Genomic DNA, 57671 nt, shown 5'->3' with positions numbered 1-57671 from the left:
GTTGATGGGGGTGAGCAAGGTCAAGTTGCCTTGTCCGATCAAGTCGTAAATAGTGCTCTACGTTACCGTTCACAAGCACCATTGATTGATAGCTTAATGAATGAGTTAGGCATTCAAGGGGGCGACATTAATGGTCTGACACAAAGCCTGAAGCCGAAATCTAAAAATGATTGATCTTTAAAATATTTCGGTGAATGAATGTCTTATTCCCTTTCATTGAATATTTAAAATTACAAAAGCCTCAATTCAATTGGGGCTTTTTCATATCTAAGATAATCAAAGCAGGAATTAATATTTTTATAAGCTTAACTCTTCACCTAAAATTTAAAAATTAAGATTGGTTTTATTTAAAATGACACGATCAGAGATTGGAAATTTGCTCGTTAAAAGTTAAATCCTCACAATGAAATGTTTAAGATTGCTACTTATTAATTTATCCGACTTTGGCAGTGCATGCTTTAAAATGAGCTTATTAAAATGGTTTTAGCCCTCTGCATACGCATCAGTAATGATCATTGTAAAAACGTTAAAAAGACTATTTCTTGATGGAAATAGGTTTTATTTTTATCATTGGTGCATGTTTAGCCGCTTTCGCTCAAGGTCTTACCGGTTTTGCCTTTGCATTAATCGCTATGTCATTTTGGGTTTGGGTACTCCCTCCTCAAATATCAGCACTGCTCGTCGTATTTGCTTCACTATGGTGTCATATTATTTCACTTACTAAAGAGCAACCACCTATATTAAAACGATCTTTAGTTTACGTTTATATCGTTGCTGGACTAATCGGAGTACCTTTAGGTACTTTTCTACTCGATATTGTCAATGCAGACCTTTTCAAATTGATCTTAGGACTTTTTCTGATCGTATGGTGCCCCATCATGTATGTCGCACCACAGTTTAAATACTTACAACAACTGGATTCAAAATCAGATGCCTGCATTGGCTTTGTTGGTGGTGTACTTGGGGGATTAGGTGGCTTCTGTGGTGCTGTACCATCTGCATGGGTGATGCTCAAAAATCTGCCGAAGCAACATCAACGTTATATTTTAAGACATTTCAATTTTGCGATTCAGCTTTTCACTATTGCTGTGTATTTATGGCAAGGGACTATCTCAATTGAACTACTCAAATATTTTGGCATCTTAATTTTAATCATCAGCATTCCTGCCATTTTAGGTGCACAACTTTTTTATAAAATATCAGAGAAACAATTTAAACAAATTGTATTAAGCTTACTCTTTGCTTCAGGTTGTATTCTTTGCTTGAGTTCATTAAATAACTAAATATTTCAGCGCCTTGGAATCAAATCACGTAAATTGATTTTAATTTGACACTTAAGTGCTCAATATTTAAGCAATTGAATTGAAATTGACTTTATTTGTTTTTGTGAGACTTTAATCACACTTTAAATAATCTATAATGCGATGCTATCCTTCTCATTATTTAATCCAATGAAAACCCCGATTTTGTTAAGCATTATGGTTGTCTTGACAGGATGTGCATTTGGCTCATCGAGTGAAATTAAACGTGCTGAAGCACTTATTCAACAATTTCAATGCAATAATATTGATGCCGATCAGTTAAGCCACAACTCTATTACAAGCTTTCATGAACGCACGCTTGCGGTGAGTAAAGATAAATCTATCGAATATATTGATCGCTATAAATCAGGTGATACTTTATTTGATATGCCTCTTTATGAAATTATTCAAATGCAGTATGTAAACTATAAATCCGCTTGTGATTTTTTAGGTGGCATAAGTATTTCACCCAAATAAATATACGTTCTAATCAACAATTAAAAAATCAATATAAATCACTTTTCAAATGTTTGAGCTATAAAAAAAGACAAGTCATGACCTGTCTTTATTATCTATATAACAGCTTCAATATCATTGATATTAAGCTTATATACATCTAATCGCCCAATTTACATATGATTTTATGTATCAGAAGAAACGCGTATCAACACTAAAATTTTCTGGAAATTTAGCATTAATATTTGAATAAAATTCCATAATTTCAGCCATGTCTTTTTCCATATCACCTGATGGATATACAATTTTACCGACACCACATTTTTTCTTGCTGTAGTCCATATACGCCAATGCAATAGGGACACCTGCAGTCGTCGCAACATGGTAAAAACCTGTTTTCCACTGCTCTCGCTTGGCACGTGTCGCTTCAGGCGTAACTAACATCACCAATTTCGGATGTGTCTTAAACAGATCACTCATCACTTCAACCATACTCGGGCGCTCTTCACCTACTGCTTTGGGACGACGGTCAATCCCTATTCCACCCATTGCACGGACAAATGGACCAAAAGGCAACTTCATATAACTGTCTTTAATGGTCAGACGTACATTTACCCCTAAGGCTTTCAGTGCAAGACGTGCATACAAGGCATCCCAATTACTGGTATGCGGCGCTGCAATCATCACACATTGATCCAAATCAAGTGGCCAATGATTGTCAATTTCCCAGCCCATCATATTTAAGCTTTGTTCAGCTAGTTTCTCAAACACTACAGCATCATCTTCATTAAAAAATTTGGGCGATTGTATCAATAATGAACGATATAAAATATACAAATGTTTTCAATTGATTAATGAATAAATATTTTTTAAAACGATTTAGAATTTATTATATAACCATAAAAAAACAGCCATAAAAAAACCCTGCTTCCGCAGGGTTTTTCTTTTGAATCAATGGAAGGGATTAACCACCAAATTGGTTCATTGTATTTTTAGCATCATCACCAGCTTTCAATGCATTGTCGCCAGCGAAGATTTCTTTATGATCATCACCGATGTCTGAACCAGCCATTGCTTGGTGTTTAACACATGCGATACCACCACGGATTTCTTTACGTTGTACGCCAGCAACATAAGCCAACATGCCTTCAGAACCGAAGTAACCTTGAGCAAGCTCATGCGTAGAAAGAGCAGCTGTATGGTAAGTCGGAAGTGTGATCAAGTGATGGAACACACCTGCTTCACGAGCAGCATCTGCTTGGAATGTACGAACTTTTTCGTCAGCTTCAGCAGCTAATTCAGTAGCATCGTATTCAGCGCTCATTAACTTAGCACGGTCGTAAGCAGAAACATCTTTACCTTCAGCAACCCAACGATCGTAAGCTTGTTGACGGAAGTTTAAAGTCCAGTTGAACGAAGGCGAGTTGTTGTAAACAAGTTTCGCATTTGGAACTGTTTCACGTACACGGTTAACCATGTGAGCGATTTCAGCAACGTTAGGCGTTGCAGTTTCGATCCAAAGAAGGTCAGCACCATTTTGTAAGCTTGTAACACAGTCAAGTACAACACGATCAATTTGAGTGTCAGCACGGAACTGGTAAAGACCAGAAGCTAAACGCTTAGGACGGTGTAATTTACCATCACGCTTGATTAGAATCTCATCTTCTTGAGCTTCTGAAATGTCAATTTCAGTTGTGTCTAAGTAACTAATGTATTGAGAAGCGATGTCGCCTGGCTCTTTAACCACTGGGATTTTTTGAGTCAAGTCAGCGCCTTCAGAGTCAGTACGCGCAACGATAATACCGTCATCAAGACCCATTTCTAAGAATGCATAACGTAATGCATGGATTTTAGCGATGAAGTCTTCGTGTGGAACCGTTACTTTACCCGCTTGGTGACCACATTGTTTCGCATCAGATACTTGGTTTTCGATTTGTAGTGCACAAGCACCCGCTTCGATCATTTTCTTAGCTAAAAGGTAAGTTGCTTCTTCGTTACCGAAACCAGCATCGATGTCCGCAATAATTGGCACAACGTGAGTTTGGAAATTATCGATTTGTGAAGTGATTTCAGCAGCTTTAGCAGTATCACCAGCTTCTTGAGCTTTTTTAAGCGCACGGAACAAGTCGTTTAATTCTTTCGCGTCAGCTTGGCGAAGGAAAGTGTAGATTTCTTCGATCAATGCAGGTACTGAAGTTTTTTCGTGCATTGATTGGTCAGGTAAAGGACCGAATTCAGAGCGAAGTGCAGCAACCATCCAACCAGAAAGGTAGATATAACGGCGTTCAGTTGTACCGAAATATTTTTTGTTCGCAATCATTTTTTGTTGTGCGATGAAACCGTGCCAGCAACCCAAAGATTGAGTGTATTTGCTTGAGTCAGCATCATAAGCAGCCATATCACGACGCATAATTGCAGCTGTGTATTTTGCAATGTCTAAACCAGTTTTGAAACGGTTTTGGATTTGCATACGTGCAGCATCTTCAGCACTGATGTCTGCCCAAGTGTTGCCGAATTTTGCTTTTAATTCGCGGATTGCATCAATCGCTGTTTGGTATTGAGTCATGATATTCTACCCTGTATATAATTTTAGGATTTCATCAATAAATGTTTTAAATCGTCTCGATCTAGATTGATCAGATTTAAAGCACTTCGTTGTTATGGACTTAGCTTAGAGGGGGTGAAAAAATTAATCCAATACTTTGAGATAATTTTCGGTATTTATTTAAAAAATATGTAGATCAAAGTCTAATAAAGAAAATAAATGATGGTAATTAAAGCATTGTTTATTAATAATTAATATAATAGCACAAATGATCAACTTATAGACAAATTGTATATTTAAAAATCATTAGACTTAAGTCTCAACAGCTTGTCGATTTCTTGCAAAATGCATTTTTGAAAAATTTTAATGGCATTTTGGTGCAATCTTAAGCATTTTTAGTTGATCATTATTTTGACCATTTTCCTTGTTATCGAAATTTTATGTTGGAACTATTGCAATGATTTTAGAAATCTTGATTACGATATGGTGATCATTCTAATTTTTAATAAAATTTCAATGTGAAATAGATTTTCAATTCTATAAAACCAATGATGATCAAAACTCAATGATTAAAATTTTATATTGATAACTTTTATTCATCATAAGGGCTATTTATATTTAAGTTGTTTTATCGTCTTTTAACACAAGCTGTTTTGCTTATGGCATAATTCACTACGATTTCAAAAATTTATTTTCGGTATTTTTTTTATGAATCTTGAGCGGGTTGATCTCAATCTCTTAATTTACCTCGACGTACTGCTACGAGAAAAAAATGTAACACGCGCTGCTGAGCAATTGGGTGTTACCCAACCAGCAATGAGTAATATTCTAAGACGTCTACGTAATTTATTTAATGATCCCCTATTGATTCGCTCGTCTGAAGGCATGACGCCTACAGAACGGGCATTGGAATTACAACCTAGAATTAGAGATGCGCTTTCAGATCTTTCTATGATTTTGGAGCCACGCACAGAATTCCGCCCTTATACCTCTAATCGTGTATTTCGGATTATGACTTCGGATTACGCCGAAGCGACATTAGTTCCTCGTTTAGTCAAAGCACTTCGCTCTGAAGCACCCAATGTTGTCCTAGATTTCCTAACGCCAAGTGATGTGTCGTATCGCGATATGGAACAAGGTAAAGTTGATTTAGCGATTAACCGTTTCAATGAAATTCCACAAAGCTTTCACCAAGTACTGGTTTGGCGCGACAGTTTTTCTTGCTTACTGAATCATAAACACCCTGCTGTAAATAACCTTAACCTAAAAAGCTATTTAGATGCGCAACATATTTGGGTCTCTAAAACAGGGATGGGCGTAGGCTTTGGTGTGAATCCTGAGAAACAAGCTGGACTTGGATGGATTGATCAGGCTTTAGAGCGAATTGGGCAAAAACGTAAGATCTCCGTATTTACCCGTCATTATCAAATGCCTGGGTTATTGGCTTCAAATGTTGACCTGATTGCCACCTTACCAAGTCGGATCGCGCGCTTACAAGCAAAAAGCCAAAACTTAATGCTTAAAGATCCGCCATTTTATATTCCAGAATTTGAATTAAAGATGGCATGGTGCCCTCTGCTTCATCATCATCCTGCACATCGTTGGTTACGCCAATTAATTTTATATGTTGCACGCCAAATGATTGAAGAAGAAAACCGTGAATTTATGTCGAATAACAATTCGAATATTGTCAATCATTAAATCCCCAAATACTGTAGCTGATTTATTTTTTACTTTTTTGTGATCAGTATTATAATAGTGAGGTGGTGGAAAATTTCACTATCTCATTCTATTTTATGTTAAAACTTTCATAATAATTTCAAACCAAAGGTGCCTTGTGAGTCTCTTTCAGAATTTCTTGATCATCATCATCTTGATTGCTGGAGCCGGCTTTTTGTCACTCAGTGAAATTGCACTTGCAGGTTCACGTAAGGTTAAACTTAAAATTTTGGCAGAATCTGGCGAAGAACGTGCCCAAAAGGTTTTAGATTTACAAGAAAACTCCGCAGACTTTTTTGCTGCATCTCAAATTGGTTTAAATGCTGTTGCGATCCTTGGTGGTATCTTAGGTGAAGGTGCTTTCAGACCTTATATTATTGAATTTGTGTATCAGTTTTATCAAGGTCCATGGGCTGAAAATATCAGTTTCATACTTTCATTCACATTAGTCACTTCACTATTTATTCTGTTTGCCGATTTAATGCCAAAGCGCTTGGCCATGATCGCACCAGAAAAAATTGCCATTTCCGTTATTAATCCTATACAAATTTTTATTTCGGTTTGTAAACCACTGGCATGGTTTATTAATGCGATCGCCAATCTTCTGTTTAGATTATTCAAAGTGAATACTACCCGTGATGACAATATTACTTTTGATGATATTTCAGCGGTCATGGATGCAGGTGCTCAAGCAGGTGTACTACAAAAACAAGAACATCACTTCATTGAAAATGTATTTGAACTAGAAGAACGAAATGTTCCTTCGAGTATGACTACACGTGAGAACGTGGTTTATTTTACCTTAAATGAATCTGAAGAAAGTATTCGTCAAAAACTTGCCGAGTATCCTTACTCCAAGTTTTTAGTATGTAGTGAAAATATTGATCAAGTCATTGGCTATGTGGATGCCAAAGATATTCTCATTCGTATTCTAAATAATCAAAAATTTAACCAATTGAATGAATCGACCTTGCGTACGGTATTGACCATTCCTGATACGCTCACACTTTCCGAAGTGTTAGATCGTTTCCGTTCGAGCAAAGAAAAATTTGCTGTAGTTTTCAATGAATATGCACTGGTCGTCGGCGTGATTACGCTCTCAGACATTATGATCACCGTGATGGGTGATTGGGTTACCCCTACAGATGAAGATCTTCAAATTATTAAACGCGATAACAATTCTTGGTTGATTGATGGCAGTACACCAATTGAAGATATGAAACATGCTTTAAATATTGATAGCATGCCTGACGATGAAAACTATGAAACCTTGGCAGGGTTCATGATGTACAAACTGCGTAAGATTCCACGTCCTGCAGATGCAGTCATATTTGATGGTTATAAATTTGAAGTTGTTGATGTTGATCATTTTAAAATTGATCAACTGTTAGTGACACGTTTAATTGAACAAGATGAGCCTATTCAGCCCATTAATCATGAATAATGCTTAAACTTTCCAAGTATTTTAATTGATCTACTTTAAAAACTCCCAATCATTTGGGATTTTTTATTTTTTCAGAATGGAAAATTTAGTTATTCATCCGATTTCAACATAACTTAAGCACTGAATTTTCATTACTTCTATATAAATTTTTATTTAAATATTTATTCATAAATTTGATATAAATCTATTAATACATCAGAGAAACAACTCATTAATTAAAATAAGATACTGATTTAAATATTCTATTTTTTTAAAAAATAATCATCATTCTTTCATTTTTATAATGGTATTTCGATTTTCTGAAAATGAGATTACCATTCCATTTCGATATAGAACAACTAAAAACCAATAACTCAAGGATTGAAAAATGCTGACCATTTTAGGTCTGGGCATGATTTTATGCTTTATGTATTTAATCATGTCAAGACGCCTAAGCCCTCTTGTTGCCTTAACTTTGATTCCAGTTCTCTTTGCATTAATTGCTTACGGTTTAGGATTTTTCTTTGATAGTTTAAGCCACATTCAACTGAATGAATTAGGCCAAATGATGTTGGACGGCGTTAAAAAACTCGCGCCAACTGGCGTCATGCTCTTATTCGCGATTCTTTATTTCGCCATCATGATTGATACAGGATTATTTGATCCTTCGGTAAAATTTATCCTTCGACTCGTCAAAGGTGATCCTTTAAAAGTCGTGCTGGGAACGATTACTTTAACCTTAATCGTATCTTTAGATGGTGATGGTTCAACCACGTATATGATTTGTGTCGCAGCAATGCTTCCGTTGTATAAGCGTTTAGGTATGAGTCCATTGATCATGGCATGTTTAATGATGCTTGCCAGTGGAATTATGAACTTAACCCCTTGGGGTGGACCTACAGCACGTGCTGCGAGTGCATTACAAGTCGACCCAAGTGATGTCTTTGTTCCAATGATTCTGCCGATGCTATTTTCAATCGGCTGGTTATATTTCCTTGGTACCATGTACGGTCGTATGGAACGTAAACGCTTAGGAATTATCGAGATTGATGTAAGTCATGGTGATAATATTCAAATTTCAAATAATCCTGAAGCAAATCGTGCTCACCTCAGATGGTTTAACGGCTTGTTAACACTGGGGTTAATGGTCTGTTTAGTCATGGGAATTTTACCTATGCCTATCTTGTTCATGATTGCACTGTGTATTGCCTTGGTGGTGAATTATCGCGATATCGATATGCAAAAGAGTTTAGTGGCTCATCATGCAGGTAGTGCCTTAAATGTCGTGGGTATTATCTTTGCGGCAGGTATTTTTACAGGCTTGCTATCAGGCACAGGCATGGTCGATGCGATGTCTAAAGAATTAGTTGCCATCATTCCTGAAAGTATGGGGCCATTTTTAGCACCGATTACAGCTGTATTAAGTATGCCATTAACCTTCTTTATGTCGAATGATGCCTTCTACTATGGGGTTCTCCCGATTTTATCTGAGGCAGCTGGACATTACGGTATCGAACCTGTAGAAATGGCACGTGCTTCAATCATCGGCCAACCCGTACATTTGTTATCGCCTTTAGTTCCATCCACTTATTTATTATGTGGTTTGGCTGGAATTGAATTTGGTCAACATCAAAAATTTACGATTAAATGGGCGATTATCACCTGTTTCGTGATGCTGGTTGCTGCCTTAGTCTTCGGGATGTTCCCATTTTATTCTGTGGCAAGTTAATAGCAATTTTTTGCTTTTTGTAAATTCGATTTTGTTGATTAAGTTTTAATTCTATTATTCACATGCCAAGCAAAATCTAAAAAGCCCTTAAATAATTTAAGGGCTTTTACTTTGACCAATCAAAGCTTAATGATAATGAACTAAGCATTACGATTGAGCTTCAGACCAAATATTTAGGTTGCCTATATTCGATAAGAGTTGATATCGCACCACTAAAAACTCAGTCAATACAGTGGAATAATTCATCTTAGCTTCAGTTAATAAGTTTTGAGCATTCACCACTTCAAGCATATTTCCCACACCCGCTCGATAACGTCCTTGTGCCACTTCATACGCTTTGGTCGCACTATCATTTAAAAGCTGTAATGCTAAAATATTGTCATGGATGGCATTTAATTCGTTATAACTTTTCCAAATTTCTGCATTAATTTCCAATTTAATTTGTTCTTCCTCAAGTTGCTTTAACCTCAAATTTTCTTGAGCAAGAATCACTTGATGTTTGCGATTAAAACCATCAAACAAAGGAAAATTCAGTTGCACACCAGCTTGTAAACGCTGCGTCTCATTTCCAAAGGGACTCTCACCCAATTGTTTGGATTGATGATAACTACTATTAAATGTTAAAGATGGATATTTAGCGCGCTGTGTTGCTTTAATTTTATCTTGAGCAGCTTCAATTCCCAATTTTGATGCTTTAAACCGTGGATGCAGTTTCTCTGCTTGCTTCACCAAGTCTTCAATTGATTTTAGATTTAACGCCTTCGGAATTTTTAATTGATTATTAATTTGGAAGTTCTGGTACGCAGGCTCACCCATCAACGATGCCAATTGACCTTTTGCAATTTTAAACTCGCCCATGAGCTTAGTCTGATCAGATTTAGCTTTGGCGAGGTTCGCTGACATTTGTAGCACATCGGACTTAATCCCAGCTCCTGCTTTATAGCGTGCATTAGCAATTTGATAATTCTGCTCGGCAAGCTCCACCAATTGCTTTAAATTTTCAAGTTTTAACTCCACCTGAGTAATTTGGTAATAGGCAGAAATCGTTTTAATAATGACACTTTGCAACACTGCATCTTGCTGCGCCAAAGACATTGCTAAAAGTTTCTGTGCTTCTTCGACTTGATAATGCCGTGCCCCAAAATCATACAACAACCAATTCGCCTGAACGGCAAGCCCATAACGGCGTGTATCTGTGTCATAACTCATATCTGGACGACCATCCACCTGATAATCATCACGTCCCCAATCATAGTTCACTGATGAGCTTATTTGCGGATAATAACTCGACTTTGAAATTTTCAATTGTGCTGCTTGAATGCGCGTTTGTACCCATGCAGTTTTGGTCTCTGGAAAACGGCAAACCGCACGCTCAACTGCATGAATCAGTGATAATTGCTCATTGGGATTAAGTTGAGGCTGAGTCAAGCATTGAATATCTCCTACTTGCGTTCTTTGCTGAGCTATATCTTGAGAAACAGTGTGATTGAGTGTGCTTTCAATCTTCTGAATTTCTTGCTTCTTTTCACGCTCTTTTCGTTGATTGGTTAGTACATCAAACCAAAGTGGCTCACGTTTCTTCGATTTTTCTTTCAATAATTTTGATAATGAATAATCAGCATAAAGTGAAGTCGTTTGTCCCATCACACTCAGCATGAGCATCGTGAGCACCATTGCCTTGTAGTTTATGTTCATGCTGGTTTGATATCCTTCATTAATACATCTTTAACAATCAAACCATCTTGCAAAGCAATAATTCTTTCAGCTGAAGCGATCGTTTCAGGACGATGTGCAATAATAATTTTGGTAATTTTTAACAATTTTAATTTTGCATTTACTTCTTGTTCTTTCAGTACATCTAAGCTACTGGTCGCCTCATCCATAAATAATATTTTAGGTTTCTTATGAATTGCTCGTGCGAGCAAGATACGTTGTTTTTGTCCACCGGAAAGCATATTACCAATATCACCGACCAAGGTTTGATAACCCATTGGCATACGGGTAATATCATCATGAATCGCCGCATAAGCAGCACATTCTTGGATCCATTGCATGTCTGGATTGGAATCAAAGAAACAAATATTTTCAGCGATCGACCCTGCAAATAAAATATCGTCTTGAAGCACCGTCGCCACATGGTCACGGACGGCATTTAAACCTAATTGCTCAAGATCACGCCCCATGACACGAATTTCACCTTCCGTTTGTTTAAAAACCCCCAATAGAACATGCAAAAGTGTCGTCTTACCACAGCCTGTTGCACCAACAATGGCGACAGACTGATTTTGAGGAATTTTAAAACTGATTCCCTTAAGTACATAGGGATCATTTTCTGAATATTTAAAATGAAGATTGTCCACTTCTATTGCATTTTCGGCCTGATCGACATTGCTAATTTCAACATCACCATATAGTTTTTCTTGCTCGGTCAAGACAATATCAGAAAGACGTTCCACATCGATCTGAAGCATCTTCACTTCAATAAATTTATCAATCAAACCCGCAACACGGCCATCAAATTGACTTTTATAGGCCATAAATGCCATCAACACACCAACAGTAAAATTACCTTCGAGTACCAATGTTGCACCCAACCAGACAATCACAATATTTTGGATACCGAACAAGATTCCATTGGCCAATGAAAAACCCAGTCCAAGCTTTTGCGTCGTCAAGCCTGCATTGACTTGATTGACTACGAGGTTCAGCCAAGTCGAACGACGTACATCCTGACGTTGAAATAGTTTAATGGTCTTTGCACCACGAACCGTTTCCATAAAATGACTACTTTGCTTAGCAGCATGAATAATATTCGCTTCAGTCGCTCGCTTTAAAGGTGCATACCAAATCCATCGAATCAGTGCATAAAGTGACATCGTAAAAATAGCAATCCATGCCAACTTAGGACTATATACAAACATTAGAATCAGGGTAAAAACCGTCATCAAACCGTCGAGTATGGCGGCTAAAAAAGTACTGGTCAGTGTAGTTTGAATATTACCAATCGAGCCAAATCGCGAAACAATGTCGCCCAGTGAACGTCGTTCAAAATAAGAAACAGGCACATTGATCATATGATTAAAAACATTGGCTTGCCATTGCACACTCAAATGCGTGCTCATATACATCATGATCCATGAACGCAATAAACCAATAAATTGCTGGAGTAACATCAGCATGCCAAAACCAATCGCTAAAATGGTCAACAAATCACGATCTGCTGAGACAATCACATGGTCAATCACCCATTGCATAAAAAAAGGACTGATTAAAGAGAAGACTTCTAAAGCCAAAGCCAAAATAAGAATTTGCCCTAAAGATTTCCACAATCCACGGACATGCCCAATTAAACCTTTAAGTTGAATCTGATTTTTTTCTTCTTTTTTCTCAAACTCTGTGTCTGGCCAAAGCTCTAATGCAACCCCCGTAAAGTGTTCAGACACCTCATCTAAAGTGAGTATTCTCTTTCCAAATGCAGGATCCAAAAGAGTGACTTTATTGCCACTTATCTCTTGTAAAACGACAAAGTGGTTAAAATCCCAATGCAGAATACACGGTGTTTTCAGTTGATTGAGATCTTCTAAATCAAGCTTGAGTGGTCGAGTCACCATATTTAATTGGTTACTGATCTTGATCAATTGATTAAGATTGCTTCCTTTTTGCGAAACTGGAAAGCGCCGTCTTAACGTCAATAAATCTGATTCATAACCATAAAAATGTGCAATCATGGCAATACATGCCAAACCACACTCTGTTGCTTCTGTTTGAAGAATTGTCGGGATCTTGTGACCAAAACCAAGGGAAATTTTGTCTAATAATTGCATAGTTATTCTTCTTAGATTTTCCCGGTAATACTGTATAAAGGCTCAAGTACCCACTCATACAATTTACGTGTTTCTTGCATAATATCAGCATCGAAAGCCATGCCCACTTTAAGCGGTTTACTTTCACCATACGCTTTAACCGATTGTTGATTCAATTTCACTTTGACCAAATACACAGGCTCATTGTGATTCAAAGACACGCCCTGCCCGAACTCACCTAAATTGGTCAGTTCTTGAGGATTCATGGTCGTTGCTGAGATTGAAGTAATTTTTCCCTGACCTTGACCAAACTTTTGATAAGGATAAGCTTGAAAACGCAACTTCACGGGTTGTCCAATGCGAATAAATCCAATGGCAGCACTGGGTACAAATAGATGAGCTTCTAATTCAGATGGCGAAGGAACAATATTCATCACAGGAATATTCGGTGAAATAAACTGACCCACTTCCGCATTAATTGAGGCGATATGCCCTGCCGAATTGGCTTGTAAAATCAAACTGTCACGTGCTTTATTGTCGAGTGACTCTTGCTGATTAGTCGCAATCTGACGATCGATCATACTCAATTCATTATCAAGCTTTGAGCCAAGACTTTTCTGAATGAGTTGTTTATTGGCGAGTTCTGATTGTTTACTGATTTTTTCCCGCTCATAACTCTGTAAAGTGACTTTCTGACTCATATAGTTGTCTTGTTTCGATTGAAACTCTTCGACAGATATATATTCTTTATCCTTTAAATCACGATAACGATTCACATTTTCCTGTGCGAGAGACAAGCGCTTACGTTGCTCTGAAATTAAGCCATCTAACTTATTTAAATCCAAATGAAGCGATTGCACTTCCGCCTCAATTTGTTGTGCATTATTTAAATGCAACTCTCTGAGTTTATTTTTCTCGGTGTCTAAACTTTGCTTTTTCAGTTGGATTTGCTGTTCGACAGATTCATTATAATTTCCAGAACTGCTATAACGCGTCATTTTTAAAGAAAGTAACGGTGCACCTTTCTCAACACGTTGACCATCTTTAACGAACTTTTCACTCACTGTTCCACCCTCGGAACTATGAACACGAATCAAACCTGTATTTGGGATCAGTAAGCCCTTTACACTAGTGCGTTTGGTATAGCTACCTAAAAAAATAAAGCTTAAAAGCATCAGGGTAAAAATAACGACACAAATCGTCAGCACCGTAAATGAAAAAGGACGAATTAAAATAACCTCTCCAATCCATTTTGATTTCTGAGCATCAATGGCTTTGTCTCTAAACAGTTTTTTTGTCATAAGGATTTATATTTAATTTTTAAGTGCTGTTATTTATCATTTGTAAAAATAATGTGGTTAATGCTGACTTCGTTCTACATCTGCTACTTTAGCAAAAAACACCGAGTGTAAAATTTGCCTTATTAAAGACAAAATTATTTAATTTGTCTAATAAAACCATAGAAAAATAAAAAAGTACTTCACAATACATTTATGAAGTACTTAGAGTCTCAAAGACAGCTTATTTTAAAACACGAGTAGACAGCGGTGCTGTGAACACTCCATGAGGATCATATTGCTTCAAAATTTGACTTGAAGACCGAATACTTAAAGATTCTGGTTGCCCTTGAGCATGTACACGTGGAATTTCATAATCAATATAGTTGGTACTGTCCCACGCTTTTTGATTGGTATAGCCCCAACCTTTCGACCATTCTGGACGCATCAAAGAATCCCCTTGGTAACGCTGAGACATCCACTCTTCAACCTCAGTATAAAATTGCGGTGAAAATGGTGTGCCTGGCAAAGTCAAAATATCAAACCAAACTGCACAATCCCACTCAGGATGATCAGGACAAGGCTTAATTGCTGACAAGGCAGCCGTTTCCGCCCCTTGAATAATCGAATCTTCTGGATGATCTAAGCCAGTGACACGAATTTCTACAGGACCATTCATTGGGAAACGCCCTAAGCTCTGATACTGCTTCATCTTTACTAAATAATAATCACAAAAATCAGCAATCACTTTCTGAACATTGGCACGACTGGTAATCACGGCATAACCATTGGCTGTCACGCGTAATGTAGTGGGCTTTACATACATCAATACGTTTTTAGATGTTCCCCATAAGTCATAGGTTTGTGTAGATGCCAATCCACCTGTCAAAATCGTGGTAACTCCTGATAAAGGCGTTCCATTTAGACCCAATTTTGAAATTTCATACTGTGTTTTACCAAAGGTTGGCGTCAGATAAGCACTTTTATTGACCACAATTTTATGAATCAAATCGGTAAGGGGTTTAATTAAATTGTCCGAAAACCAATAGTTAAAAGGCTTATAGGTTAAACGTGCAGTTAATGGACGTTGAGGAGTGACCGTCCACACTTTTAACCAAGGATAATCTGTAAATGGAAACCAAATCGTCTCTACACGTCCTGATTGATCTAAGAAATAAGAGAATGTTCGGCCAGCATTTTTATCTTGTGCAAACAATTCCTGATAGTGAATATTGGTAATACTTTCACAACGCAAATTTTGATTTGCAGAGGTTTGTAACTGAGCAGATAAAATGAATGCACGTCCAATATGGACCAAGAAAGCTCGAATATCTGGGTCATTACGTTGGAAAGTCTTTGCAACATATTTACCTTGACTGGCATCGAATACCGCAGCAGTAATTGATACCACTAAGTTACTGATCGAGCCATAGGTTTGACCGACTAATTTCTTCTCACCAATTGCAGGTACACCTGTACCATGACCATCAATCGCTAACACACCACCGAGCGTCAAATCTCCTGGTGCAGGGATCGCTAAGAATCCACGATTACGATATTCCATTTGCGTCAGCAATGCTTCCATCTGAATACCAGCATCTGCTGTAACGACACCATTTGAATCAATAGTGACTTTATTGATATGCGTTGGCATATCGATAAGCAGTATTTTTGTTATTTTATCTTGGTCATCTAAAAGTAAAGGCGACCAGTTATGCGACATGCCTTTTGCTCTAACTTTATAACCATTTTGATATGCCCAGTTAATAGCACTTAATACCTGTTGTTGATTTCGAGGTGATGCAGTCCATGCATTTTCATAACGGGACTCACCTGACCAATTTTCATATAACTGTTTAAATACAGAAATATCTGAAGGGAAATTTACGAGTCTGTCTTGTAACGGAAAAAACCATGCCTCAGCTTTTTGCGTTGGCAACCAAGCAGATACTGCACCAACTGCTGCTAAACCACCCATTGTTTTTAAAAAGTCGCGTTTATCATTATCAATTTTTTCTGATGAATTTTGCATTCTTCTAGCTACCATGAATTTCAGTTTTTATTCTTAGTTACTAAAAAGCAGATTAGCAAAAAATCACTAATCTGCTTTTTTTACATCTTATTTAAGACTTATGAAAGCCACGCTTTAACGCCATTTAAGGTCGGTAAAAGCTGATATTGACCTTCACCTTTTTCTTTTTCGTAGTGGTTCGGTGTTTCTGCAACATCACCACCTAATGCATGACCTAAACCGACTAATGCTTTAGATGCAGCTAAACCTGTAGAATCGGCAACTTGGTGAACTAGCCCTAAACCCACAGCACTAAATACAACACCTACTGATGAAATAAGTTTTGAATTTAACGTTTGGTTAAATAAATTCACACCATTAATTAGTGAATCACCTAAAAGTGTTCCTGCACCAGAAACTTCTTCGATTTCTTCTTGCTTAAGTTCAACTAAACTCATGATTTAACCCTCAATGATTAAGAATTGTTTATTGTGTCACTTAACTATTGTTAAGTATTTCTAAATATACAGAACTATTGTTTAAATAAAATAATATATGTCTGACAATAAATTATTATTTTGTGAAATAAATCACATTATTTTTCATATGTAGTTCGTTTCAAAAAATGAGCACACAATAAACCCAACTCAAAGAGAAAGTAGATCATCAAACCACCAATCGCCATGGATAGAATGTCAGGAGGAGTGACAAACATCGCTATAAAAAAACAAAATATGAAAATATAAGGTCTATTTTTCTTGATTGTTGAAATTTTCACTATGCCAAAATAAACCATCACCATAATCAACAAAGGCACTTGAAAAATGAGTCCCAAAATAAAAAAGAACTTAATGCAAAACAGTAGATATTGTTGAATATCTGTCATTGGAGTGACGCTTTCAGGAGATATTCCCATAAAAAATCCAAGTACAGCAGGCAGAATAATGAAATACCCTAAAGCAATCCCTAAATAAAATAACAAGATGCTGGTGGGGAAGAAAAAGAAAAATATTTTCTTTTCTTTTACGTAGAGGGCATTTTTCAGGAAGACATAGATTTTATAAAAAATAAAAGGGAACAACAGCATCAGGGTGACAAAGAAAACCAATTTTATCGGTGCAACAAATGTACTGGTGATATCTGTCGCGATCATATGTGCATTTGCAGGAAGTTTAGCTTGTAACGGTGTTGCGATAAGGTTGTAAATCGTATTTGCAAAAGGCACTAAAGCAATAAAGATCAATGCAAAAGCAATGAGGACATGAATCAAATTACGCCTTAATTCAGCAAAGTAAACGCCGAACTGCCCTGATTTTTGTTGCGTGGATGAGGCTGAGGTTTCAGGTGTCTGAAATTCAGACATATCGGACTCCAATGGTGTGTAAATCTAAACATGACCATTGCATGAGATGGCTCATTACAAACTGTGTTTTAAAGGGTGTAGGTACTGTAAAAGACTGAATTGGGTAATATTTTTTTGTATTTTGATCAAGCTCTTGTTGAATTTGGCTTTCAACGTTGTTTTCTAGATTCGATAAATATCCCTGCATTTGAGATTCAAGCTGCTTAACATTTTTAAGCTCATCTTTTAATTCATCACGTAGTTGATGTAGCTCTAACTCAAGATCAAGTTTTTGTTTTATATCAGATTTAATTTGACTAATTTTTTTAATTATCTTTATTGCAAAACGAATCGCATCCGGTAAGCGCTCTGGTCCGAGTACGATAATAATGATCACCCCAAGGAAGAATAATTCTCCGAATCCAACGTCAAACATGGCTCAAGCAACATATCAATAAAAAGAAGTTAAACTATTGAGAATTCTTATCTTTTTTATCATCTCGGACTGCATCTTTAAAGTCTTTGACTGCACCACCGACATCTTTACCAAAATTTTTAAGTTTTGCAGTTCCAAAAATCACCAAGATGATAATCGCAAAAAGTACAATATGACCAATCGATAAACCCATCATTGTTGTTATCTCTTATTTTTAAGTATTTCTAAATAATATCAGAATTCTTCTTCCTCCGACTTTAAAATTGTTCAACAATTTAGGTATAAGCTCTATTCTTTCTATTAGAACTCATTCCTTGTATTAGAGCTGAAGCTAAAAAAACCGATTTAGCATTCAGCATAAATCGGTTTCTAAAATCTTTAGATCTATTCATTCTGAATTGATCAATACCATTAGCACTTAACGACCATAAAGCGCTAATAATTTATCAAGGGTTGCTTGATAGTGAATTGAAATATCTTCAACCAAAATATTGTATGCATTATCGAACTGAACCATCGGCCAGCCTTCCTTCCAAAATGGAAAAATGTTATGCAAATCTTTGGTCACAATTGCATCTTCACGTTGAATCGCTTGTGAAATTTGTGACAATACTTGTGCAGTTTCAGCACCATCAATCGCAAGATAATCAATGCCACGTACTTTTAAAATACGTACACGATCTTTCTTATAACGAATTTTCTTCGCCTGACCTTCATTTAAGCCCAAAGCTAAAGTCACTGCTTCAACAAATTTTGCTTCAAATGATGCATTCAATGCCACTAAAGCTTGTTTATGCGCTTCTTGACGGCCAGCTTTACCACCATTTCGAATCATCTCTTGTGCTTCAACATCGAGCTCATCGTCTTTCATGGACTGTAAAATGTCTAAAATTTCGATATCGCTTAAAGATTCAGGAGCGTGATCAGTCATGGGAGTCCTTGGACAAATATACAAAACACTATTTTCGCATAATTCTGAATTTAATTCAGGTTTAAAATTTGAAGCAATGTTATCTGCAGACTCTATATTTAACCATTCATTCATGTTTACATGACCAAGTTCAGTACGATCGGTAAAGTAATCGCGGCACAGATGATTTGTAAACTGATCACCCCTGCCATCAATTGACTATCACCACCTAAAACTTTAGTGAGGATATACGACGCAGAAGCCGTAGGAAGCGCGAAATAAAGCACAAAAATCTGTATTTCTAAATTTGAAAAGCCCAACCATCTACACACGAAAAAAGCCAATAGAGGCATGATCATTAGTCTTGAAACTGTGTTGATGATCAGTGGAAATAAATCTTTTTTAAGTGCCATAAATTGTAAGGCAGCACCCACACACATTAATCCTAATGGCAAACTACACGCAGCCAATTGTTTAATAAAATGGTTGAGTCCATCCCATAAACTCAATCCTGAAAGATTAAACAAGATGCCGACGATACAGCCCATAATCAAAGGATTTTTAAGCAAAGACTGAATGATGGTTTTAAAATCCATACAATCTTGTTCAGTGAGTGACAGTACCGAAATAATATTGACGATCGGAATACTAATTGCCAATAAAATCGCAAAAATCGTCATGCCTTCTACTGGAAATAACGATGCAACGATGGCCAAACCGATATAAGTATTAAAACGCACATTACTTTGAGTAAATACACCAAACCTTGATGGATGAATGTTTAGTATTTTTTTTAACAAGTACAACACTGCACAGCTCAAACCGAATATGACCGCCAAAATAATCAAAATGGTGTTGACCATCGACAAATCAATTTGTGCAGTGGCTAAATTTCCGAACAACATCGCTGGAAATAGAATATAGTAATTTAACTTCTCTGTTCCTGACCAAAAACCGTCATTTAAATAAGCTGTTCGTTTAAGAACAAAACCCACAATAATGAAAGCAATCAGTGGAAATAGAGAAAGTAAAATACTGTACATACGATGAAGCTCGTTGAACATTGACCAGTTTTCAACTCAGCATGCAAAGTGAAATGCTGATCAATTGCGAATCAATGGATATTTGGAGTTCTGCACACTTTACGCCCCATTCCCCCTGCTTTGCAAAAGAAATCTGAATTTATCCTTTATTCAAAATAAATCCCTCAACGCTTTCATTTTCATAGTTTAAATTTCCACTGAGTCAATCTCGCTCAAGACTTGGTATAACAAAAACACTATTCTTTTTACTTGATCTAGATCGCTTTTCTTATAAAATGTGAAATACATCAATAAAATAAAAATTAATTTGGATTGCTATGGATAGTCAATTTTCTAAAATTCTTAATTTTTTAAGCCCTAAAGCCACATTGAAACTTCTACAAAAAACCTTGAGCCAAAAAACATTGTTATGTAGCTGTGTGATTAGTGCATTACTGTTCCCAAATACAACTTTTGCTCAAACAAAAACAGATCAAAAAAGTGATATTTTCACTGCTGCAGGTTTTAAAAATACCAATGGTTTTTGGCGTGGAAAATGTAGCATAGGTCATATTCCTGTCATCAAAGACATCAATGGCGATGGTAGATTAGATGCAATCGTGCGTGATGGTGGAACAGAATGCTATGCATCTACTGGCGTTGGTTTCTATTTATTAACGACTCAAAAAAATGGGAAATGGACACGAATCTTTAATAGTCCAGGTGAACCACAATTTCTCAAATCGATCGGTCGTCATGGTTGGCCTGAAATGGTGGTGACGAATCCATCCAAATGCCACAATGTATTTCGTTGGGAGGGTTCAAAATTTATGAAAGTCCGCCAAGAGTTTAAAGGCAAGACGTGCTAAATACCATTCTATTATCCTTTAAAGTACAGACCTTTAAAGTACTGAGATGATTGCGAACATATTTCTATATTGAATGATTGAAAATGAGTTGATAAAAGAACCTATAAATTTAGTCATAGTTCAACTCAGACTGAATATTTTGAATCGCTCTGATGATCAAACTTGATTTTATTTCCTTAGATGATAACAGCTGAATAAAAAGCTCTATGTGTGCCTGAATCAATGTATCCCTTTGAGTTATCCATCTATGTTGACTTATTGAACTACAACTTCTCTGATGATGACTCACGATGACGACAAACTTTATGAGCATTACAAAATATAATGTTTTCAATTTCCATAATCATTAAATTTCAGCTGTGATCAGAATTTAAATTTATATCTAAAAATCAATATCTTGTATTTTAATACTTGTTATTATATTGCACCTTATTAGTGCGTATACACTATAAAAGTGCAATCCTCTGCGTTATATCGAGTCTTCATTGTTTTATGAGTGTCTTGATCAATATTTCCCTCATGAAAAAGGCTTTGCGCCACAAAATCAGTTGCTATACTGCTCAAAATTAAAAGTTAAGCACCATAAGAAATCACTATGCAAAACACTGATCTACTCTTTCTCCTTTTAGGTGCAATTCTTGTTTTGGCTATGCACGCAGGTTTCGCCTTTTTAGAACTAGGTACTGTACGTCATAAGAACCAAGTGAATGCCTTGAGTAAAATTTTGACTGATTTTTCAATTTCAGCGGTTGCTTACTTTTTTATTGGTTATTACATTTCCTACGGCGAGCATTTCTTTCACAGTAGTACTGTTCTCGCCGATGAGCAGGGTTACAACCTCATGCGTTGTTTCTTTTTATTGACCTTTGCGGCTGCAATTCCAGCGATTATTTCTGGAGGCATTGCAGAAAGAGCAAAGATGCGATCCCAAGCCATAGCAACATTATTCTTAGTGGCACTCATCTATCCATTTTTTGAAGGCATGGTTTGGAATGGTAATTTCGGACTTCAAAAGTGGTTAGAAAACTCATTTGGTGCGAGTTTTCATGACTTCGCAGGATCGGTCGTGGTCCATGCCATGGGCGGCTGGATTGCTTTAGCTGCTGTCCTTTTACTCGGTCCTCGTTATGGACGTTACAAAAAAGATGGCAGAGTCAGTGCACACCCCCCTTCTTCAATTCCATTTTTAGCTTTAGGTTCTTGGATTTTGATCGTGGGATGGTTCGGCTTTAACGTCATGAGCGCACAACGTCTCGATGCCATTTCAGGTTTGGTTGCCATGAATTCATTAATGGCAATGGTGGGTGGAACAATTGCTGCTAATTTCTTTGGTAAAGAAGATCCGGGCTTCTTACACAATGGCCCATTGGCAGGTCTGGTTGCGATTTGCGCAGGTTCAGATATCGTGCATCCACTCGGTGCTTTTGTGATTGGTTCAATCGCAGGTTTGATCTTTGTTAAATTCTTTACCTATACACAAAACAAACTCAAAGTGGATGATGTTTTGGGGGTATGGCCTCTTCATGGTATTTGTGGTGCTTTTGGTGGGATTGCTGTCGGTTTATTCGGTCAGCAATGGTTGGGTGGATTAGGCGGCGTATCTCTCATTTCTCAATTGATTGGAACGGGCCTCGCCATTGTCCTAGCTTTAATGGGTGGATTTCTCGTATACGGCGCACTTAAAGCAACCATGGGGATTCGTTTAAGCCAAGAACAAGAATATTTAGGTGCAGATATTTCTGTACATAAAATCTCAGCAAATTCTGATGAAGCGATCTTTTAAAAGATCGTAAACATTATAATGATAAAAACCAATTCACACCGCGTTAAAGCCCTGATTCACACAGGGCTTTTATCAGATTTGATATAAAATTTGCATAGTATAAATAAGTATTGGTTTAAGCCAAATAATGCACAACTTCATCAAGATGCCGAATCATATTCTTAGATCTCACTAAATTCTTATCTGAAATTGGATGAAAACCCTCAAGCAATAGCGCATTTAGACCTGCTGAAGTCGCACCGACATAGTCATTGATTGGATGATCACCGACATACAAGCTTTGCTTTGGATTGACCAGAAGCTTTTGGCAACTACGCAGAAAAATCTCAGCATTGGGTTTCGAGATACCGACTGATTCTGAACTCAATATTTCGTCAAAATAATCTAGGAAGTCCAAACCTTGTAGTATGTTTAACCGTGTTGCATGCCCACCATTTGAGATCACGGCGAGTTTATAATTTTGTTTTTTTAGCTGTTGTAATAAAACTTCTGCACCGGGCATTGCAACAGCTGACCGTCCAAATTGTTCGAACCAAAATTCGGTCAAATACTCCAGTTTAGGTGGATTGTGCCATGGTAATGCTTCAATCAATGCATGTGCAACCGACCCTGCAATACTGGGATGCGTTAAATCTTCTTTTTTGGGATAACCACCGTTGTCAATGCGACGAATAATTTCAATACTTTGATCCAGTTCAGCTTGATCAGCGCGCACCAGATCTGAACGAAATTCATTGATTAACAATTGGCTGTAGGCTTGCACACTTAAATCGCGATGAGTCAGTGTATTGTCTAGATCAAAAAAAACAGCCTTTATACTCATTATTCACGACGCTCCATTGAAGTATCTACCATTGCAATAATTTTTATTTAAATACATGCCATCCCTTATCACCCCTTGTTAACTTGCTCAGTGTTCCAAGTTAGCAGTCATGCACTGGTTAGCAAATTCCAATTTATTATTTCTAATTCTAATTTCCACCTAAATATGTTCAGCTTAATGCAACTCTGCTTTCACCAATTTCGACCAGTAAAGAATCGGCATCAACATCAAGATTCCAATCAAAGTAATACTGATTAAGTAGTTTTGATAGCCCAACCAATCCCCTGCGAGTCCACTTAAGGTGTATAGCGCTCCTGCGACCATCGCCATGAGCGACACTTGGAAGGTAAAATCCGTTCCCGCATGTTCTTTCCGACTATATTGCATGACCAAAGTCAAAATAATCACCAATAACATGGATGAAAGCATATCTTCTAAAGCATTGATCAGATAAATCATCCACGGCTGAATCTGAGTCTGCTGCGTATGCAACGTTGCCAACCAAGCAAAGCCAGCCAAACTCACGAGCTTTAAAACTGAAAATAAGATTAATGCTTTTTCACGACGCATCACATGTAGACATAAACTTGCGACGCCCGCTCCCAATAGTGCTGCAAATGCCCCAAGCATCGTAATGTAGATACCAATTTGAGTCAGACTTAAACCGAGATCAACCAATAACGGTTTAATAATCGGGCCAGATAAGCCATCAGTGATCTTGATACAGCACAATACCGCAAACCATGCCAACATGACTTTGGTACTTAGAAAATAACGGAGGTAATCTTTTATTTTTGAGGAAAAAGTTTGCTGACCCGTGTCAGTGATATTCTGTTGAAGAGGATCAGAATCAATATTTCCTGCTTCTCTATAGACTGTGTTCGCATCACTAGATAATCCAATATGATTTCGTTGATGTTTCGGCTCACGGTAGAACAAAATAGGCAATGTATTAAACAAAACAATCACAGCTAAAATTAAAAAAGTACTTTGCCAATTCAGCCAATCCAGCGCCCAAAGGATCGCTCCACCGCCAACAATAAAGCCAAGTCTTGAACCAATCACTTGGAACATATTTCCAATAGGTTGTTGTTCACCTTTTAAGACACTCACTGCCAATCCATCGGTGGCAATATCTTGAGTTGCACCCACAGTATTCATCAGTAATAAGGTAATAAAAAAAGCCAATAAATAAGTTGGATGATTTAACGATTCAATTGGAATAAAGGAAAGCGTAATTAAAATGCTAATCGTGAGAACCTGAGTGGGAATAATCCACGAACGATAGTGTCCAAAGCTTATTGAGCCAAATTTATCCACCCATGGCGCCCACAAGACTTTAATTGCCCACGGTGCCATGAGTAACCCAAAGCCCCCGATATGCGTCAGTGAAACACCTTGTGCCCTCAAGATCACAGGCAATGCATGCGTCATAAACCCCACGGGCAAACCTTGTGCCCAATATAATGAAAATAAAAGAAGATAAAGCTGAGGCATTTTAAGCATCATTATAGTTTTGACCTAAGCAAGAACGCTTCCATACAGCGAGCGATCGTGATACAAAAATGGATTCGTTTTATTTAGCCAATGTACCAAAGTATTAATATTGAGAAAATGGCTTTAATGGTGAAGAATATCTGAATAATGAATAAAAAATTTCCGCACTTGCCTGAACAAGCACCGCATCGTGGCTCTAAACTGAGCCGCCAAATATTTAAACAACTTTATCTCGCTCAAGGTTGGCGATTCGAAGGTGAATTTCCTAATTTAGCCAAAGCGGTTGCCATCATTTCCCCACATACGTCAAATTATGATGGCTTATATGCCTTTTTAGCCATGCTCGGTGTAGGCATTAAGGTGACTGTCTTCGGTAAGGACACGCTATTCAAGACACCACTCAAAGGTTTGTTTAAATGGATGGGTGTCATTCCTGTTCAACGCGATTCACCTCATGGTTTAACCCAACAGATTATCAATAAAATCCATCAAGAAGATAAAATTTGGGTAGCCCTAGCACCTGAAGGCACCCGTAAAAGTGCCGAACACATTCGCAGTGGTTTTTATCATATTGCCCTTGGTGCACAGATCCCGATTGTCATGTTTGCATTTGACTATGATCACAAAGTTATTCGCTGTATCGGTGTTTTAGAACCTACAGGTGATTACGAAGCAAATTTAGAGCAAATTTTAAACACCTATCAAGGTCAATTTTCACCGAAAAATAGGCAACGCTTGGCCAAACCATTGAAAGCTCTTTTAGATAAGGATCGTTGATACTTCTATAATCATTCCGAGTCTAAAATAATAAAAATTAATTGAAGTCAGTGAATAATATTTGACTGAATATTTTTGTAAAGATGACAGAATGACGCTAGAAAACTGACCCACAATCTGTTCATATATTCAGCAAAATTTCACCCACTTTTAGATCACCTTGCACGGCCAAACTCTTGCTTCTCTCCATTGTATGAATATGAAACAAAGAAACTAGAATGCTCTTGAAATGATACTGCGATGAAAGACTTGGTGATGAACGTGTGTTCTTTAAACTTTATTTAGCAACAGCCAATCCATGAAAAAATCAATTTTAAGATATACCGCATTCATGAGCCTGATTACATTGGCACTGAGTGGTTGTGACAAAAACACCAAAACATCTACACCGACTACACCACTTCAAGCTCGCGAACCTGTGATCGCACTGGCATTAGGGGGCGGTGGTGCCAAAGGTTTTGCCCACATTGGTGTGATTAAGGTTCTAGAATCACATGGTATTAAACCGAAGATTGTGACTGGAACCAGTGCAGGAAGTTTCGTAGGCAGTATCTATGCCAGTGGTAAAACGCCATTTCAACTCCAACAAATTGCTTTCAGTTTAAAAGAATCGGATATCCGTGACTTAACTTTGAATCGTCAAGGTGTGGTACTGGGTCAAAAACTTCAAGATTACGTCAATAAGCAAATTGCCAATAAACCGATTGAACAATTTCCTATTCGATTCGCTGCAGTTGCAACGCGACTGGACAATGGCAAGCGTGCAGACTTCATTAAAGGTAATGCGGGTCAGGCTGTTCGAGCTTCATGTAGCATTCCCAATGTTTTTGTTCCTGCAACGATCGGTGGAACGAAATATGTCGATGGCGGATTAGTGAGCCCGATTCCTGTGCAAACAGCAAAAGATATGGGTGCTGATATCGTAATTGCCGTTGATATTTCAGCGCGTCCCGTGAGTGGTAAACCACTCAGTATGTTTGGTCTTCTTGATCAGACCATCAACATCATGGGACAGCAAAGTATTAATAGTGAATTAAATCAAGCCAATATCGTGATTCAACCCCAAGTTGGAAATTTGGGTGCGCTCGATTTAAAAGCAAGCAATCAAGCCATTCTTGAAGGTGAAAAATCAGCACAACTAAAAATTAAATCGATTGATGCTGCTATTGCTAATTTCAAGAAATCACCTGCTGCCTTTAAACCTGCACCGCGTCCACGTATCTAACATTTCAATTTCTAAATGTTCTTTCGCATTTAAAATTTCATTCAAAAACAGAAAAGCAAATTGGGTAGGTATATGACCGAATTTGCTTTTTTTATGTTCAGTATTGGTTAACTCTGTTACATTGTTCAAGATATGAATCATCTATATCAACGATAAACATAAGGGTTGATTTATGAATTTTATTTTTGAACCGTGGCATTGGTTTGTATTGGGTATTGTTCTTATTATTTCTGAATTATTTATTCCAGCATTTGCCGCATTATGGTTTGGGATCGCAGCACTCGTAGTCACTATTTTATTGTGGTTTTTCCCATCCATGAGTTTTGAAATTCAATTGATCTTATGGGGGCTTTTATCGACAGCATGTACAGTGCTCTGGTTTAAATATATCAAACCATTGCTAGTTGATAGAACCAAAGTAGATCAAAGACGTGAGGCCGCCATTGGCCAAACAGGTATGGTTATTCAAGCCAGTTTAGAACAAAATCAAATTAAAGTTCGCTTTTCTACCCCAGTGATAGGCACAGATGAATGGGATTGCCATGCTGTTGTTCCTGTACAAGTAGGTGATCGAGTTATTGTCACTGATATTTCAGGGAATCAATTGGTGGTTCGACCATATTCATCAAAAGTTTCAACCTTATAAATTAAAATAGCTTCATAAGAGGGATGGTTATGTCTGGTTCAGTTATCGGTTTTGTTTTTGTCGCATTTATAGTTTTCACTATATTTAAGGGCGTACGTATTGTCCCTCAAGGGTATAACTGGATTGTACAACGTTGGGGGAAATTTCAACGTGTTCTAAGTCCAGGACTAAACTTTATCATTCCTTATATCGATGATGTTGCCTATAAGGTGACAACAAAAGATATCGTTTTAGACATTCCTTCTCAAGAAGTGATTACTAGAGATAATGCCGTATTACTCATGAATGCTGTTGCCTACATCAATATTGCGGCTCCCGCAAAAGCAGTATATGGAATTGAAAACTATACTTGGGCAATCCAAAACTTAGTACAAACCTCATTGCGTTCAATTGTTGGTGAGATGGATTTGGATGATGCGCTGTCATCTCGTGATCACATTAAGGCAAAATTGAAAGCAGCCATTTCTGATGATATTTCTGACTGGGGGATTACCCTGAAAACAGTTGAAATTCAAGATATTCAACCTTCTGCGACCATGCAATCTGCGATGGAAGCGCAAGCAGCAGCTGAACGTCAGCGTCGTGCAACAGTAACGCGTGCTGACGGTGAAAAACAAGCCGCTATTTTAGAAGCTGAAGGTCGCTTAGAAGCATCTCGTCGTGATGCTGAAGCTCAGGTTGTGCTAGCTGAAGCTTCTGAAAAAGCCATTAACATGGTAACCAATGCCGTGGGCGATAAAGAAATCCCCGTTGCTTATCTTTTAGGGGAGCAATATGTCAAAGCCATGCAAGATATGGCCAAATCAAATAATGCCAAAACTGTGGTCTTGCCTGCGGACATCATGAATACCATTCGTGGTGTGATGGGTCGAAATAACTAATTCTTCAATTATTAAAATGAGCACAATAAGAAGGTAGCGTATTCGCTGCCTTTTTTATTTCTTAGATGAGCATGTGTACTGATCAAGTCTCTGAAATTATCAGCATTTTTCTTCATTTTATGTTTAAATTTCGCCTTCGTTTTAGATTTGTACTTTCAATCTATACTCCTCCCTAATATGGATATCGTATGAGCGCCCTAAATCCTACTCTAATAACATTTCTATTTTATATCGTCGCCATGGTTGTGATCGGTCTGATTGCCTATCGTGCAACCACGAATTTTTCAGACTATATCTTAGGCGGGCGCCGTTTAGGCAGTTTCGTGACAGCACTTTCTGCTGGTGCTTCAGATATGAGTGGTTGGTTACTAATGGGCTTACCGGGTGCAATTTATTTATCTGGTCTTTCTGAAATGTGGATTGCGATCGGTTTGATTATTGGTGCTTGGCTAAACTGGCTGTTGGTCGCTGGACGCCTACGGGTTCATACCGAAGTTCAAAATAATGCGCTCACACTACCAGACTACTTTTCCAATCGCTTTGATGATCAAAAGAAAGTCCTTCGTATCGTTTCTGCACTTGTGATTTTAATTTTCTTCGCAATCTACTGCGCTTCAGGCATGGTGGCAGGCGCTCGACTGTTTGAAAGCATGTTCGATATGTCCTATAGCACTGCCCTTTGGATCAGCGCTATTGCAACCATCAGCTATGTCTTTATTGGTGGTTTCTTAGCAGTATCTTGGACAGATACCATCCAAGCGGGACTGATGATTTTTGCATTACTGCTCACACCAATCGTGACCATTTTCAGTTTCTCTGATATGGCGCAAGTGACGTTTGCTTTAGAAGCAGCACGTCCTCAAGCCATGAATGTGATGGGTGATCTCAGTACTGTCGCGATCCTTTCGCTATTGGCATGGGGTTTAGGCTATTTTGGTCAGCCACATATTCTTGTACGCTTCATGGCTGCTGATTCAGTTAAATCCATTCCAAATGCACGCCGTATTGGTATGACGTGGATGATTCTGTGTTTAGGTGGTGCTGTAGCTGCGGGCTTCTTCGGGATTGCATTCTTTGAGCAAAATCCGCACTTGGCAGCTGTTGTGAATGCCAATCCTGAAACAGTCTTTATGGAATTAACGAAGATTCTATTCAATCCATGGATTGCAGGTATTGTTCTTGCCGCAATTTTAGCAGCGGTAATGAGTACGCTTAGTTGTCAGCTTTTAGTCTGTTCAAGTACCTTAACGGAAGATTTCTATAAATCATTTATTCGTAAAAATGCGTCTCAAAAAGAATTGGTTTGGATTGGTCGCTTGATGGTGCTTTTGATTGCACTACTTGCCATTGCACTTGCATCAAACCCTGAATCAAAAGTGCTTGGCTTAGTTGCATATGCCTGGGCTGGTTTTGGTGCTGCCTTTGGCCCACTGATCATTCTTTCATTATTCTGGAAACGCATGACATTTACCGGTGCTTTATACGGCATGATTGTGGGTGCAGTGATGGTCATCGTTTGGAAAAATGTTTGGGGCGATACGGGTGTTTACGAAATCATTCCTGGCTTTATCTGCTCGTTAATCACGATCATTGTTGTGAGCTTGATGGGTAAAGCCCCTTCAACTCAAATCACAGCACGTTTTGATGAGGCTGATCGTCTTTATAAGGAAGCAACCAAGTAACTTTAGATGAATTTCAAATGAATACGGAGTGTATTCGATTGAAATAAACATTAAAAAAGAGGATCGAATGATCCTCTTTTTTATGACAATCCAATTGGAAAAATCAGATTAGTATTTACGCGACAACAAGAACTGAGAAATCTGCTCAAGTTGTTGAGCGTCTCCAGCAAAGTAAGCCAATGCAGCAAAGGCTTGATCATGAAGTTGTTGTGCATATTGTTTGGCTTGATCTAACCCCATCAGAGCAGGATAAGTCGATTTTTCAACCTGCTCATCCTTACCTGCTGTTTTGCCTAAGGTTTCTGTATCAGAGATCACATCTAAAATATCGTCCTGAACCTGAAATGCTAAACCAACCGCTTGACCAAATTTACGTAGTTGTGGAATCGCAGGATCAACACCTTCAAATACCGTCACAGCCGACATCATGATCGCAGCTTGGATCAATGCCCCAGTTTTATTACGGTGAATATTTTCAAGTGTTTCTTGGTCAACAGATTTACCTTCAGACTGAATATCTAAAACTTGCCCGCACACCATTTTTGAACTTGAGGTTGCCAAAATTTGCATTTGCTTCAATACAATCTGAGCATCAACACTCTGCTGTGTATCAAACAAGCGACTGCCTAGGACTTCAAAAGCCATCGATTGCAAAATATCGCCTGCCAATAATGCAGTATCTTCACCATAACTGACATGACAAGTCGGCTGACCACGACGTAGTAAGTCATTGTCCATACAGGGTAAATCATCATGTGCCAGCGAATAGCAATGAATCAGTTCGACTGCAACAGCAGCACGACGAACAGCAGCAAAATTTGGATTGTTCGGTTTTAATTGAGCAGTGGCGTAGCATAAGGCTGGACGAACTCTTTTCCCGCCTAACATCACTGCATGATGAACTGCACTTTTCAACGGTTCTGGCATTGAAAATGCGTCTAAGGCTGTGACTAAGTCTTTCTGAATCTGTTGTTGAGCTTGCTTTAAAATATCAGTATTCACGTTAGGTATAGATGTCACTGTTGCCTCGAACTCACTTAGAGCAGTCTTGAAAGACTTCATGTCAATTAATGAAGCCTATTCTACATGGATTCTGCCTTAGACTCACTTACTCTTCTCAAGTACTGAATTATATAAGAAAGCTCTTTTGGATGGGTTGAGAACATTAATCTTATCTTGCATTACTATAAAGGCTACTTTAATACAAAGATTGCATTTTTACCCTGTTCTTTGGCTTGATTCACTGCGATCTCTAACTGATGCATAATATCGATCTCTGCATAATTATCGTTCACACGTGGGTGATAGATCCCGATTGTTATGCCAAGAATTTCATCACTATTTTCATCAAAGCGTATTTGTTCTTTGTCAATTTTTTGTCTTAAACGCTCTGCAACAGTCAGTACTTTCCAAGGCGTTGATTGCTCAAGAACAATAATAAAACTGGCTGAATTCAGTCGATACAATTGTGCATTGTCTTGATCAATCTCTTCAGAAAACAACTTACCCAACTGATTTAAAATTTCATCACCAATGCTATAACTGTTCAAACGATTAAATTTTTTGAAGTCTTCAATATCAATTTTAACAAAGGAAAAGCGTTCTCGATTACCCCCAATAAAGTGCTCCGACAAATATTCCTCTAGTGCAATTTTATTTTTAAGACCCGTGGTTTGATCAATGTATAAAGAATCGTGCAATTTCTTATTATTTTGAATTAATACACGCTCACGTCGCTTTAAACGCGTTACGTCAGCACACACAATAATAATGGACTCAATTACCCTATCATCCTTTCTTAATACTCTAAAATTCAGAATATAAAAATGTCCTTTAGAATAAAATTCATTTTCAATATGGTCTAAATAAGGCTCTTTATTAAATTTATCAGCTGCATCTGTATAAAGCGCAAAAACAACAGTAGAAAATTCATTCAGCTTTTTACCCAGCATATACAATGCATCGCTTTCATAAATATCGGCGAATAATTGATTTACACCGAGTACCGTTGACTCATGGTCAAATATTGCAATCGGAACAGGTAATTTTGAGATGAAAGAAACCAGCTCTAGTTTTCCCATCGCCTTAAGCGTATCGAGGAACACAGAATTACTTGTTTCATGATGTTTTATAGAAGTCATAATCACCTCATTCTTAATCATTATTCATTAATGAACTTGGTATCTCCCCTTTTAATCAATTCTATTTAAAAGAAAATATGCACAATCATTATGTATATGTCGTTTAGTTGAAATATATCATGTGAAATAGTGATGAAAAAATAAGCTTTTTGTAATCAAATTTCATTAAAAAATGACTTACTATTCGATAGATAAATTTACCATTCAAGCTTGATTTTTGAATCGCCGAATAAAACACATTAGTCCAAATCATTAATATCGACTTCACAATAAGAAGACCAAATCTATTGCAGGAATAAATTTAGTCTCAGACATCAAAATTTTGTTAGAAACTATCAGCAGGAATTCTTACCCAGCCTTCCATCAAAACTCGCGCGCTGCGACTCATAATGGCTTTCTTGACTTGCCATTGGTCATTTTCAAATGTTGCTTGAGCACCTACCCTTAAAGTACCTGACGGATGCCCAAATCGGACTGCTTCGCGTTCACCACCACCCGCCGCAATATTCACCAATGTCCCAGGGATTGCTGCAGCAGTACCAATAGCAACTGCAGCAGTTCCCATCATGGCATGATGAAGTTTCCCCATAGAGAGTGCACGAACTAATAAATCTACATCTGAATCGTTCACGGATTTACCACTAGAAGACACATAACTTTTTGCAGGTGAAACAAATGCAATTTTAGGGGTATGTTGACGATTCTCCGCCTCAGCTAGATCTTGAATGATTCCCATCTTAAGTGCACCATGAGCGCGGATCGTTTCAAACTTTGCCAATGCAGCAGAATCAGCATTAATATCATCTTGCAGCTCAGCACCTGTATAGCCAATATCTGAAGCATTGAGGAAGATCGTTGGAATCCCTGCATTAATAAATGTCGCTTGGAAAGTTCCAATATCAGGTACGTCTAATTGATCTACAACATTTCCAGTTGGGAACATTGCACCGCCATCTTCACCATCATCTGCTGGATCAAGAAATTCAATTTGAACTTCTGCCGCTGGAAAAGTCACCCCATCTAACTCAAAGTCACCTGTTTCTTGAACCTGCCCATTGGTGATTGGCACATGTGCAATAATGGTTTTTTGAATATTCTTTTGCCAAATACGAACGGTACATAAGCCATTTTCAGGAATACGACTTGCATCGACCAATCCATTTGAGATTGCAAACGAACCCACTGCGGCAGTCAAATTTCCACAGTTTCCACTCCAATCCACGAATGCTTTGTCAATTGACACTTGGCCAAATAGATAATCAACATCATGGTCTGCTTGAGTACTTTTTTCCAAAAGCACTGTTTTACTGGTGCTTGATGTCGCTGCACCCATACCATCAATTTGTTTTCCATAAGGATCCGGGCTGCCAATTACGCGAAGTAAAAGCTGATCTCTCGCTGATCCTGGTATTTGAGCTCGCTGAGGCAAATCACTGACTTTAAAAAATACACCTTTACTCGTACCACCACGCATATAAGTTGCTGGAATTTTAATTTGTGCTGGAAAGCTCATTGTTTATTATCCTTCGGTTTTTATCAGGGTATCTATGTCCACTTTAGACTTGATATAGTGCTGAAAAACTATGCATCAAACTACAGGACTTAAGTATAAAAATCGGGTTAATAACTTAAAATGGCTGAGGCATGATTTTTTCAGATGAGAAATGTGTAAAATTAAATATTTGTTTTAACTTTATTTTTAATCCTTTTTATCGTATTGAAAATGAATGATTTCTGCAGTACGTCAGATTTACTAGGCTAAAAGAAATCAATCTATTACAATGATTTAAAATCACTCGGCGAGCTGAATAAATTGGATAACAATTCTTCTCAACTTCAGCGCGGCCTCAAAAATCGTCATATTCAATTGATTGCCATGGGTGGCGCAATTGGTACTGGTTTATTTTTAGGATCTGCGCAAGTCATACAGTCTGCAGGCCCCTCAATTATCTTAGGATATGCAATTGGTGGTCTCATCGCATTTCTCATCATGCGTCAACTCGGGGAAATGATTGTTCATGAACCTGTTGCAGGTTCTTTTAGCCACTTTGCAAATCGCTATTGGGGCAAATTCCCAGGCTTCTTAGCAGGTTGGAATTATTGGATCCTTTATATCCTCGTTGCAATGACAGAGCTCACTGCAGTCGCAAAATATATTAATTACTGGTGGCCCCATATTCCCGCTTGGGCATCTGTACTGACCTTCTTTATTATTATTACTCTAGTGAACTTATGTAATGTAAAGTTCTACGGCGAATCAGAATTCTGGTTATCAATCATTAAAGTGACTGCCGTCGTTGCAATGATTGTATTTGGTTTATTCTTGCTTTTCACTGCGGGTGAAAACTCAACAGCTTCATTTAGCAACCTATGGGCTCACGGCGGATTCTTCCCGAATGGTTTTGAAGGCTTGTTCTTCATGCTAGCATTCTTGATGTTTGCTTTCGGTGGTATTGAACTCATCGGGATGGCAGCTGCAGAAGCTGAAAATCCAGAGAAAACGATTCCCAAAGCCATTAATCAAGTGGTGTTCCGAATCCTGATTTTCTATGTAGGTTCATTGACTATTCTTTTATCTTTAGTGCCATGGAACCAGCTTGATCTAGGGGGGTTGGATAAAAGTCCATTTGTGATGATCTTTAGTCAACTTGGAATTAACTGGGCAGCCCACCTACTCAACTTTATTATTTTGACTGCTGCACTTTCTGTTTATAACAGTGGTATGTATGCCAATAGCCGTATGCTTTTTGGTTTAGCAAAACAAGGCAATGCGCCTAAGATTTTCGAAAAGACCAATAAAACAGGCGTACCCATTCCAGCGGTATTGTTCTCAGCAGTGCTGATTTTCGGTTGTGTACTACTCAATTACTTTGTTCCTGAAGATGCCTTAGGACATTTGATTTACATCGTGGTTGGTGCACTAGTATTGAACTGGGCAATGATTACGCTAACGCATTTGAAATTTAAGCAAGCAATGAAGCAGACAGGTGAAATCACTAAATTCCCTGCACTGTGGACACCTTTAGGAAATTTCATTGTTCTTGCCTTTATTGCTGTTGTATTGTTCATTATGTGGACTCAAGGCTTTAAAGAGTCTGTGATTATGATTCCGGTCTGGATCGCAATTATGATGATTCTTTATAAGAGTCTGAATAGCAATAAATAAAACTAAAAATGGAGGGCATTCGAGTTAAATGCCCTTCATTTTTACTCATTCAGTATAAGTATATTGATCTATCCCGAATGATCAAATTAAAGTATATTTCATATAATTTTTCATACTCAATGCGCTTTTAGCTTAACTGGATAGAGCAGTTGCCTCCTAAGCGACCGGCGTGGGTTCGAGTCCCGCAAAGCGCAAATCCCTCAAATCCCTCAAATCCCTCAAATCCCTCAAATCCCTCAAATCCCTCAAATCCCTCAAATCCCTCAAATCAAAATCAAAATCAAAATCAAAATCAAAATCAAAATCAAAATCAAAATCAAAATCAAAATCAAAATCAAAATCAAAATCAAAATCAAAATCAAACCACTTCACATAAATATTCAATCATTGACTTTTTTTCTCATTTCGTTCGTCATTTTAGTCATATTTATTTGTTGCATCTCTGTACCTTTATGCTATGTTGAATTTGAGAGTGAAAAATAACCAACAAATAAAATATGCTTATTTTCCACTTCAAAGCTAAGTAAAAAAATAGCTCAAGAATCATAATATTTTTAAATTATCTAAGGATAGATAAAATGAAATTAAAAGCCATCAGTTCTTCTGTATTACTCGCTCTATTACCTGTTTCTGTTGTCTATGCCGCTGCAATGGATCGTTCTGGACAGTCAATTAGTGCTTTCCTTCAACCTAACAATTATTTTGAAGCAGGAATTTCTATTCTTGATCCGACTGTCTCTGGAAAAAATGCTCAAGGTAAAATTAGCGATATGGGCGAAGATTACTACTTTCCGAGTGCTGCCCTCAAAATTCAAGCGACAGATAATATCTCTTTAGGTTTGATTTATGATCAGCCTTTTGGCGCGGATGCCTATTATTCAGATGGGACGATTATATCTGCTCTAGGACCACGACCATTAGCAGGTACAGATGTTGAAGTAAAAACCAATAATTTAACAGCACTTGTTGGCTTCCAACCAAATGAAAATATCAACATTTACGGTGGTGCTGCCTATCAAGATGTTCGAGGAAACATTACTTTATCCAGTCTTGGTTATAGCGCAAATTTCAAAAGAGACGATAGTATTGGTTGGTTAGCAGGCGCTGCCTATCAAATTCCGGATATTGCTTTAAAAGTAGCACTCACTTATCGTTCTGAAATTGATCATGAACTTGAAACAAGTGAATCTGTAAGTTTACCTGGACCAGCTGCTGCTTATAATCCATTATTTTTGGGTACATCTAAAGATACTGCGCTTTCTACACCTCAATCCGTTAACCTCGATTTTCAAACAGGAATCATGGCGAATACTGTCGCATTTGCCAATGTTCGATGGGTAGAATGGGGCGGATATGGTATTGATATCGATAAATTCAGAAGAGTGACAGCAACATTAGCGGGAAGCCCAGCTGACCCAACCAAAGGTCAAAACATTATTGACTATAAAAAAGATCAATGGTCTGCCAATGTCGGGGTAGGTCGCAAGTTCAATGATCAATGGGCAGGTAATTTCTCTGTAGGTTGGGATTCTGGTGCAGGTAATCCAGTCACAGCGCTTGGGCCAACTGAAGGTTATTGGAATGTTGGCTTAGGAGCACAATTTAGCCCTACTCCAGCGACTTTTATTGCTGGTGGTGTGAAATACTTTATGCTCGGTGATGCAGAAGGACAATCGGTGGGTAATAAAGTTGGTGACTTTGAAGATAATGATGCCATGGCGTATGGTCTAAAAATCGGTTATAAATTTTAATCCTAATAAATTAACGATTTAAAAAGAGTGCATTTGCACTCTTTTTTTGAACTAAATAGTTCAAAAAAACAATAAATGATTATTTATTGATCACTTTTAACTATGATTTAAGCGATACATAGTTAAGTTATTTTTAATAAAACTTACTATGAATATCAAATACATATAATTTTTAGACAAAAAAATGACTATTCATTAGGATTTATTTAATTCAATAAGAGTAAATGCTCTATTTATATAGAGTATTTACTCTTATTTTTTATGTGCTATTTTGTTCTCACAAGTAACTTTAGATTTCAGTTGTGTAACAACACTTAAATCTAACCAATTTTAAAAACTAAAAATTCGATTCGTTAGAATGTTAGGGAAAGATTCAAATGAAATTAAAAACATTAACAACCGCTATATTATTATCATTGCCAACTGCTGGTGCTTTCGCGGCTGCCCTAGACCGTTCTGGTCAATCAATCTCAGCATTCTTGCAACCAGACAATTACTTTGAAGCTGGTATTTCAATTTTAGATCCTACCGTTGATGGTCGTGAAGCGGGTGCAAGTGATCAACGTCGTTCAATCTCAGATATGGCTGATGATTACTACTTTCCTTCTGCAGCCCTGAAGTTACAACCGACTAAGAACTTTTCTTTTGGTTTGATTTATGATCAGCCATTTGGAGCGAGTGCAGAATATTCAGGAAATAATGCATTTGTTTCCAGTACTCAAGATACCATTTTAGGACAAGCTCAATTAAATGGTATTCGTGAAAGTCAAATTTCCACCAATGTAAATGAACTCTTACCGGCTCAACTACAACAAAATTTACAGCCTGGTATTGCAGGTGAAGTCACACGTCAAGCTCAATCACGTATTGACCAAGGTCTTGTACCACCAGGAACCCCCCTTGCTATGGTTGAAGCTGGTATTCGTGCAAATGCCAACGCCATGCAACAAATTGAAGCTGGCGTAACACAAGTGATTACAGATCGCCTAACTCAAGGCGTAGCTGCTCAAGTTGATGCTGGTTTAGCTCAAGTAAACGGCTTATTGGGTGTAGGCGTCACAAAAGTCGATGTAGATACTCAAAACTTATCGATGATTGTTGGCTTTCAACCAAATGAAAATTTCAATATTTATGGGGGTGCCGCTTACCAAACCATTAAAGGAAACGTAAGTTTACGTGGTCAAGCATACAGTTTGTATAATGGTTACGATGCAAGTATTCCTGAAGATTCAGCTGTAGGATGGTTAGCAGGTGCTGCATTCCTAATTCCTGAAATTGCGCTGAAAGCTTCTTTAACTTATCGTTCAGAGATCGATCATAAAGTTGATGTTAGTGAAAATATTCCAACCTTACCTGCACTTGCATTACTTGGACAATCAGCGTTAGCACAAACGATTGCAACAAGTTCTGGTCGTACAGAAATTACGACACCACAGTCGGTTAACCTTGATTTCCAAACAGGCATCATGGCAAACACTGTTGCATTTGCGAATGTCCGTTGGGTTGAATGGTCTAAATTTGCGATTCAACCACATAAGTTCGGTCAAGTTAGTCAAGCTGTAGGTCCATTGGTTCAACGACCAAATGGATTCAATCTAGTCCAGTATGAAGACGATCAAATCTCTGCAACTGTGGGTGTAGGCCGTAAATTTAATGATCTTTGGGCGGGTAACGTTTCTGTAGGCTGGGATTCAGGTGCGGGTAATCCTGTTACAACGCTTGGGCCTACTGAAGGTTTTTGGAATGTGGGTTTAGGTCTTCAATACAGCCCGACCCCTGCTACATTTATTGCAGGTGGTGTCAAATACTTTAAGTTAGGTGATGCTGATGCACAAACTGGTGCACAAGCAGGTAGTAACGATTATGTAGCTACTTTTGAAGACAATGATGCTTGGGCATATGGCTTAAAAATCGGTTATAAATTCTAAAATTAAAAAACATAAAAAAGACCGCTCTGTCGGTCTTTTTTATTAATATACAAATATAAATTAATTGTATATTTTCAAACCGAACAGTACTAAAAAAACACTTATCTCAATGACTCAATAATTTTTTTTAAATCATATACATATATAGAATAAACACTCAAAATTGTTCAAGTTATAATCATGCTTCCACCTACTACTCAAAACTGAGTATTTACTCTTTTTTTCATTGTGTTATTTTTCACACACTTTTTATTGCCATCTTGGCTTTCAGAGATGAATAATTCATGAAATTATCTGCTATTAGCTCAGCTATTATACTGAGCGCTCTTCCAATAACGTTTTTAAATGCAGCAGGATTAGACCGTTCTGGTCAATCTATCTCCGCATTTTTACAATCAGGAAACTATGCAGAAGCTGGTATTTCAGTTTTAGATCCAACTGTAAAAAGCAATGCACTTAAAATATCGGATATGGCTGATGACTATCACTTTCCAAGTGCAGCAATTAAAATTCAAGTGGCGGATCACATCTCTTTAGGTTTGCTATACGATCAACCATTTGGTGCAGATGCCACATATCAGGTTAATAATCCCGTCTTTGCACAACAAAATGAAGGCACATCAGTAGAAGTTAAAACAGAAAACATTACAGGCTTGATGGGTTATCAACCGACTGAAAACTGGAACCTTTATGCAGGTCCAGTGTGGCAAACAGTTGCTGCTGATATTCAATTACGTGGTTTAGCGTATAAAAATGCAGGGTATGATATTCAAGTTGATACCGCTGAAGCTTGGGGTTGGTTAGCTGGATTTGCATATCAGGTTCCTGATATTGCTTTAAAAGCAGCTGTGACATACCGCTCTGAAATTAAACACAATGCAGTAGCTGATGAATCTTTTGGCTTAGGTTTACAAAATGCGCCTTTATCTAAAGTACAAGCAGTAACACCACAGTCCGTTAATGTAGATTTACAAAGTGGTATTTCTCAAAACACATTAGCTTTTGCTAATCTTCGCTGGGTACATTGGGATCAATTTGTAGTATCACCTCAAGCCTTAAAATCTAAAGGACTTGATTTAATCGAATATTCTGATGATCAGTACTCTGCAACTTTAGGCTTAGGTCATAAGTTCAACGAAAAATGGTCCGGATCAACTTCTGTAGGTTATGATTCTGGCGCAGGTAATCCTGTTACGACCTTAGGTCCAACTGAAGGATACTGGAGTGTGGGTTTAGGTGGTCAATACAGCCCGACGCAAGATACATTTATTCAAGCGGGTGTTAAATACTTCTGGTTAGGCGATGCCGTTGCACAAACAGGTGGTGAACCTGTAGGTAGTTTTGAAAACAACTATGCGATGGGCTACGGTCTAAAAATGGGTTATAAATTCTAAGTGTTGCAAAAACTCTAAAATATAAAAAGGCGCTTTAAGCGCCTTTTTATTGCTGTTGAATTAAGCCGGAATATCACGAACAGAAGCATTACGAATCGCTTCTTTCAAAGCCGCATAACCATGAATAGGTGGGAACTGTGGGAATTCAGCAATCACATTATCAGGTGCATCAAATAAGAAACCTGCATCAGCTTCGCCGAGCATAGTCGTGTCATTATAAGAATCACCAGCAGCGATCACACGGAAATTTAAACCATGAAGTGCTTGCACAGCTTTACGCTTTTGATCAGGTTGACGTAATTTATAATCTGTAATCACACCACTTTCGTCCGTTTCTAATTTATGACAGAAAATAGTCGGCCAGCCGAGTTGCTTCATCAATGGGTGCGCAAATTCGTAAAAAGTATCCGATAAAATAATCAATTGAAAATGAGTACTTACCCACTCTACAAACTCTTTCGCGCCAGGGAAAGGACCCATTTCAGCGATTACAGCTTGAATATCGTTTAAACCTAAACCATGTTCTTTCAGAATATTCAGACGCTGAGTCATCAGCACGTCATAATCAGGAATATCACGAGTCGTTGCTTCTAGCTCCTTAATTCCTGTTTTCTTTGCAAAGTTAATCCAAATTTCAGGAACTAAAACGCCTTCTAGATCTAGACATACAACTTCCATGAACCATCCCTCTTGATAGGTTGACAAAATTTTGACTTATCATAACCGAAGATAATTAAATTGCATTGATCTTTTTTAAATCTATTTTTTTCATAAGCTTTTACTTTTTAGTGATAAGTTGTATTTAAGATTTATCTTAAAATTTCTAGGAAATAAATTAATATAGGTTTAGCTGTTTCCAAGCCTATAGCCAGGACGCCCATGACTACGATTCCAACGATTGACCTTGTAGATGCACTTGCATCTGAATACGCCGATAAATCTCCGAATGAAATTTTAGAATTAGCACTAAGCCAAGCAGGTGAAATTGCTATTTCCTTCTCTGGTGCTGAAGATGTTGTTCTAATTGATATGGCTCACAATTCTGGTCAGCCTTATCGTGTATTCAGTTTAGATACAGGTCGTCTCCATCCAGAAACATATGAATTCTTAGACACTGTTCGTCAGCATTACAATATTCAAATCGAGTTTTGTTTTCCTGAATCTGAAGCCGTACAAAATCTAGTCAATGCAAAAGGCTTATTCAGCTTCTATCAGGATGATCATAAGGAATGCTGTGGTATTCGTAAAGTTCAACCACTTCGTAAAAAATTAGCGACATTAGATGGTTGGATTACAGGTCAACGTAAGGATCAAAGTCCAGGCACACGCACTGAAATTCCAGTAATTGAGCATGATATCGGATTCTCAGGCGAAGGGAAAAGTTTAATTAAATACAATCCCCTGGCAAATTGGAGCAGTAGCGATGTTTGGAACTATATCCGCTTAATGGAAATTCCTTATAATCCATTACATGAACGTGGTTTTACTTCCATCGGTTGTGAACCATGTACCCGACCAGTCTTACCGAATCAACATGAACGTGAAGGTCGTTGGTGGTGGGAAGAAGCGACACATAAAGAATGTGGCCTACATTCAGGCAATTTAAAAAAATAGTCAAAAAAGCCACGGTTACCAGTGGCTTTTTTGCACCTGAAATTAATCATTTTCTTCGCAATTCATACATAAAAAGCACTATACTCAGATTTAACGGACATATAATTCTAAAAAGCGATTTAGATATATTGCAGTGAGGCAATCTAAAACTATGCGACCTTTACATCCCCTCGATTTTATTTTTTTAAGCTTAGAAAAACGCCAACAGCCGATGCATGTTGGAGGTTTATTTTTATTTCAAATTCCGAAAGACGCTTCAAGCACCTTTATCCAAGATTTGGTCACCGATATTCGTCAATCCAAATCGATTCCGATTCCGCCTTTTAACAATCGTTTAAATGGTTTGTTTTGGGATGAGGATGAAGAATTTGATATTGATCATCATTTTCGACATATTGCCCTACCTCATCCCGGACGTATTCGTGAACTCTTGGTTTATATTTCTCAAGAGCACAGTGCATTGATTGATCGTGCTAAACCGCTTTGGACTTGTCATATTATTGAAGGCATCGAAGGCAATCGCTTTGCCATGTTCTTTAAGATTCATCATGCCATGGTCGATGGCGTGGCAGGTATGCGCTTGATCGAGAAATCACTGTCTAAAGATCCGCATGAAAAAACGATTGTTCCCTTATGGTGTGTCGAAGGAAAGCGTGCAAAACGCTTGAAAGCTGCGCCTGTATCCGCATTAAAAGGCATATTAAATACCGTCAAAGAGCAACTTTCGATTGCACCACGTGTGACTCAAGAGCTTTATCAGACTGTATTTAAGGAAATGAGAAATCCTGACTATGTATCAAGCTTTCAAGCCCCGGGGAGCTTATTGAACCAACGAGTCAGTGCTTCTCGTCGTTTTGCAGCACAGTCCTTTGAATTGGAACGATTACGCAAAATCGCCAAGTCTTTAGGTGTGACAATTAATGACGTGGTTTTAGCGATTTGTTCAGGTGCCTTACGCGAATACTTATTGTCTCAAAATGCACTACCCAAAAAACCTTTGATTGCGATGGTTCCAGCGTCTATTCGTGATGACAATTCAGATCTGAGCAACCGTATCACCATGATATTAGCTAATCTAGGTACGCATAAAGAGCAACCACTAGATCGCCTAGACATCATCATTCGCAGTGTAAAAAATGCCAAGACTCGCTTTCGTAGAATGACATCGAATCAGATTTTGAATTACAGTGCCTTCGTGTACGGTGCGGCAGGCTTTAACATTCTTTCAGGCGTGATGCCTAAGCGTCAGGCCTTTAATATTGTGATTTCGAATGTTCCTGGCCCAACAGAACCGTTGTATTGGAATGGCGCGAAACTAGATGCGCTCTACCCTGCTTCTATCATCTTAGATGGGCAAGCACTCAATATTACGATGACCAGTTATCTAGATAAACTTGAAGTCGGTCTAACAGGTTGTCGAAATGCATTACCTAAAATGCAGAATCTTTTGACCCATTTGGAAGATGAAATTCAGATATTTGAACAGATCATTGCTAAAAAAGAAGCTATAGAAATCGAAAAGAAAATGACTGCGAATGCATCGTGATTGGAATGACCGGTTTTTGAGTATAAATTTTGAATATAAAATTGAGCAATAAACTAAGGGGCTTTTAATCAGCCCCTTAATTCTTAATGTTTCGACATTGTTTTAATAATTGTTGGCATGCAACCACAACCATCGCTTTAGTGATCTGAACTTCTTGACCTTGCTCAGTTAACATCACACATGCATTCTTATGCTGTGGCTCTAAAACATGCTTGATACCACGATTTAAAATTTGTTCAGCCATACTCATCTTTTTTACCTCACATTTGCTCAGATTATTACTAACCTTTGGCTACTTGTTTCTATAGCCACTAGTATTGTGAAGTGAGCCTTGAAAGTAAAATTTCAGATGTAACAACTGTTTAGTGAAATTCTGTTACAAATTTAATTCAGAATGATATCGTATTGCTCTTGCGTGTATAAATTTTCGACTTGAAACTTTATGACTCGACTCACGAAATGCTCTAAATCCGAGACAGCTGTTGCCTCTACCGTTAAAAGCCGATCAACCACGTGCGGATGAGCAACGACAGTAAAGCCACTCTGAGATTTGAAATCTCTAGAGTAGCGTAATATCTCCCGAAATATCTCGTAACATATCGTCTCTGCTGTTTTGACATATCCGCGACCTTGGCAGGTTGGGCATGCTTCACACAGTAAATGCTCCAAAGACTCACGCGTGCGTTTACGCGTCATTTCTACTAAACCTAACTCAGAAACCTGAGTGATTTTGGTTTTTGCGTGGTCTTTTTCTAATACCTCTTCAAACTGTTTTAAAACTTCATCACGATGCTGTAGCTCTTGCATGTCAATAAAATCAATAATGATAATTCCACCCAAATTACGCAGTCTCAATTGACGTACGATGACTTGAGTGGCTTCCATATTGGTTTTAAAGACAGTATCTTCTAAAGAACGCCCACCAACGTAGGAGCCTGTATTGACATCAATTGTGGTCATGGCTTCGGTCTGGTCAATCATCAAATAACCGCCGGACTTTAATGCAACACGCGTTTGTAAAGCCTTTTGGATATCGTGTTCCACATTATACAAATCGAAAATTGGACACTCGCCTGGATAGTGCTTTAAGCGACCATGAATTGTTGGCACAAACTCTTGCACAAACTCTTCTAACTTTTGGAAGACTTCACGTGAATCTACTTGGATTTTGACTGTATTTTCATTGGCAAGATCACGAATAATACGTTGCGGTAATGGTAATTCTTCAAAAACAAGAGAAGGCACAACGATACTTTTTTGCTTACGCTGAATAAATTCCCAAAGCTTGGCTAAATAAGCCATATCTTGCGCAATCGCTTCTTCAGCGATCCCTTCAGCAGCCGTTCGAACAATCACTGAACCTGGAAGCTTATGCTCTGCCTGTATGCGCTCAATAATGGATCGTAAGCGATCACGCTCTTCTTCTGATTCTATACGCTGTGATACGCCTGTATGATGACCATAGGGCATCATCACTAAATATCGCGAAGGTATAGAAAGATCAGTGCTGAGTCGTGCTCCTTTTGTACCAAGCATATCTTTCATGACTTGAACGGTCAGAATTTGACCCGGATGGAGTAACTCAAAGACATTCGGTGTCGGCTGATTACGTGGCCACACCATATCATTAATATGTAAGAAAGCCGTACGAGACAAGCCGATATCCACAAAAGCAGCTTGCATACCGGGCAATACACGAACAACCTTTGCCTTATAAATATTGCCGACTAAACCACGTTTTGCAGAACGCTCAACAAATAGCTCATTCACCGTACCATTTTCGATTAAAGCCACCCTTGTTTCTGTCGGGGTGACGTTAATCAACAATTCATCAGACATAAAAAATACTCAAAACATTATAAAAATTCGTTTGCGAGATTAATTTAGTGCCTTAATCTTGCTTCATCTGGTTGGCTCTGTACTTAAGCGAGCTCGTCATATTCTTAAATCAGTGTTCTAAAATAGGCTTTATTTGATCAATATTCTTCAATAATTGTAATGTTTCATATAGAGGCAAGCCAACAACATTGCTATAACTTCCTTCTATACGTGGAATAAACTGAGCAGCATAACCTTGAATGGCATAAGCCCCTGCTTTGCCAATCGGCTCACCCGTTGCCCAGTATTGTTCCATTTCGAGTTCAGTCAGCTTTTGGAAATGAACTTGAGTGCGAACCACCATGCTTTGAATAGCATTTTGATTTTGCTCACAATGGGCCGACGCGACACAGATACCACTGAGCACTTCATGTTGACGCCCAGATAAAGCAGACCATATCTCAAATGCATGTTGTTTCGATTCAGGCTTTGCAATAATCTTATGATCTAACACTAAACTGGTGTCTGCCGCAATGACTATCGCGTCGGGAAATTGAACTAAAACAGCTTGTGCTTTTTGCTCTGCTAAACGTTGTACATAATGTTCTGCACTTTCGTTGGGCTGTACAGACTCGTCAACATCTGGACTGAATATTTCAAAGTTCAGTCCCACCTGTTCAAGCAACTCTTTGCGTCGAGGCGAACTCGACGCCAATATTAAACGCGCCATCTTTTTAAGCAATAATAGAGAATTGGCCATAAGCCAATGCTACTGATCAATGGTAGCCAATGACGTGTAATTGAACTTTCTACATTTGAAATCACTTGAGCTAACAAAATAAAAACCAAATGTGCCACAACCGCCATGCTCACAATGAGCCAAGTATTACCAAAAGTCATGACCCGTCTTTCACGTATAAAGTACCGAATCACAAAAGTAATCAACACATAGCTCAGAGCATTTAAGCCCAAAGGTGCGCCCAACAATAAATCGGTGAACAACCCAATCCCAAATGCAAACCAAACACCACACCAAGTGGGTTGGCACAAGATCCAAAACAGGGTCACCATTAACATGATGAGTGGACGCCAACCTGCCAAGTTGTAGGTCAACGGATAAACCACCAATACGGAGCAGATGATGACTGAAACAATAATCGCGATGAGTGGGTCTTTATGCAGGTCCGAACTAAGGTTCTTAGCGTTGAGCATTCGGTTGCTCCATGGCTAAAGAATCTGAGAACATTACCACGACATGATGACCACCTGAAAGTTGCGCTGCTGGTTTAACATCAATCTGCGCAAATTCGCCCGTGTTTTCACGTTTAATTTTAGAAACCGTACCCACTAAATATCCTGCAGGGAAATGTTGTCCTAAACCCGAACTGTAAACTTTATCCCCAACTTTAATGTTGGCACTGGTCGGCACATACTCCATTTTCAAACGCTCTAAATCCCCAGTACCCGTAACAATCGCACGCATCCCTGAACTTTCTAAACGCACTGAAAGAGAATGTTCCTTATCCGACAACAACATCACTCGGCTACTATGAGGATAGACATTGACAATTTGCCCCATGATGCCTTTATCATCGAGAACCGTCTGTCCCACTCTCAGTTGATTAGTAGCACCGCGATTAATCACAATAATATGTCGTAGAGGATCTGCATCCGTACCGATGACTTCAGAGATCTCCATACGACCATCAATAATTAAAGGTGTATCGAGTAAGCCACGTAGTCTGGTATTTTCAGCTGAGAGTTCAGATAATTTTTGTAAGCGGACTTGCGCCTGTAAAAGTTCAGCTTGCATCGCAGTATTTTCACGGCGCAATTGAGCTTCAGACTTGGTTTGTTGATTCAGCCATTCTTTCGATAAAACAGGATAACTTGCAATGGCATAAATTGGATTGTATGCAGCATACAAGACATCTCTTGCAGGTTGGACCAGGTGTGGCATACGCCAATTGAACATTAGCACCACGAAACAAGTCACAACCGCAATGATGAAGGAACGAAAAGATGGCGGTTGTCTTGAAAAAAGATTCGGTTGCACCGCCTAAGATCCTTTCTTAACCTACGAATAACATATCGTGATTTGGATTATCGAAGAATTCTAATACCTTACCACCACCACGTGTTACACAAGACAACGGATCTTCTGCAACCAAAACAGGCAAGCCAGTTTCTTGAGACAAGAGTTTGTCTAAATTACGTAATAATGCACCGCCACCTGTCAATACAATACCGCGTTCCGCAATGTCAGAAGACAACTCTGGAGGGGTTTGCTCTAGCGCAGATTTAACCGCTGAAACAATACTTTGTAATGGATCAGAAATCGCTTGAGTGATTTCATCAGAAGTGACTGTAATCGCACGCGGAACACCTTCTGCAAGGTTACGACCGCGCACTTCGATCTCAAGTGGTTTTGCGCCTTCGTCTGGAAGTGCCATACCCACTTCTTTTTTAATCAATTCAGCAGTCGTTTCACCGATCATGCAACCATGTGCTTTACGTACATAGTGAATGATTTGTTCATCAAAGACATCACCACCAATACGAAGGGAATCAGCGTAGACACAACCTTGTAGTGAGATAATCGCAATTTCAGTGGTCCCCCCACCAACATCGACGACCATCGAACCACATGCTTGTTCTACTGGCATGCCTGCACCGATTGCAGCAGCCATCGGCTCTTCAATCAAACGTACATCACGTGCACCTGCATTGAATACCGCTTCACGGATCGCACGGCGTTCTACCAGTGTCGATTTGCAAGGCACACAAACCACCACACGTGGTGCTGGTGGGAATAAACGTTTTTCATGCACTTTACCAATAAATTGGTTTAACATGGTTTCAGTCACTTCAAAGTCTGCAATCACACCGTCTTTCATTGGGCGAATCGCAGAAATATTTGCAGGTGTACGACCCAACATTTGCTTTGCATCTAGGCCAACTGCGGCAACAATTTTTTGTGAACCACTATGGCGAATCGCCACAACCGTCGGTTCGTTTAATATAATGCCCCGTCCTGGCGCATAAATTAGTGTATTAGCTGTACCCAAATCAATGGCAAGATCTGGCGAAAACAAGCCAATTAGTCGTTTTAGAATCACGGTTCGTTCTCAATTAAACGTTATATGGTCGTAAGATGGCAACTTTAACTAAATGTGATGATTTGAACAAGTCAATCGCTTATTATAACACACGATATTTGAATATTTTTTAATACTGATTAGGTGAGACATCATGTCAGCTTCAGATGCTCAGCATTCTGCAGATTTAAATGCACAAACCGTTTCAAGCATTGCTCATTTGGCACGCTTATCTTTAAACGAAACGCAATCTGCTGAATATGCTCAAAGTTTAAATAAAATTTTAGGAATGATGGAAACCTTAAAAGGGATTAATACCGATGGTGTTGAGCCTTTAAAGAGCCCATTTGACAATCCACAACCCTTACGTGAAGACGTGGTTTCAGAAGAAAATCACCGTGAGGATTATCAAGCGGTAGCCCCTGCAACACAGGATGGCTTGTATCTTGTGCCTCGTGTGATCGAATAATTTCGCCTTAAACCTTATTTAAATTTGAACGTAAAGAATTGAACTCATGACTGATTTACATCGCTTATCAATTCGTGAAATGGCTGAAGGTTTAAAATCCGCTCAGTTTTCATCACGCGAGTTGACTCAACACTATTTAAACCGTATCGCAAAAATTGACACTCAAGTTCAATCTTATGTGACTGTGACCCCTGAACTGGCTTTAGCTCAAGCTGATGCTGCAGATGGTCTTTTAAAATCTGGGATGGCGGGTCTGATGACCGGTATTCCTTTGGCGCACAAAGATATTTTCTGTACCAAAGGCGTGAAAACCACGGCTGGTTCAAAAATTTTAGATAATTTTATCTCTCCTTATGATGCGACTGTAGTGGCTAAAGGAATTGAAGCAGGCTTGATCACTTTAGGTAAAGTGAACATGGACGAATTCGCCATGGGTTCAACCTCGGAGTCTTCTTACTTTGGTGCGACCAAAAACCCTTGGGCTTTAGATCATGTTCCGGGTGGTTCTTCAGGTGGTTCTGCTGCGGCTGTGGCTGCTGATTTAGCACCAATTGCAACAGGTACAGATACCGGCGGTTCAATCCGTCAACCTGCGTCTTTCTGTGGTTTGACTGGTCTTAAACCGACTTATGGTCGTGTGTCTCGTTTCGGTATGATTGCCTACGCATCATCATTGGATCAAGGCGGTCCAATGGCACGCTCTGCTGAAGACTGTGCTTACCTCATGAACGTAATCGCAGGTCATGACGCTAAAGATTCAACATCAGTCAATAAAGAAGTCGATGACTACGTTGCAAACTTAAACGGCACATCGGTAAAAGGCTTACGCATTGGTATTCCTAAACAATACTTTAATGTTGCAGGCTTAGATGCGGACGTTAAAGCACGTGTTGAAGAATCACTTAAAAAATTGGAAGACATGGGCGCAACTTTGGTTGAGATCGATCTCAACATGACGGATGCTTATGTACCTACGTATTACTTGATTGCACCTGCTGAAGCGTCTTCTAACTTACAACGTTTTGACGGTGTTCGTTACGGCTACCGCTGTGAAAATCCTGTGGACTTGATGGACTTATACAAACGTTCTCGTTCAGAAGGTTTTGGTAAAGAGGTTCAGCAACGTATCTTGATTGGTACATACGCATTGTCGGCTGGGTATTACGATGCGTACTATGTGAAAGCACAAAAAGTACGTCGTCTCATCCAACAAGACTTCTTAAAAGCATTCGAATCTGTTGATGTCATCGCAGCGCCTTCTGCACCGACAACTGCCTATAAGATTGGTGCAAACCTATCACCTGTTGAAATGTATTTGGGTGACATTTACACCATCGCGGTGAACTTGGCAGGTCTTCCTGCGATTAATGCGCCTGTTGGTTTTGACCAAGACAATTTACCGGTTGGCTTACAGTTGATTGGTAACTATTGGTCAGAATCTCAATTGTTGTCTGTGGTACATCAGTATCAACAAGCCACCGATTGGCACACCAAACGCGCTGCAATTGCTGAGGAGAACGCATAATGTCTCAAAACAATTCAAAGAACACCGCTAAACCTAAATCAAACCTGATTGATGGTTGGGAAGTGGTTATTGGTATCGAGATTCACACTCAGCTTGCAACCAATACCAAAATTTTCTCAGGTTCATCGACTGTTTTTGGTAATGATCCAAACACGCAAGCCAGCCTTGTTGATTTGGCAATGCCGGGCGTATTACCTGTATTAAATAAAGAAGTGGTTGATTTAGCAATTCGCTTTGGTTTGGGTATTGATGCGTATATCGACCAAGCCTCTGTGTTTGCACGTAAAAACTATTTTTACCCGGACTCGCCAAAAGGCTATCAAATCAGCCAAATGGACAACCCAATTGTGGGCTTGGGTCATATCGACATCCAACTTGAAGATGGTACTGTAAAACGCATTGGCGTAACGCGTGCACACCTTGAGGAAGATGCAGGTAAATCGATCCATGACCAATTCGAAGGCATGTCAGGTATCGATTTGAACCGTGCAGGTACGCCACTGCTTGAGATCGTATCTGAACCTGATATGCGTTCTGTAGAAGAAGCGGTTGCCTACATTAAAGCGATTCACACGTTGGTGCGTTGGTTAGGGATCTCTGACGGCAACATGGCGGAAGGTTCATTCCGTTGTGACTGTAACGTGTCTTTACGTCGCCCGGGTCAACCCTTCGGTACACGTTGTGAGCTTAAAAACCTCAATTCATTCCGTTTCATTGAACAAGCGATCAATGTTGAGATTGAACGTCAAATGGAAATTTTGGAGTGGGACGGCACCATCGACCAAGAAACCCGTTTGTTCGACCCTGTGAAGATGGAAACGCGTTCGATGCGTTCTAAAGAAGAAGCGAACGATTACCGCTACTTCCCTGACCCTGACTTGTTGCCTGTGATCATTGCAGATGAACAGATTGAAGCAATTAAAGCAACCATGCCTGAGCTACCTGTTGCACGTCGTGCTCGCTTTGTGGCTGACTTTGGTGTGACTGAGTACGATGCTCACGTTTTAACGCTGACTCGTGAAATGGCAGACTTCTATGAAGCTGTTGTGGCTGCTGCTGGCGGTGCTGCGCAAGGTAAAATTGCGGCAAACTGGGTAATGGGTGAATTCTCAGGGGCGCTAAACAAAGCAGGCTTAGATTTGGCTGATTCTCCTGTAACGGCGGAAAAACTTGGCGGTATGATTGCACGTATTGTGGATAACACGATTAACGGTAAGATTGCGAAACAAGTGTTCGGCTTTATGTGGGATGAAGGCAAAAATGCGGACGAAGTGATTGCGGAAAAAGGCTTGAAACAGGAAACTGATACAGGCGCAATTGAAGCAATTATTAGAGACGTGCTTGCTGCCAATGAGAAGATGGTTGAAGAATTTAAATCTGGTAAAGAGAAAGCTTTCAATGGTCTTGTGGGTCAAGTGATGAAAGCAGCGAAAGGTAAAGCTAACCCTGCACAAGTCAATGAACTGATGAAAAAATTGATTGGTTGATTTAATCTTTCTTTAAAAGAAAACCCGCTTTAGAGCGGGTTTTTTTCTATGCTTTGAAAACCTTCTTCATCTAAACTTTGTACTTTTCTACAAAAATGCATAAAAGTCATTCTGAATAAAAAATACCAAGCATAAAAAAATCCAATCTGATCATAGCTATTTGAACTAACTAAACCATGAGCAATATCATTTCGAATATTGAAACCACTAGGATGAGTAAATATTGTTTTTAACTCTATTATCAAACCTTTATCAAACACTTTTTTAGTCTTTTCTTTTTTCAATAAAGCATTAAGACTTAACTCAGTTTCTACAGCTTCTTCGATCATAGTTGTTCTTATTTCTGAGTTTTTAAGATGGTATCGAATAATATGTTCTATCTGTGGGGCTAACAAATGAAGTGATGCAAAGAAATCACCATCGTAACCGTAATATAAACCTTTAGCGATATCCCTAGATCTGTCTTCTGGTATAAACGGAGAAAATTGTGTTAGATGCAAAAAATCTTCCAATCTAAGGTTATGTTCTCGCTGTAAAATCTTAAATCCCTCTAAGAGTGCTGATCTTGACCAAAATTCTATATCACGCTTGCATTCTTCAATGATTTTTTCATCTAAGGCTTCGTCAGTTAGTTCAGTATTTCCTACTGCTAATGATCTTTTAGTGACTCTCGCATCACCAGAAAAATGCTTTTCTCCAAATAAATTAGAGAAAAAGTTTTTGTTAAATTTTTCATAGACTTTTTCTTCTAGATCATCCAATTTAGCCATAGTCTTTATAGATAAAAATTTATGTAAAGCTATTGGAAAATCTTTTCTACTAATTTCGGTATTAACCCATTCAATTATGTCTTTTATATCAATTGTATGTGTAATTTTGGGTGCTGTTTCTAAGAATACTTGTGCTGCTTCATGCATCTTTTCATATAGCTTTTGCTCTATTTGGGGATATTGAAACTTTCCTCGAAACTTTCTTTGTATGGTCGCTATGATTTGTAATGCTTTTTCATAGGAATCTTGGGCTAAGACAGCTCCTACTATTTCTTTTTTTAAGTGCTCATCACCTTCTTTTTCATAAAGTTTGGCTCGTCGCATAATAATTTCAGAGGCATTATCAAATTGTTTTAGCTTTTCATAGATACCAATAACTGCTTTTAAATAACCATCAGCCAAATGAATATTATCTTCTTTACATAATTCAGCCAATTCAAGGTATTTTACAATTAACTGATTTTCATAATTCTCGATCAAACCATAATTAAATAAAATCTCTCCTATTCTTAGAACAACAAAACCTTTAGGCTGAACTTCATCTAAAATAATATTTATTTTATTGAGCCTCATTTTTTCTATATCTATATTAATTTTTGGATTATTTCCAAATTTAGCAGCTAAAAAAAATGCTCTTTCATGACAAATCCCTACATCTTTAAACCAATTTTCTTTTGTTTCATTAATTGATAAATATGAGCCAATTGCTGTTTGTACCCAATTTATATTTTTAGGCTTTTTTAACAACCATAATATTTCTGCTACACGCGCTTTTAACCATGGATTTGTTGAATTTTCATAGGCTTTATCCAATATCTCTATTTCTTCTTCTGATAAATCTTCGGGTCGAGCACTTCGACCATGCTCAAAAAAATTCATCCTTTCTTTTAATGGTTCATTTATACTCGTTGGTATGAGCATCATGAAACAAATTTTCGAATAGAGTTCCAATTCTGCTTTTAGTGTTACATTTTCTAAATTTTTAACTTTTTCATCCAACCAACTACTTATAGTTGAATATCCATCAAAATTTTCTTCTTTAGATAGTTCTTCTAATTCTTTTTCAATTTGCTTCCGTCCAGACATATAACCCCCTTAATTTACTGAAATATCTTTTTAAATATTATTAATATGCCACTTTTGAAATTTTACTTATACACTTCACCTTAAAACAACATGACTATCAAAAAAGTATCCTCTATTGCCAAACTTGAAGACTTAGGAAATATTCAAATAGCCCTCATCCCCCGCCTTCTCCCAATGGGAGAGGGAGTAATTATTACATGTCGTGTGACGGTATTAATTTAATATTGGATGTTCCCTCTCCTTCTAGGAGAGGGTTAGGGAGAGGTATCTTCTAAAATAAAAAATCAAAGCACCAGAAAACACTGTCCTATTTTTAGCCCTTCAATCCCCTGACTTTAGCTCCCTATAATCAATCCATACATTGCAAACCACGCAAAGCAAATTAGGCAAATAAAAATGAACAGCACCATTCTTCTTGCACAAAGCTACGGACCATCCGAAGTCCTCGAATTTTCAGAACAAACATTAGCACCTCTTGCTTCAGGCATGGCACGCATCCAAGTCAAAGCCGCAGGCATCAACCCGATTGATGCACGTCGTATGACAGGCGAATTCAAACACGCTGCCCTACCTCAGACCTTTGGTACAGAGTATGCAGGCGTGATTATCGAAGTCACAGACAACAGCACGTGGAAAGTAGGAGATGAAGTTTTAGGTTCAGGTGGTGCATTTACCCATGCCACAGTCATTGATGTACCCCTTGAAAACTTGATCAAAAAACCAAGCAATATCGATTGGGCAGTCGCAGGAACGCTCGCAGGTGTTGCACAAACAGCCATGACCATACTCGATGAAATGGGCCCTGCTCAATCCCTCCTAATTCATGGCGGTTCAGGCGGTGTTGGATCTGTACTGATTCAACTCGCGGTGAATCGTGGAATCGATGTGGTTGCAACAGCATCAGCCAAAAACCAAGACTATATTCGTGACCTAGGTGCAATAGCGGTTGTGTATGGCGAAGGCTTAACAGAACGCTTAAAACAAATTCATCCTCAATCGTTCGATGTCTCTATTGATATGAGTGGTAATGAAGATGCAACACAAGCTTCACTTGCAACCGTGAAAGCTGGCGGATTTATGGGAACAATCGCAGGACGTAAACTCTCATCTGACAGAATCAAACCAATGTGGGTGAAACGTAATCCTGCCAATTTACAGCATGTGGTCGATGGCGTTGCGACAGGCAAAATCAAATGGGCGGTGAGTCGTGAGTATCCATTTGAGCAAGCGCAACAAGCCTATGCAGATATATTGGATGGTCATACTCAAGGTAAAAGTGTCTTAGTTTTTGACTAAGCGACTCATCACCTCCTTAATCATTTAGCAAGTTAAAATCTTGAATTAAACAGCCTTGATTTTGAAACCCTAAAGAAGAGAATGTTGACATTTACTAGCATTCTCTTTGTCTATGTGTACATTGAATAAATGAAGTCTTTAAGGCGAATCAAAATTAAATTAATACTTTGCTGAAAAATTCTCTAGCTCTGTTGCTCTTAACGCCGTCGTTTCCATTAAACAGATACCGCCATTCACACGAGCGATTGAACCACCATCAGGGTCAGCATAAAAATCACAGTTCTGATCACGATACTTGATCCAAGTCCGCTGTACGTCCTTTAACTGTTTTTTACGAGTCGAATTTAAAGAAGTCGAGAGTGTTTTATACGCTTGATTTAAACGAGCATCTTGTAACTTAATTTCAGTGGAGATACAAGCATGCATTTTGGTTGTTACACCACCTGATTTATCCATACAGGTGGTGTACTGCTTCGATAATTTCGGACGATCTGCATGACTTAAAGAAATACCACCTAGCGTCATCAACCCTATCATCAACACTTTATTCAACATCATTCACAAATCCTTATAACCCTGAACCACACTCAAATCAGCATGACTAAAATGAGTAAACATCCCCATTAACGTGTTAAGCCCAATTTATTCCAAATATCTGGGGTTAAAAAAGTCACCACCAATTTGTTTAAATCAAGATAACGTACCACGCCTTTTAACTGTGCTTTCACTTCAGGATTTTTTAAGATCTCTTCACCTGAACTACGGCCAAGCTCTTGAAAACTATCACCTACAGCTTGAATCCCTTCTGCTTGGATCACCGCTTTGGTTTGTGCAGAACACTGTTCAACGATAATGCGTTGTAACACGCCTGCGAGGTTTTTATCTAACTGCTCTTTTTGTGTAGCAGATACATTACTAAATGCCTTCAAATCAGGATGTGAAGACAACGCTGCGAATGTCCATTGCAAAACGGCGGTTTTATCTGTAGCGGTGGTGGATTTCATTAAGCAATCACTCAGCTGATCCACTGTTGGACCAGCCACAGCCATTTGTGTTGAACCCATCAAAGTCAAACCGATAAATAAAGCACGTGGATAACTTAAGTAAGACTTCGATTTTTGATGATGATGCTCTGCTTGATTTTGTGTTTGAGCGCTTTTGGTATGCAATGTAATTGTCATTATCATGATCCTCACAATAAGAGTGAAATTTGAATCTCTCCGTTTTACCACAAAGCGGTATTCTCGCTGTTAGAACTCTGTAAATAAGCATTCATATTTCACAAAAAATTTAAACTTAACCCACATAAAATACCAAGCAGAATATCGGCTAAAACGCATTCGATCTGCATACGCAGATCAGGTTTAGGCATATAATCGGACCTTCAACCTGCTACAGTCATTGTGGCAATCGCTTGCCATAGATATAAGTAGCTCATGACCAAAAATATTGCCACACTGATTGGCTTCACGGCGATTTTACAATGGTCATCCATCGTCGGTTTACTCAAAAAAATTAGCTTTAGCATTGGACCTGATTTGGCTGTGCTGTTTATGTATAGCTTGAGCGCTCTATTACTTTTAGTCATTTTTCGAATCCCGAATTTAAGACAAATTCCACGTGTCTATCTGATCAGTGCGACCTTGCTATTCGTGATTTACGAGATCTGTTTTTCTTATGCGATTGCTTTGGCTCAAACAGCGCAACAAGCCATTGAAGTGAGTTTGGTCAATTATCTTTGGCCGAGTATGACCATTGCCCTGCTGATTATTTTCAAAGAACTTAAATTTACGCCTTTGGTCATCGTTGGACTCATCATTAGCTTGAGTGGCGTGGTGTATATCCAAACTGGCAATGGTCAGTTGGATTGGTTGACCATCATCGCGAATGTTAAAACCAATCCAATCAGTTATCTATTGGCATTGATCGGTGCAAGTCTATGGGCGTTGTATTGTGTGATTACCAAAAAATACAGTGGTGGGCATAATCCGATTGCATTGTTCTTTATCGCGGTCACGGGTGTACTGTGGGCAAAAATGCTGATTATCCACCCTGAGCAATTGATAAATATGCCAAGTTTAGATGCCAATACGATGATCTATATGGCATTGGTTTCAGTGGTCACAGGTCTAGGCTATGCCGCTTGGAATATCGGAATTAATCAAGGCAACATTACGCTCTTAGTCACCCTGTCATATTTTAGTCCGATATTTTCATCTCTGATTTCAATGTGGATTTTAGACTCTAGGCTTTCACAATCTTTTTGGCTAGGTGCAATCATGGTGACCTTAGGTTCATTTGTCTGCTGGATTGCCACCAGTTGGACTGAAATTCGAGGCAAAATCGTTCAGTCCAGACTGTTTCGATCTAAACAGTTTTAAATTGCGGTAAAAGGAAAAAGACTGATAATGTATTTGAATCATAA

At 38.5% G+C, this 57671-nt stretch carries 50 protein-coding genes, 1 tRNA gene and 1 pseudogene (1 of these 52 running past the window's edge); 25 read left to right on the top strand and 27 right to left on the bottom strand.

Features of this window, described 5'->3' with window-relative positions:
• From AC5YD2_RS01375 to AC5YD2_RS01365, 3 genes are all read left to right on the top strand, one after another.
• Nucleotides 1-174: the 3' end of a flotillin family protein gene (locus tag AC5YD2_RS01375; protein WP_496124591.1), read on the top strand. It extends 1539 nt beyond the left edge of the window; the window shows 174 of its 1713 coding nt (coding positions 1540-1713); the start codon falls outside the window, past its left edge; its stop codon occupies nucleotides 172-174.
• A gap of 371 nt (nucleotides 175-545) precedes the next feature.
• Nucleotides 546-1283: a sulfite exporter TauE/SafE family protein gene (locus AC5YD2_RS01370; protein ID WP_496124590.1), complete on the top strand. Its 738-nt coding sequence runs from the start codon at nucleotides 546-548 to the stop codon at nucleotides 1281-1283.
• 168 nt (nucleotides 1284-1451) lie between these two features.
• Nucleotides 1452-1778: a hypothetical protein gene (locus tag AC5YD2_RS01365; RefSeq protein WP_496124589.1), complete on the top strand. Its 327-nt coding sequence runs from the start codon at nucleotides 1452-1454 to the stop codon at nucleotides 1776-1778.
• 171 nt (nucleotides 1779-1949) lie between these two features.
• Here AC5YD2_RS01365 and AC5YD2_RS01360 read toward each other — a convergent pair whose 3' ends face one another.
• Together AC5YD2_RS01360 and AC5YD2_RS01355 are read right to left on the bottom strand one after the other, a co-directional pair.
• Nucleotides 1950-2528 (bottom strand): 1-acyl-sn-glycerol-3-phosphate acyltransferase, encoded by a 579-nt coding sequence (locus tag AC5YD2_RS01360; protein WP_496124588.1) that lies wholly within the window; start codon nucleotides 2526-2528, stop codon nucleotides 1950-1952.
• 193 nt (nucleotides 2529-2721) lie between these two features.
• A complete protein-coding gene (locus AC5YD2_RS01355) occupies nucleotides 2722-4323 on the bottom strand; it encodes an isocitrate lyase (protein WP_496124587.1) in 1602 nt (533 codons plus the stop codon).
• Nucleotides 4324-5010: 687 nt separating this feature from the next.
• Between AC5YD2_RS01355 and AC5YD2_RS01350 the strand changes: the two genes are divergently transcribed.
• The 3 genes from AC5YD2_RS01350 (at nucleotide 5011) to AC5YD2_RS01340 (ending at nucleotide 9173) form a co-directional block, all read left to right on the top strand.
• Complete coding sequence (locus AC5YD2_RS01350; protein ID WP_496124586.1) at nucleotides 5011-6003, top strand: LysR family transcriptional regulator; 993 nt, start codon at nucleotides 5011-5013, stop codon at nucleotides 6001-6003.
• 136 nt (nucleotides 6004-6139) lie between these two features.
• A complete protein-coding gene (gene paeA / locus AC5YD2_RS01345; RefSeq protein ID WP_496124585.1) occupies nucleotides 6140-7465 on the top strand; it encodes a polyamine export protein PaeA in 1326 nt (441 codons plus the stop codon).
• Nucleotides 7466-7832: 367 nt separating this feature from the next.
• Entirely contained in the window at nucleotides 7833-9173 is a 1341-nt protein-coding gene (locus AC5YD2_RS01340) for a CitMHS family transporter (protein WP_496124584.1), read from the top strand.
• Between the two features lie 147 nt (nucleotides 9174-9320).
• On the opposite strand, the gene AC5YD2_RS01335 is transcribed toward AC5YD2_RS01340, so the two are convergent.
• The 10 genes and pseudogenes from AC5YD2_RS01335 to AC5YD2_RS01290 all read right to left on the bottom strand — a co-directional run bounded on the left by AC5YD2_RS01335 (nucleotide 9321) and on the right by AC5YD2_RS01290 (nucleotide 19995).
• Nucleotides 9321-10868, bottom strand: coding sequence for a TolC family protein (locus tag AC5YD2_RS01335; protein WP_496124583.1), 1548 nt, complete (start codon nucleotides 10866-10868; stop codon nucleotides 9321-9323).
• Nucleotides 10865-12997: a peptidase domain-containing ABC transporter gene (locus AC5YD2_RS01330; RefSeq protein WP_496124582.1), complete on the bottom strand. Its 2133-nt coding sequence runs from the start codon at nucleotides 12995-12997 to the stop codon at nucleotides 10865-10867. The genes AC5YD2_RS01335 and AC5YD2_RS01330 overlap by 4 nt, the downstream gene beginning before the upstream one ends.
• An 11-nt stretch (nucleotides 12998-13008) precedes the next feature.
• The gene (locus AC5YD2_RS01325; RefSeq protein ID WP_496124581.1) at nucleotides 13009-14277 is read right to left on the bottom strand and encodes an HlyD family secretion protein; all 1269 of its coding nucleotides are present in this window, start codon (nucleotides 14275-14277) and stop codon (nucleotides 13009-13011) included.
• A 220-nt stretch (nucleotides 14278-14497) separates the two neighbouring features.
• Nucleotides 14498-16285 (bottom strand): cholesterol oxidase substrate-binding domain-containing protein, encoded by a 1788-nt coding sequence (locus tag AC5YD2_RS01320; protein ID WP_496124580.1) that lies wholly within the window; start codon nucleotides 16283-16285, stop codon nucleotides 14498-14500.
• A gap of 98 nt (nucleotides 16286-16383) precedes the next feature.
• Nucleotides 16384-16722 (bottom strand): hypothetical protein, encoded by a 339-nt coding sequence (locus AC5YD2_RS01315; protein WP_496124579.1) that lies wholly within the window; start codon nucleotides 16720-16722, stop codon nucleotides 16384-16386.
• A gap of 137 nt (nucleotides 16723-16859) precedes the next feature.
• Nucleotides 16860-17627, bottom strand: a complete 768-nt coding sequence (gene tatC, locus AC5YD2_RS01310) for a twin-arginine translocase subunit TatC (RefSeq protein WP_496124578.1) — start codon at nucleotides 17625-17627, stop codon at nucleotides 16860-16862.
• A complete protein-coding gene (gene tatB / locus AC5YD2_RS01305; RefSeq protein WP_496124577.1) occupies nucleotides 17620-18042 on the bottom strand; it encodes a Sec-independent protein translocase protein TatB in 423 nt (140 codons plus the stop codon). Before tatB ends, tatC begins: the two co-directional genes overlap by 8 nt.
• A 52-nt stretch (nucleotides 18043-18094) precedes the next feature.
• Nucleotides 18095-18238: pseudogene (gene tatA, locus AC5YD2_RS01300) on the bottom strand (twin-arginine translocase TatA/TatE family subunit); the annotation flags it as partial.
• A 222-nt stretch (nucleotides 18239-18460) separates the two neighbouring features.
• Nucleotides 18461-18973, bottom strand: coding sequence for a hypothetical protein (locus AC5YD2_RS01295; RefSeq protein WP_496124576.1), 513 nt, complete (start codon nucleotides 18971-18973; stop codon nucleotides 18461-18463).
• A gap of 116 nt (nucleotides 18974-19089) precedes the next feature.
• Nucleotides 19090-19995, bottom strand: a complete 906-nt coding sequence (locus AC5YD2_RS01290; RefSeq protein WP_496124575.1) for an AEC family transporter — start codon at nucleotides 19993-19995, stop codon at nucleotides 19090-19092.
• 317 nt (nucleotides 19996-20312) lie between these two features.
• Here AC5YD2_RS01290 and AC5YD2_RS01285 point away from each other — a divergent pair, with 317 nt between their 5' ends.
• Nucleotides 20313-20843: a hypothetical protein gene (locus AC5YD2_RS01285; RefSeq protein WP_496124574.1), complete on the top strand. Its 531-nt coding sequence runs from the start codon at nucleotides 20313-20315 to the stop codon at nucleotides 20841-20843.
• A 595-nt stretch (nucleotides 20844-21438) separates the two neighbouring features.
• On the top strand, nucleotides 21439-22626 hold the full coding sequence (locus tag AC5YD2_RS01280) for an ammonium transporter (RefSeq protein WP_496124573.1): 1188 nt from the start codon (nucleotides 21439-21441) through the stop codon (nucleotides 22624-22626).
• Between the two features lie 115 nt (nucleotides 22627-22741).
• Here AC5YD2_RS01280 and AC5YD2_RS01275 read toward each other — a convergent pair whose 3' ends face one another.
• The gene (locus AC5YD2_RS01275; RefSeq protein WP_496124572.1) at nucleotides 22742-23449 is read right to left on the bottom strand and encodes an HAD family hydrolase; all 708 of its coding nucleotides are present in this window, start codon (nucleotides 23447-23449) and stop codon (nucleotides 22742-22744) included.
• Between the two features lie 174 nt (nucleotides 23450-23623).
• Nucleotides 23624-24946: an MFS transporter gene (locus AC5YD2_RS01270; RefSeq protein WP_496124571.1), complete on the bottom strand. Its 1323-nt coding sequence runs from the start codon at nucleotides 24944-24946 to the stop codon at nucleotides 23624-23626.
• A gap of 147 nt (nucleotides 24947-25093) precedes the next feature.
• On the opposite strand from AC5YD2_RS01270, the gene AC5YD2_RS01265 reads away from it, so the two are divergent.
• From AC5YD2_RS01265 to putP, 5 genes are all read left to right on the top strand, one after another.
• Nucleotides 25094-25723 (top strand): lysophospholipid acyltransferase family protein, encoded by a 630-nt coding sequence (locus AC5YD2_RS01265; protein WP_496124570.1) that lies wholly within the window; start codon nucleotides 25094-25096, stop codon nucleotides 25721-25723.
• 331 nt (nucleotides 25724-26054) lie between these two features.
• Entirely contained in the window at nucleotides 26055-26948 is an 894-nt protein-coding gene (locus AC5YD2_RS01260; protein ID WP_496124605.1) for a patatin-like phospholipase family protein, read from the top strand.
• A gap of 172 nt (nucleotides 26949-27120) precedes the next feature.
• The gene (locus tag AC5YD2_RS01255; RefSeq protein ID WP_496124569.1) at nucleotides 27121-27594 is read left to right on the top strand and encodes an NfeD family protein; all 474 of its coding nucleotides are present in this window, start codon (nucleotides 27121-27123) and stop codon (nucleotides 27592-27594) included.
• A gap of 29 nt (nucleotides 27595-27623) precedes the next feature.
• The gene (locus tag AC5YD2_RS01250) at nucleotides 27624-28475 is read left to right on the top strand and encodes an SPFH domain-containing protein (RefSeq protein WP_496124568.1); all 852 of its coding nucleotides are present in this window, start codon (nucleotides 27624-27626) and stop codon (nucleotides 28473-28475) included.
• 188 nt (nucleotides 28476-28663) lie between these two features.
• Complete coding sequence (gene putP, locus AC5YD2_RS01245) at nucleotides 28664-30157, top strand: sodium/proline symporter PutP (RefSeq protein WP_496124567.1); 1494 nt, start codon at nucleotides 28664-28666, stop codon at nucleotides 30155-30157.
• 108 nt (nucleotides 30158-30265) lie between these two features.
• Here putP and AC5YD2_RS01240 read toward each other — a convergent pair whose 3' ends face one another.
• The 3 genes from AC5YD2_RS01240 to prpF form a co-directional block, all read right to left on the bottom strand.
• Nucleotides 30266-31219 carry a polyprenyl synthetase family protein gene (locus AC5YD2_RS01240; RefSeq protein ID WP_496124566.1) on the bottom strand — a complete coding sequence of 318 codons (954 nt, stop codon included), beginning with the start codon at nucleotides 31217-31219 and terminating at the stop codon, nucleotides 30266-30268.
• Between the two features lie 131 nt (nucleotides 31220-31350).
• Nucleotides 31351-32298 (bottom strand): sensor domain-containing diguanylate cyclase, encoded by a 948-nt coding sequence (locus AC5YD2_RS01235; protein ID WP_496124565.1) that lies wholly within the window; start codon nucleotides 32296-32298, stop codon nucleotides 31351-31353.
• Between the two features lie 325 nt (nucleotides 32299-32623).
• Nucleotides 32624-33811 carry a 2-methylaconitate cis-trans isomerase PrpF gene (prpF, locus tag AC5YD2_RS01230; protein ID WP_496124564.1) on the bottom strand — a complete coding sequence of 396 codons (1188 nt, stop codon included), beginning with the start codon at nucleotides 33809-33811 and terminating at the stop codon, nucleotides 32624-32626.
• Nucleotides 33812-34111: 300 nt separating this feature from the next.
• Here prpF and AC5YD2_RS01225 point away from each other — a divergent pair, with 300 nt between their 5' ends.
• The 5 genes from AC5YD2_RS01225 (at nucleotide 34112) to AC5YD2_RS01205 (ending at nucleotide 40537) form a co-directional block, all read left to right on the top strand.
• Complete coding sequence (locus tag AC5YD2_RS01225) at nucleotides 34112-35464, top strand: amino acid permease (RefSeq protein ID WP_496124563.1); 1353 nt, start codon at nucleotides 34112-34114, stop codon at nucleotides 35462-35464.
• 121 nt (nucleotides 35465-35585) lie between these two features.
• A tRNA-Arg gene (locus AC5YD2_RS01220) sits at nucleotides 35586-35658 on the top strand.
• Between the two features lie 384 nt (nucleotides 35659-36042).
• Complete coding sequence (locus AC5YD2_RS01215; RefSeq protein ID WP_496124562.1) at nucleotides 36043-37215, top strand: OmpP1/FadL family transporter; 1173 nt, start codon at nucleotides 36043-36045, stop codon at nucleotides 37213-37215.
• A 377-nt stretch (nucleotides 37216-37592) separates the two neighbouring features.
• The gene (locus tag AC5YD2_RS01210) at nucleotides 37593-39143 is read left to right on the top strand and encodes an outer membrane protein transport protein (protein ID WP_496124561.1); all 1551 of its coding nucleotides are present in this window, start codon (nucleotides 37593-37595) and stop codon (nucleotides 39141-39143) included.
• Between the two features lie 284 nt (nucleotides 39144-39427).
• On the top strand, nucleotides 39428-40537 hold the full coding sequence (locus AC5YD2_RS01205; RefSeq protein WP_496124560.1) for an OmpP1/FadL family transporter: 1110 nt from the start codon (nucleotides 39428-39430) through the stop codon (nucleotides 40535-40537).
• Between the two features lie 60 nt (nucleotides 40538-40597).
• On the opposite strand, the gene thrH is transcribed toward AC5YD2_RS01205, so the two are convergent.
• Nucleotides 40598-41215 (bottom strand): bifunctional phosphoserine phosphatase/homoserine phosphotransferase ThrH, encoded by a 618-nt coding sequence (gene thrH / locus AC5YD2_RS01200; protein WP_496124559.1) that lies wholly within the window; start codon nucleotides 41213-41215, stop codon nucleotides 40598-40600.
• Between the two features lie 201 nt (nucleotides 41216-41416).
• Between thrH and AC5YD2_RS01195 the strand changes: the two genes are divergently transcribed.
• On the top strand, nucleotides 41417-42151 hold the full coding sequence (locus tag AC5YD2_RS01195) for a phosphoadenylyl-sulfate reductase (protein WP_496124558.1): 735 nt from the start codon (nucleotides 41417-41419) through the stop codon (nucleotides 42149-42151).
• Between the two features lie 151 nt (nucleotides 42152-42302).
• The gene (locus AC5YD2_RS01190; RefSeq protein ID WP_496124557.1) at nucleotides 42303-43697 is read left to right on the top strand and encodes a WS/DGAT/MGAT family O-acyltransferase; all 1395 of its coding nucleotides are present in this window, start codon (nucleotides 42303-42305) and stop codon (nucleotides 43695-43697) included.
• 76 nt (nucleotides 43698-43773) lie between these two features.
• Here AC5YD2_RS01190 and AC5YD2_RS01185 read toward each other — a convergent pair whose 3' ends face one another.
• The 6 genes from AC5YD2_RS01185 to AC5YD2_RS01160 form a co-directional block, all read right to left on the bottom strand.
• Complete coding sequence (locus AC5YD2_RS01185; protein ID WP_496124556.1) at nucleotides 43774-43947, bottom strand: PA1571 family protein; 174 nt, start codon at nucleotides 43945-43947, stop codon at nucleotides 43774-43776.
• A gap of 134 nt (nucleotides 43948-44081) precedes the next feature.
• Entirely contained in the window at nucleotides 44082-45536 is a 1455-nt protein-coding gene (gene rng, locus AC5YD2_RS01180) for a ribonuclease G (protein WP_496124555.1), read from the bottom strand.
• A 109-nt stretch (nucleotides 45537-45645) separates the two neighbouring features.
• On the bottom strand, nucleotides 45646-46245 hold the full coding sequence (locus AC5YD2_RS01175; protein WP_496124554.1) for a Maf family nucleotide pyrophosphatase: 600 nt from the start codon (nucleotides 46243-46245) through the stop codon (nucleotides 45646-45648).
• Entirely contained in the window at nucleotides 46233-46727 is a 495-nt protein-coding gene (mreD, locus tag AC5YD2_RS01170; RefSeq protein WP_496124553.1) for a rod shape-determining protein MreD, read from the bottom strand. The genes AC5YD2_RS01175 and mreD overlap by 13 nt, the downstream gene beginning before the upstream one ends.
• Nucleotides 46714-47571: a rod shape-determining protein MreC gene (mreC, locus tag AC5YD2_RS01165; RefSeq protein ID WP_496124552.1), complete on the bottom strand. Its 858-nt coding sequence runs from the start codon at nucleotides 47569-47571 to the stop codon at nucleotides 46714-46716. The genes mreD and mreC overlap by 14 nt, the downstream gene beginning before the upstream one ends.
• 16 nt (nucleotides 47572-47587) lie before the next feature.
• Nucleotides 47588-48634 (bottom strand): rod shape-determining protein, encoded by a 1047-nt coding sequence (locus tag AC5YD2_RS01160; RefSeq protein WP_496124551.1) that lies wholly within the window; start codon nucleotides 48632-48634, stop codon nucleotides 47588-47590.
• A 133-nt stretch (nucleotides 48635-48767) separates the two neighbouring features.
• Between AC5YD2_RS01160 and gatC the strand changes: the two genes are divergently transcribed.
• Genes gatC through gatB form a run of 3 tightly spaced genes read left to right on the top strand, consistent with a single transcriptional unit; the run spans nucleotide 48768 to nucleotide 52094 of the window.
• Complete coding sequence (gatC, locus tag AC5YD2_RS01155) at nucleotides 48768-49082, top strand: Asp-tRNA(Asn)/Glu-tRNA(Gln) amidotransferase subunit GatC (RefSeq protein ID WP_496124550.1); 315 nt, start codon at nucleotides 48768-48770, stop codon at nucleotides 49080-49082.
• Between the two features lie 46 nt (nucleotides 49083-49128).
• Complete coding sequence (gene gatA / locus AC5YD2_RS01150; RefSeq protein ID WP_496124549.1) at nucleotides 49129-50607, top strand: Asp-tRNA(Asn)/Glu-tRNA(Gln) amidotransferase subunit GatA; 1479 nt, start codon at nucleotides 49129-49131, stop codon at nucleotides 50605-50607.
• On the top strand, nucleotides 50607-52094 hold the full coding sequence (gene gatB / locus AC5YD2_RS01145) for an Asp-tRNA(Asn)/Glu-tRNA(Gln) amidotransferase subunit GatB (protein ID WP_496124548.1): 1488 nt from the start codon (nucleotides 50607-50609) through the stop codon (nucleotides 52092-52094). The genes gatA and gatB overlap by 1 nt, the downstream gene beginning before the upstream one ends.
• 29 nt (nucleotides 52095-52123) lie before the next feature.
• Here the strand turns inward: gatB and AC5YD2_RS01140 are convergent, their stop codons facing one another.
• Nucleotides 52124-53950 (bottom strand): DUF7380 domain-containing protein, encoded by a 1827-nt coding sequence (locus tag AC5YD2_RS01140; protein WP_496124547.1) that lies wholly within the window; start codon nucleotides 53948-53950, stop codon nucleotides 52124-52126.
• 396 nt (nucleotides 53951-54346) lie between these two features.
• On the opposite strand from AC5YD2_RS01140, the gene AC5YD2_RS01135 reads away from it, so the two are divergent.
• Nucleotides 54347-55246: an NADP-dependent oxidoreductase gene (locus tag AC5YD2_RS01135; RefSeq protein WP_496124546.1), complete on the top strand. Its 900-nt coding sequence runs from the start codon at nucleotides 54347-54349 to the stop codon at nucleotides 55244-55246.
• 159 nt (nucleotides 55247-55405) lie between these two features.
• On the opposite strand, the gene AC5YD2_RS01130 is transcribed toward AC5YD2_RS01135, so the two are convergent.
• Both AC5YD2_RS01130 and AC5YD2_RS01125 read right to left on the bottom strand, forming a co-directional pair.
• Nucleotides 55406-55804, bottom strand: a complete 399-nt coding sequence (locus AC5YD2_RS01130; RefSeq protein WP_496124545.1) for a lysozyme inhibitor LprI family protein — start codon at nucleotides 55802-55804, stop codon at nucleotides 55406-55408.
• 65 nt (nucleotides 55805-55869) lie between these two features.
• Entirely contained in the window at nucleotides 55870-56310 is a 441-nt protein-coding gene (locus AC5YD2_RS01125; protein ID WP_496124604.1) for a hypothetical protein, read from the bottom strand.
• Between the two features lie 372 nt (nucleotides 56311-56682).
• Between AC5YD2_RS01125 and yddG the strand changes: the two genes are divergently transcribed.
• Complete coding sequence (gene yddG / locus AC5YD2_RS01120; RefSeq protein ID WP_496124544.1) at nucleotides 56683-57627, top strand: aromatic amino acid DMT transporter YddG; 945 nt, start codon at nucleotides 56683-56685, stop codon at nucleotides 57625-57627.
• Nucleotides 57628-57671: the final 44 nt, after the last annotated feature.

The sequence above is a fragment of the Acinetobacter sp. CY73 genome (genome assembly GCF_059515865.1).
This window is presented reverse-complemented; position numbering and strand designations above follow the sequence as displayed.

Coding starts and splice junctions, on each gene's coding strand:
- AC5YD2_RS01365 (WP_496124589.1), top strand. CDS start 1,452: ATGAAAACCCCGATTTTGTTAAGCATTATGGTTGTCTTGACAGGATGT.
- AC5YD2_RS01315 (WP_496124579.1), bottom strand. CDS start 16,722: ATGAGTTTAGTTGAACTTAAGCAAGAAGAAATCGAAGAAGTTTCTGGT.
- mreD (WP_496124553.1), bottom strand. CDS start 46,727: ATGCTCAACGCTAAGAACCTTAGTTCGGACCTGCATAAAGACCCACTC.
- AC5YD2_RS01240 (WP_496124566.1), bottom strand. CDS start 31,219: ATGAAGTCTTTCAAGACTGCTCTAAGTGAGTTCGAGGCAACAGTGACA.
- AC5YD2_RS01190 (WP_496124557.1), top strand. CDS start 42,303: ATGCGACCTTTACATCCCCTCGATTTTATTTTTTTAAGCTTAGAAAAA.
- AC5YD2_RS01325 (WP_496124581.1), bottom strand. CDS start 14,277: ATGACAAAAAAACTGTTTAGAGACAAAGCCATTGATGCTCAGAAATCA.
- AC5YD2_RS01255 (WP_496124569.1), top strand. CDS start 27,121: ATGAATTTTATTTTTGAACCGTGGCATTGGTTTGTATTGGGTATTGTT.
- rng (WP_496124555.1), bottom strand. CDS start 45,536: ATGTCTGATGAATTGTTGATTAACGTCACCCCGACAGAAACAAGGGTG.
- tatB (WP_496124577.1), bottom strand. CDS start 18,042: ATGTTTGACGTTGGATTCGGAGAATTATTCTTCCTTGGGGTGATCATT.
- AC5YD2_RS01235 (WP_496124565.1), bottom strand. CDS start 32,298: ATGACTTCTATAAAACATCATGAAACAAGTAATTCTGTGTTCCTCGAT.
- AC5YD2_RS01370 (WP_496124590.1), top strand. CDS start 546: ATGGAAATAGGTTTTATTTTTATCATTGGTGCATGTTTAGCCGCTTTC.
- gatB (WP_496124548.1), top strand. CDS start 50,607: ATGTCTCAAAACAATTCAAAGAACACCGCTAAACCTAAATCAAACCTG.
- AC5YD2_RS01355 (WP_496124587.1), bottom strand. CDS start 4,323: ATGACTCAATACCAAACAGCGATTGATGCAATCCGCGAATTAAAAGCA.
- AC5YD2_RS01295 (WP_496124576.1), bottom strand. CDS start 18,973: ATGACTGATCACGCTCCTGAATCTTTAAGCGATATCGAAATTTTAGAC.
- thrH (WP_496124559.1), bottom strand. CDS start 41,215: ATGGAAGTTGTATGTCTAGATCTAGAAGGCGTTTTAGTTCCTGAAATT.
- AC5YD2_RS01140 (WP_496124547.1), bottom strand. CDS start 53,950: ATGTCTGGACGGAAGCAAATTGAAAAAGAATTAGAAGAACTATCTAAA.
- AC5YD2_RS01125 (WP_496124604.1), bottom strand. CDS start 56,310: ATGGGTTCAACACAAATGGCTGTGGCTGGTCCAACAGTGGATCAGCTG.
- AC5YD2_RS01210 (WP_496124561.1), top strand. CDS start 37,593: ATGAAATTAAAAACATTAACAACCGCTATATTATTATCATTGCCAACT.
- AC5YD2_RS01290 (WP_496124575.1), bottom strand. CDS start 19,995: ATGTACAGTATTTTACTTTCTCTATTTCCACTGATTGCTTTCATTATT.
- gatC (WP_496124550.1), top strand. CDS start 48,768: ATGTCAGCTTCAGATGCTCAGCATTCTGCAGATTTAAATGCACAAACC.
- AC5YD2_RS01205 (WP_496124560.1), top strand. CDS start 39,428: ATGAAATTATCTGCTATTAGCTCAGCTATTATACTGAGCGCTCTTCCA.
- AC5YD2_RS01215 (WP_496124562.1), top strand. CDS start 36,043: ATGAAATTAAAAGCCATCAGTTCTTCTGTATTACTCGCTCTATTACCT.
- prpF (WP_496124564.1), bottom strand. CDS start 33,811: ATGAGCTTTCCAGCACAAATTAAAATTCCAGCAACTTATATGCGTGGT.
- AC5YD2_RS01335 (WP_496124583.1), bottom strand. CDS start 10,868: ATGAACATAAACTACAAGGCAATGGTGCTCACGATGCTCATGCTGAGT.
- tatC (WP_496124578.1), bottom strand. CDS start 17,627: ATGTCTGAATTTCAGACACCTGAAACCTCAGCCTCATCCACGCAACAA.
- AC5YD2_RS01285 (WP_496124574.1), top strand. CDS start 20,313: ATGGATAGTCAATTTTCTAAAATTCTTAATTTTTTAAGCCCTAAAGCC.
- AC5YD2_RS01195 (WP_496124558.1), top strand. CDS start 41,417: ATGACTACGATTCCAACGATTGACCTTGTAGATGCACTTGCATCTGAA.
- AC5YD2_RS01275 (WP_496124572.1), bottom strand. CDS start 23,449: ATGAGTATAAAGGCTGTTTTTTTTGATCTAGACAATACACTGACTCAT.
- AC5YD2_RS01280 (WP_496124573.1), top strand. CDS start 21,439: ATGCAAAACACTGATCTACTCTTTCTCCTTTTAGGTGCAATTCTTGTT.
- AC5YD2_RS01130 (WP_496124545.1), bottom strand. CDS start 55,804: ATGATGTTGAATAAAGTGTTGATGATAGGGTTGATGACGCTAGGTGGT.
- AC5YD2_RS01340 (WP_496124584.1), top strand. CDS start 7,833: ATGCTGACCATTTTAGGTCTGGGCATGATTTTATGCTTTATGTATTTA.
- AC5YD2_RS01265 (WP_496124570.1), top strand. CDS start 25,094: ATGAATAAAAAATTTCCGCACTTGCCTGAACAAGCACCGCATCGTGGC.
- AC5YD2_RS01175 (WP_496124554.1), bottom strand. CDS start 46,245: ATGGCGCGTTTAATATTGGCGTCGAGTTCGCCTCGACGCAAAGAGTTG.
- AC5YD2_RS01320 (WP_496124580.1), bottom strand. CDS start 16,285: ATGCAAAATTCATCAGAAAAAATTGATAATGATAAACGCGACTTTTTA.
- AC5YD2_RS01350 (WP_496124586.1), top strand. CDS start 5,011: ATGAATCTTGAGCGGGTTGATCTCAATCTCTTAATTTACCTCGACGTA.
- AC5YD2_RS01250 (WP_496124568.1), top strand. CDS start 27,624: ATGTCTGGTTCAGTTATCGGTTTTGTTTTTGTCGCATTTATAGTTTTC.
- gatA (WP_496124549.1), top strand. CDS start 49,129: ATGACTGATTTACATCGCTTATCAATTCGTGAAATGGCTGAAGGTTTA.
- AC5YD2_RS01270 (WP_496124571.1), bottom strand. CDS start 24,946: ATGCCTCAGCTTTATCTTCTTTTATTTTCATTATATTGGGCACAAGGT.
- AC5YD2_RS01185 (WP_496124556.1), bottom strand. CDS start 43,947: ATGAGTATGGCTGAACAAATTTTAAATCGTGGTATCAAGCATGTTTTA.
- AC5YD2_RS01260 (WP_496124605.1), top strand. CDS start 26,055: ATGAGCCTGATTACATTGGCACTGAGTGGTTGTGACAAAAACACCAAA.
- putP (WP_496124567.1), top strand. CDS start 28,664: ATGAGCGCCCTAAATCCTACTCTAATAACATTTCTATTTTATATCGTC.
- yddG (WP_496124544.1), top strand. CDS start 56,683: ATGACCAAAAATATTGCCACACTGATTGGCTTCACGGCGATTTTACAA.
- AC5YD2_RS01330 (WP_496124582.1), bottom strand. CDS start 12,997: ATGCAATTATTAGACAAAATTTCCCTTGGTTTTGGTCACAAGATCCCG.
- AC5YD2_RS01135 (WP_496124546.1), top strand. CDS start 54,347: ATGAACAGCACCATTCTTCTTGCACAAAGCTACGGACCATCCGAAGTC.